Origin of the sequence: Lactobacillus helsingborgensis (assembly GCF_000970855.1) — a bacterium.
In the GTDB taxonomy this organism is placed as follows: Bacteria; Bacillota; Bacilli; order Lactobacillales; family Lactobacillaceae; genus Lactobacillus; species Lactobacillus helsingborgensis.
Genome location: NZ_KQ034047.1, coordinates 338,966 through 396,636, shown reverse-complemented (window position 1 = coordinate 396,636; position 57,671 = coordinate 338,966). Strand labels below are relative to the sequence as shown.

At 36.3% G+C, this 57,671-nt stretch carries 58 protein-coding genes and 2 pseudogenes (2 of these 60 running past the window's edge); 38 read left to right on the top strand and 22 right to left on the bottom strand.

Annotated elements, in window-relative coordinates:
* Positions 1-674: the 3' end of a BspA family leucine-rich repeat surface protein gene (locus JF73_RS09350; RefSeq protein ID WP_052727782.1), read on the top strand. 1,624 nt of this gene lie to the left of the window's left edge; the window shows 674 of its 2,298 coding nt (coding positions 1,625-2,298); the start codon falls outside the window, past its left edge; it ends in the stop codon at positions 672-674.
* A gap of 821 nt (positions 675-1,495) precedes the next feature.
* On the opposite strand, the gene JF73_RS07735 is transcribed toward JF73_RS09350, so the two are convergent.
* Positions 1,496-1,807 (bottom strand): MazG-like family protein, encoded by a 312-nt coding sequence (locus tag JF73_RS07735; protein WP_046327697.1) that lies wholly within the window; start codon positions 1,805-1,807, stop codon positions 1,496-1,498.
* Between the two features lie 346 nt (positions 1,808-2,153).
* On the bottom strand, positions 2,154-3,005 hold the full coding sequence (locus JF73_RS07730) for a GIN domain-containing protein (RefSeq protein ID WP_046327696.1): 852 nt from the start codon (positions 3,003-3,005) through the stop codon (positions 2,154-2,156).
* Positions 3,006-3,237: 232 nt separating this feature from the next.
* Between JF73_RS07730 and JF73_RS09560 the strand changes: the two genes are divergently transcribed.
* The 3 genes from JF73_RS09560 (at position 3,238) to JF73_RS07720 (ending at position 5,820) form a co-directional block, all read left to right on the top strand.
* Positions 3,238-3,384, top strand: a complete 147-nt coding sequence (locus tag JF73_RS09560; RefSeq protein WP_084608710.1) for a teichoic acid D-Ala incorporation-associated protein DltX — start codon at positions 3,238-3,240, stop codon at positions 3,382-3,384.
* A gap of 467 nt (positions 3,385-3,851) precedes the next feature.
* The gene (locus JF73_RS07725) at positions 3,852-4,115 is read left to right on the top strand and encodes a hypothetical protein (protein WP_046327695.1); all 264 of its coding nucleotides are present in this window, start codon (positions 3,852-3,854) and stop codon (positions 4,113-4,115) included.
* A 310-nt stretch (positions 4,116-4,425) separates the two neighbouring features.
* Positions 4,426-5,820, top strand: a complete 1,395-nt coding sequence (locus tag JF73_RS07720; RefSeq protein ID WP_046327694.1) for a DHA2 family efflux MFS transporter permease subunit — start codon at positions 4,426-4,428, stop codon at positions 5,818-5,820.
* 106 nt (positions 5,821-5,926) lie between these two features.
* Here JF73_RS07720 and JF73_RS07715 read toward each other — a convergent pair whose 3' ends face one another.
* Positions 5,927-6,268 carry a hypothetical protein gene (locus tag JF73_RS07715; protein ID WP_046327693.1) on the bottom strand — a complete coding sequence of 114 codons (342 nt, stop codon included), beginning with the start codon at positions 6,266-6,268 and terminating at the stop codon, positions 5,927-5,929.
* Between the two features lie 114 nt (positions 6,269-6,382).
* The gene (locus JF73_RS07710) at positions 6,383-7,993 is read right to left on the bottom strand and encodes an ATP-binding cassette domain-containing protein (protein ID WP_046327692.1); all 1,611 of its coding nucleotides are present in this window, start codon (positions 7,991-7,993) and stop codon (positions 6,383-6,385) included.
* A gap of 144 nt (positions 7,994-8,137) precedes the next feature.
* Between JF73_RS07710 and JF73_RS07705 the strand changes: the two are divergent.
* Both JF73_RS07705 and JF73_RS09555 read left to right on the top strand, forming a co-directional pair.
* Positions 8,138-8,803, top strand: a pseudogene (locus JF73_RS07705) (type 1 glutamine amidotransferase).
* Positions 8,804-9,212: 409 nt separating this feature from the next.
* Positions 9,213-9,305: a putative holin-like toxin gene (locus tag JF73_RS09555; protein WP_081945322.1), complete on the top strand. Its 93-nt coding sequence runs from the start codon at positions 9,213-9,215 to the stop codon at positions 9,303-9,305.
* Positions 9,306-9,668: 363 nt separating this feature from the next.
* Here JF73_RS09555 and JF73_RS07700 read toward each other — a convergent pair whose 3' ends face one another.
* Positions 9,669-10,145 (bottom strand): nucleoside 2-deoxyribosyltransferase, encoded by a 477-nt coding sequence (locus JF73_RS07700; RefSeq protein WP_046327691.1) that lies wholly within the window; start codon positions 10,143-10,145, stop codon positions 9,669-9,671.
* 24 nt (positions 10,146-10,169) lie between these two features.
* The gene (locus JF73_RS07695) at positions 10,170-10,970 is read right to left on the bottom strand and encodes a tyrosine-protein phosphatase (RefSeq protein ID WP_046327690.1); all 801 of its coding nucleotides are present in this window, start codon (positions 10,968-10,970) and stop codon (positions 10,170-10,172) included.
* 142 nt (positions 10,971-11,112) lie between these two features.
* Between JF73_RS07695 and JF73_RS07690 the strand changes: the two genes are divergently transcribed.
* From JF73_RS07690 to JF73_RS07615, 16 genes and pseudogenes are all read left to right on the top strand, one after another.
* Positions 11,113-11,604 carry a universal stress protein gene (locus JF73_RS07690; RefSeq protein WP_046327689.1) on the top strand — a complete coding sequence of 164 codons (492 nt, stop codon included), beginning with the start codon at positions 11,113-11,115 and terminating at the stop codon, positions 11,602-11,604.
* A gap of 507 nt (positions 11,605-12,111) precedes the next feature.
* Positions 12,112-13,038, top strand: a complete 927-nt coding sequence (locus JF73_RS07685; RefSeq protein ID WP_046327688.1) for a phosphate/phosphite/phosphonate ABC transporter substrate-binding protein — start codon at positions 12,112-12,114, stop codon at positions 13,036-13,038.
* 336 nt (positions 13,039-13,374) lie between these two features.
* Entirely contained in the window at positions 13,375-14,301 is a 927-nt protein-coding gene (gene phnD, locus JF73_RS07680) for a phosphate/phosphite/phosphonate ABC transporter substrate-binding protein (protein ID WP_046327687.1), read from the top strand.
* Between the two features lie 21 nt (positions 14,302-14,322).
* Positions 14,323-15,096 (top strand): phosphonate ABC transporter ATP-binding protein, encoded by a 774-nt coding sequence (gene phnC / locus JF73_RS07675; protein ID WP_046327686.1) that lies wholly within the window; start codon positions 14,323-14,325, stop codon positions 15,094-15,096.
* Entirely contained in the window at positions 15,089-15,892 is an 804-nt protein-coding gene (gene phnE / locus JF73_RS07670) for a phosphonate ABC transporter, permease protein PhnE (protein ID WP_046327685.1), read from the top strand. Before phnC ends, phnE (JF73_RS07670) begins: the two co-directional genes overlap by 8 nt.
* Positions 15,892-16,704: a phosphonate ABC transporter, permease protein PhnE gene (gene phnE / locus JF73_RS07665; RefSeq protein ID WP_038524350.1), complete on the top strand. Its 813-nt coding sequence runs from the start codon at positions 15,892-15,894 to the stop codon at positions 16,702-16,704. The genes phnE (JF73_RS07670) and phnE (JF73_RS07665) overlap by 1 nt, the downstream gene beginning before the upstream one ends.
* A 213-nt stretch (positions 16,705-16,917) precedes the next feature.
* Complete coding sequence (locus JF73_RS07660) at positions 16,918-18,378, top strand: BglG family transcription antiterminator (RefSeq protein WP_046327684.1); 1,461 nt, start codon at positions 16,918-16,920, stop codon at positions 18,376-18,378.
* The gene (locus JF73_RS07655) at positions 18,362-18,781 is read left to right on the top strand and encodes a PTS sugar transporter subunit IIA (RefSeq protein ID WP_046327683.1); all 420 of its coding nucleotides are present in this window, start codon (positions 18,362-18,364) and stop codon (positions 18,779-18,781) included. Before JF73_RS07660 ends, JF73_RS07655 begins: the two co-directional genes overlap by 17 nt.
* 15 nt (positions 18,782-18,796) lie before the next feature.
* Positions 18,797-19,255: a PTS sugar transporter subunit IIA gene (locus tag JF73_RS07650; RefSeq protein ID WP_257011513.1), complete on the top strand. Its 459-nt coding sequence runs from the start codon at positions 18,797-18,799 to the stop codon at positions 19,253-19,255.
* Positions 19,256-19,273: 18 nt separating this feature from the next.
* Positions 19,274-20,101, top strand: a complete 828-nt coding sequence (locus tag JF73_RS07645) for a class II fructose-bisphosphate aldolase (protein ID WP_046327682.1) — start codon at positions 19,274-19,276, stop codon at positions 20,099-20,101.
* Positions 20,102-20,116: 15 nt separating this feature from the next.
* Positions 20,117-20,803 carry a triose-phosphate isomerase gene (locus JF73_RS07640; protein ID WP_046327681.1) on the top strand — a complete coding sequence of 229 codons (687 nt, stop codon included), beginning with the start codon at positions 20,117-20,119 and terminating at the stop codon, positions 20,801-20,803.
* Between the two features lies 1 nt (position 20,804).
* A complete protein-coding gene (locus tag JF73_RS07635) occupies positions 20,805-21,323 on the top strand; it encodes a YjbQ family protein (RefSeq protein WP_046327680.1) in 519 nt (172 codons plus the stop codon).
* 33 nt (positions 21,324-21,356) lie between these two features.
* Positions 21,357-22,688 (top strand): PTS galactitol transporter subunit IIC, encoded by a 1,332-nt coding sequence (locus tag JF73_RS07630; protein ID WP_046327679.1) that lies wholly within the window; start codon positions 21,357-21,359, stop codon positions 22,686-22,688.
* Between the two features lie 23 nt (positions 22,689-22,711).
* On the top strand, positions 22,712-22,999 hold the full coding sequence (locus JF73_RS07625; RefSeq protein ID WP_038524326.1) for a PTS sugar transporter subunit IIB: 288 nt from the start codon (positions 22,712-22,714) through the stop codon (positions 22,997-22,999).
* A gap of 2 nt (positions 23,000-23,001) precedes the next feature.
* Positions 23,002-23,616 carry a KpsF/GutQ family sugar-phosphate isomerase gene (locus JF73_RS07620; protein WP_046327678.1) on the top strand — a complete coding sequence of 205 codons (615 nt, stop codon included), beginning with the start codon at positions 23,002-23,004 and terminating at the stop codon, positions 23,614-23,616.
* Between the two features lie 36 nt (positions 23,617-23,652).
* Positions 23,653-24,330, top strand: a pseudogene (locus JF73_RS07615) (fructose-6-phosphate aldolase).
* Between the two features lie 55 nt (positions 24,331-24,385).
* On the opposite strand, the gene JF73_RS07610 reads toward JF73_RS07615, so the two are convergent.
* The gene (locus JF73_RS07610) at positions 24,386-24,952 is read right to left on the bottom strand and encodes a DNA-3-methyladenine glycosylase I (RefSeq protein WP_046327677.1); all 567 of its coding nucleotides are present in this window, start codon (positions 24,950-24,952) and stop codon (positions 24,386-24,388) included.
* Between the two features lie 204 nt (positions 24,953-25,156).
* Between JF73_RS07610 and JF73_RS07605 the strand changes: the two genes are divergently transcribed.
* From JF73_RS07605 to JF73_RS07590, 4 genes are all read left to right on the top strand, one after another.
* Positions 25,157-25,642, top strand: a complete 486-nt coding sequence (locus JF73_RS07605; RefSeq protein ID WP_038524317.1) for a hypothetical protein — start codon at positions 25,157-25,159, stop codon at positions 25,640-25,642.
* 53 nt (positions 25,643-25,695) lie between these two features.
* A complete protein-coding gene (locus JF73_RS07600) occupies positions 25,696-27,093 on the top strand; it encodes a metallophosphoesterase (protein ID WP_046327857.1) in 1,398 nt (465 codons plus the stop codon).
* 107 nt (positions 27,094-27,200) lie between these two features.
* Positions 27,201-29,150: an asparagine synthase (glutamine-hydrolyzing) gene (gene asnB, locus JF73_RS07595; protein WP_046327676.1), complete on the top strand. Its 1,950-nt coding sequence runs from the start codon at positions 27,201-27,203 to the stop codon at positions 29,148-29,150.
* Positions 29,151-29,169: 19 nt separating this feature from the next.
* The gene (locus JF73_RS07590; RefSeq protein WP_046327675.1) at positions 29,170-30,435 is read left to right on the top strand and encodes a carboxylate--amine ligase; all 1,266 of its coding nucleotides are present in this window, start codon (positions 29,170-29,172) and stop codon (positions 30,433-30,435) included.
* Between the two features lie 50 nt (positions 30,436-30,485).
* On the opposite strand, the gene JF73_RS07585 is transcribed toward JF73_RS07590, so the two are convergent.
* The gene (locus JF73_RS07585; protein ID WP_046327674.1) at positions 30,486-31,322 is read right to left on the bottom strand and encodes a LysR family transcriptional regulator; all 837 of its coding nucleotides are present in this window, start codon (positions 31,320-31,322) and stop codon (positions 30,486-30,488) included.
* Positions 31,323-31,437: 115 nt separating this feature from the next.
* Between JF73_RS07585 and JF73_RS07580 the strand changes: the two genes are divergently transcribed.
* The 3 genes from JF73_RS07580 (at position 31,438) to JF73_RS07570 (ending at position 36,415) form a co-directional block, all read left to right on the top strand.
* Positions 31,438-32,907, top strand: a complete 1,470-nt coding sequence (locus JF73_RS07580; RefSeq protein WP_046327673.1) for an FAD-dependent oxidoreductase — start codon at positions 31,438-31,440, stop codon at positions 32,905-32,907.
* A gap of 244 nt (positions 32,908-33,151) precedes the next feature.
* Complete coding sequence (locus tag JF73_RS07575) at positions 33,152-34,372, top strand: MDR family MFS transporter (protein WP_046327672.1); 1,221 nt, start codon at positions 33,152-33,154, stop codon at positions 34,370-34,372.
* 93 nt (positions 34,373-34,465) lie between these two features.
* The gene (locus tag JF73_RS07570) at positions 34,466-36,415 is read left to right on the top strand and encodes a M13 family metallopeptidase (protein WP_046327671.1); all 1,950 of its coding nucleotides are present in this window, start codon (positions 34,466-34,468) and stop codon (positions 36,413-36,415) included.
* A gap of 82 nt (positions 36,416-36,497) precedes the next feature.
* Here JF73_RS07570 and JF73_RS07565 read toward each other — a convergent pair whose 3' ends face one another.
* The 5 genes from JF73_RS07565 to JF73_RS07545 all read right to left on the bottom strand — a co-directional run bounded on the left by JF73_RS07565 (position 36,498) and on the right by JF73_RS07545 (position 41,249).
* Positions 36,498-36,698, bottom strand: coding sequence for a hypothetical protein (locus tag JF73_RS07565; RefSeq protein WP_038524296.1), 201 nt, complete (start codon positions 36,696-36,698; stop codon positions 36,498-36,500).
* Entirely contained in the window at positions 36,691-37,323 is a 633-nt protein-coding gene (locus JF73_RS07560; protein ID WP_179853388.1) for a DUF3990 domain-containing protein, read from the bottom strand. The genes JF73_RS07565 and JF73_RS07560 overlap by 8 nt, the downstream gene beginning before the upstream one ends.
* Before the next feature lie 229 nt (positions 37,324-37,552).
* The gene (locus JF73_RS07555) at positions 37,553-39,583 is read right to left on the bottom strand and encodes a KUP/HAK/KT family potassium transporter (RefSeq protein ID WP_046327669.1); all 2,031 of its coding nucleotides are present in this window, start codon (positions 39,581-39,583) and stop codon (positions 37,553-37,555) included.
* 120 nt (positions 39,584-39,703) lie between these two features.
* Positions 39,704-40,147: a hypothetical protein gene (locus tag JF73_RS07550; RefSeq protein ID WP_046327668.1), complete on the bottom strand. Its 444-nt coding sequence runs from the start codon at positions 40,145-40,147 to the stop codon at positions 39,704-39,706.
* Between the two features lie 238 nt (positions 40,148-40,385).
* On the bottom strand, positions 40,386-41,249 hold the full coding sequence (locus JF73_RS07545) for a hypothetical protein (protein ID WP_046327667.1): 864 nt from the start codon (positions 41,247-41,249) through the stop codon (positions 40,386-40,388).
* Positions 41,250-41,457: 208 nt separating this feature from the next.
* Between JF73_RS07545 and JF73_RS07540 the strand changes: the two genes are divergently transcribed.
* The 9 genes from JF73_RS07540 (at position 41,458) to JF73_RS07500 (ending at position 51,364) form a co-directional block, all read left to right on the top strand.
* Positions 41,458-41,679 (top strand): DUF1659 domain-containing protein, encoded by a 222-nt coding sequence (locus JF73_RS07540; protein WP_038524282.1) that lies wholly within the window; start codon positions 41,458-41,460, stop codon positions 41,677-41,679.
* A gap of 39 nt (positions 41,680-41,718) precedes the next feature.
* Entirely contained in the window at positions 41,719-41,967 is a 249-nt protein-coding gene (locus JF73_RS07535; protein ID WP_046327666.1) for a DUF2922 domain-containing protein, read from the top strand.
* Positions 41,968-42,497: 530 nt separating this feature from the next.
* Positions 42,498-44,279, top strand: coding sequence for an SLAP domain-containing protein (locus tag JF73_RS07530; RefSeq protein WP_046327665.1), 1,782 nt, complete (start codon positions 42,498-42,500; stop codon positions 44,277-44,279).
* Positions 44,280-44,415: 136 nt separating this feature from the next.
* On the top strand, positions 44,416-45,255 hold the full coding sequence (locus tag JF73_RS07525; protein WP_046327664.1) for a hypothetical protein: 840 nt from the start codon (positions 44,416-44,418) through the stop codon (positions 45,253-45,255).
* Between the two features lie 236 nt (positions 45,256-45,491).
* Positions 45,492-45,983: a sigma-70 RNA polymerase sigma factor region 4 domain-containing protein gene (locus tag JF73_RS07520; RefSeq protein WP_046327663.1), complete on the top strand. Its 492-nt coding sequence runs from the start codon at positions 45,492-45,494 to the stop codon at positions 45,981-45,983.
* Positions 45,984-46,104: 121 nt separating this feature from the next.
* Entirely contained in the window at positions 46,105-47,322 is a 1,218-nt protein-coding gene (locus tag JF73_RS07515) for an SLAP domain-containing protein (protein ID WP_046327662.1), read from the top strand.
* 45 nt (positions 47,323-47,367) lie between these two features.
* Positions 47,368-48,510, top strand: a complete 1,143-nt coding sequence (locus tag JF73_RS07510) for an SLAP domain-containing protein (protein WP_046327661.1) — start codon at positions 47,368-47,370, stop codon at positions 48,508-48,510.
* Between the two features lie 41 nt (positions 48,511-48,551).
* Positions 48,552-50,288, top strand: a complete 1,737-nt coding sequence (locus JF73_RS07505; protein WP_257011509.1) for a cation:proton antiporter family protein — start codon at positions 48,552-48,554, stop codon at positions 50,286-50,288.
* Positions 50,289-50,584: 296 nt separating this feature from the next.
* A complete protein-coding gene (locus tag JF73_RS07500) occupies positions 50,585-51,364 on the top strand; it encodes an SLAP domain-containing protein (protein ID WP_046327659.1) in 780 nt (259 codons plus the stop codon).
* A gap of 195 nt (positions 51,365-51,559) precedes the next feature.
* On the opposite strand, the gene JF73_RS07495 is transcribed toward JF73_RS07500, so the two are convergent.
* From JF73_RS07495 to JF73_RS07460, 9 genes are all read right to left on the bottom strand, one after another.
* Positions 51,560-52,531, bottom strand: coding sequence for a Gfo/Idh/MocA family protein (locus JF73_RS07495; protein ID WP_046327658.1), 972 nt, complete (start codon positions 52,529-52,531; stop codon positions 51,560-51,562).
* A gap of 150 nt (positions 52,532-52,681) precedes the next feature.
* Positions 52,682-53,452 carry a hypothetical protein gene (locus tag JF73_RS07490; RefSeq protein WP_046327657.1) on the bottom strand — a complete coding sequence of 257 codons (771 nt, stop codon included), beginning with the start codon at positions 53,450-53,452 and terminating at the stop codon, positions 52,682-52,684.
* A gap of 87 nt (positions 53,453-53,539) precedes the next feature.
* Complete coding sequence (locus JF73_RS07485) at positions 53,540-54,310, bottom strand: hypothetical protein (protein WP_046327656.1); 771 nt, start codon at positions 54,308-54,310, stop codon at positions 53,540-53,542.
* Positions 54,311-54,619: 309 nt separating this feature from the next.
* Positions 54,620-55,240, bottom strand: a complete 621-nt coding sequence (locus JF73_RS07480; RefSeq protein WP_046327655.1) for a P-loop nucleotide/nucleoside kinase family protein — start codon at positions 55,238-55,240, stop codon at positions 54,620-54,622.
* Between the two features lie 19 nt (positions 55,241-55,259).
* The gene (locus JF73_RS09550; protein WP_257011508.1) at positions 55,260-55,622 is read right to left on the bottom strand and encodes a UTRA domain-containing protein; all 363 of its coding nucleotides are present in this window, start codon (positions 55,620-55,622) and stop codon (positions 55,260-55,262) included.
* Complete coding sequence (locus JF73_RS07475; RefSeq protein WP_046327654.1) at positions 55,600-56,361, bottom strand: SDR family NAD(P)-dependent oxidoreductase; 762 nt, start codon at positions 56,359-56,361, stop codon at positions 55,600-55,602. Before JF73_RS07475 ends, JF73_RS09550 begins: the two co-directional genes overlap by 23 nt.
* A 19-nt stretch (positions 56,362-56,380) precedes the next feature.
* The gene (locus JF73_RS07470) at positions 56,381-56,851 is read right to left on the bottom strand and encodes a PTS sugar transporter subunit IIB (RefSeq protein WP_046327653.1); all 471 of its coding nucleotides are present in this window, start codon (positions 56,849-56,851) and stop codon (positions 56,381-56,383) included.
* The gene (locus JF73_RS07465) at positions 56,820-57,263 is read right to left on the bottom strand and encodes a PTS sugar transporter subunit IIA (RefSeq protein ID WP_046327652.1); all 444 of its coding nucleotides are present in this window, start codon (positions 57,261-57,263) and stop codon (positions 56,820-56,822) included. Before JF73_RS07465 ends, JF73_RS07470 begins: the two co-directional genes overlap by 32 nt.
* A 19-nt stretch (positions 57,264-57,282) precedes the next feature.
* Positions 57,283-57,671: the end of a PTS system mannose/fructose/sorbose family transporter subunit IID gene (locus tag JF73_RS07460; protein ID WP_046327651.1), read on the bottom strand. 1,273 nt of this gene lie beyond the right edge of the window; 389 of the gene's 1,662 nt are visible here — the last part of the coding sequence; the start codon falls outside the window, past its right edge — the gene reads right to left on this strand; its stop codon occupies positions 57,283-57,285.

Sequence of the window (57,671 nt, the reverse complement as noted above, 5' to 3'; positions counted from 1 at the left end):
TCTATGATATTGATGGTAAGCGGAAACCAGGCGAATTTATGTCAGGCCAGATAATAACTACCTATGATACCGAAAACATAAACGGTAAGAAGTATTATTTTTTAGGTAATAATACGTTTGTGAAGGCCAATAATATTACAGGCCAAAAGCGTAAGTTAAAGCATAATGCACTCATCTATAATCAAAAAGTAAAGAAAATAAGACATGCTATTCTGAAACGTGGACGCAAAGTTACAACATATGGCGGTGCAGTAAAGCGAAAAGGTCGCTATTACTATATCATCGGATTGAACCGCTACGTGAAGAAAGCTAACTTTAACGGGACTGAAAGAACGGTAATGCATAATTCTTATCTTTATGATATTAATGGTAAGCGGAAACCGGGCGAATTTATGTCAGGCCAGATAATTATTACTTATGGTACCGAAAACATAAAAGGTAAGAAGTATTATCTTTTAGGTAATAATACGTTTGTGAAGGCTACTAATATTACAGGCCAAAAGCGTAAGTTAAAGCACAAGGCTCTGATCTATAATCAAAAAGTAAAGAAAATAAGACATGCCAGTCTGAAGCGTGGACGCAAAGTTAGAACATTTGGTGGTGCAGTAAAACGGAAAGGTCGTTATTATTACATCACCGGATTGAAGCGATATGTGAAGATAGCTAACTTTTAGAATTTTTGATTAATTAGCCCAGTAGTACAGCATAAATATGTTTATAACTGCTAAGTAAGAACGATTAAGAGAAAAATTCATAACTTAAATGCACCTAATAGTAAAAATCAGCTATTAGGTGCATTTTTGTATTATAAAAAAGTCCCGAAATTGAGAAAATTTCGGAACCTTTGTCAAGTTAAGATTGTACTTTTTAAAAATAACCGTTTCTGTACATTTCATTCGGGAAATAATAAGCATGCTAGACCAGAATCTAAATAAATTAAATTTAGAGAATGCTTCGGATCAAATAAAAATCCCATTATACTCATGAAAATCATAAATAAACCCATAGCATAAGAAGTTATTCTCCTATTTCTATAGACTCTTTCAGAATATTTCTTGGGTTTTGTACTTGAATTTTTTCCAAAAAAAGCTGATGCAAAACACATGAGTGCAAAAATAGAAAAAACAATTAGGAAGCTAAAGTCTTTTTTTAGAATAAAAATTGCAAAGAAACCTAGTAGAATTTGTATAAAACCGCATATTATACTTTTGGTTGTGAAAGATAATTTTTTTAAAACCATAATAGTATGGCACTTTCTCTATTATCAAATAATCTTGTATATAACTTAATATCAAAGACTGTATTTATATTATATTTGGGTATATTAAACCTTGATAATTAAAAAAGCAACTCTATTTTTCATTAATAATTAGAGTTGCCAAAAGGTACAAGATTTAACGTAAATAGCTAGAAAAAGATTGGTCATCAACTTTTGTAAGAATTGAATGAGTAGCTGATAGTTTGACCATGCTGTTATTAAGCCAAAGCTATTATTTTATTTATCGTTATCATATGGACTGATTTTAACGCCATTTTTGTATATTCTTTTTTCGTTTATTTTCATTTTATTAACAATGTCTTCACCCAAATCACTGCCAAGCATTTCTGCAATGCCTAATAAGAATATTCCCACATCCGCTAATTCTTCATTGATATTTTTCTTATTATTCTTGCGCCAGGCTTCAAATAACTCATTAGCTTCTCCATGTAAGCGCAATAATTCAAACTCAATATCTGTGGTATTGAAGCCGTGCTTTTTCTTATTTTCCATGACTGCTTTTTGCAGTTTCTTAGTATCTATGATCAATTTTGACTCCTAAATTATGACTTGGTAGTTTGAATTCGTGCTTTTAGAGTGTGCACAATATATGAACTTATACTTAATTAATTTTGCTGTATGAGTTTTGAAGGTAGACTCTAAAGTTTAATCCTTAGATACTAAAATCTTACCACTGTTATAGGTAACTTTAAGCAGTGAATTAGTTTGAGAAGGGGTAGAAAATGACGATAATAGTATTTTTTTGTGTAGAATCAGTTGTAAGGTCACAATTGATTTTTGGCTAATCAAACATATCGAACATACTAAAATTACCGGTATTAAGGTTAATTGTACTTTGGCCAATAGCTTTACTACAGGTAAAAAGCCACTATATTTATTTGTAAAATTCTATATTCGCATTTTTGCTAGTTACTTTAACAATTGGTTTGTTCGCTGCGAAAATAGATAAGCGATGATGATAATCTTTAGTGTCAGTTTCGATTTTATGCTTAGGATCAACGCGCAAATCATAACTAATTTTTGGTGCACCCGTCATTGAAAATACTCCCTTATTAAGAGTAAACGAGCTATTACCAGAGAAAGTACAATCATTAATAAGCATGCCGCCTTTGGCAATGAATACTTTAGTTTTGATCTTGCTATCGTCAAAAGTCATATTGCCTTTACCGATATTAATGGAACAATTTTGTAAATTTGAATCCAATACGTCTAAAACTTGATGTTTAATCTTTAACTTAACGTTTTGAGAAGAAATATGATCGAGGGCCAAATAAGCAATGTTTGACTTAAGGTTGATAACAGGAATATCCAATTTCTCTAATAGTGCGCAGCCCCCCCGCAAATAACCTGACACTTTTTTCAGAGCGTTTTTACTTGGTACAGTGACAGTGACTTCATAATAGCCATCATTAAAATGTTTTTCCGGCTTATCATAAATAGTCAATTGTTCATCTTTAACTTTAGTTTTAATTTTTTGTGCATTTCCGCCACGTTTTGCTTTAATTGTGACTTGGTATTTATTACCTAAAGTAACAATAGTATTAGGTCTATAGGAAGAAAATTTGATTTTATTAAATTTTTTAACTGTGTAAACTCTTTTGGTAGTTTGATTGGTATCGGCTTCTGTTACTTGAGGCTTTTGCAAAGCACCATTTATTTTCACACACGCAAATAAGAGCACACCGATTATTCCACAAAATATCCCTATTTTATAAATTTTTTTCATTTTATGCCTCCGTTATAAAGCTTTTAACGTAGGAATAGCCTGGCAATGTGCCAGACTTTTTAGTTGCGTAAAAAGTTGTAATGTTTATAGGAATGTCAGTAAGACAACTATTTATTAATTATAAAAATTACCATTACTTATTAATAAACATATTATACTATCTTGAACTATATTATACAATATATTATCTTAGTTAAAGTATTAGATAGATTGATAGGATGTGAAAGAGTAAATGAGCAAAATGCATCGAACTTCTTGGAAAAATATAATAGGTTTTACTTTAAAAATATTTATTTATGCTGTCATTATCTTTTTTTTGATTTATTTGTATCAATATTTGGGTATCAGTTCTGCTCATTTTATTTATAATGAATTCTAAAAAATGATACTTGCTACATTGATGATACAGTTGCTAAAAAAACTAAAGCCCTTGAAATTCTTAGTTTCAAGGGCTTTAGTTCTGTAGGTAAGTACAGTTAATTTTAAAGAGGAGCTTTAATCATAAAAACTGTTTAACTTCCTGTTTTAAACTTTTTGCTAGCTTTGCGGCACCAATTTTTTGTAATAAACTGACTTGGTCTAGAGCCGTTTGTTTGTCATTTTGACAAATTGCTATGCGAGCATTAGCAACCAGCAATTTATCATAATCGTATTCTTTCTTTGCTTATTGTGCTCAAAAATGTGCCGATTTTTCACACTAAAAATAATAATTTAGTGTTATTCTTATTTTAGAGGTAAATCAATAATTACATCAGATTTATTTCGTCGATCAAAAAGTCGTTAACTTATTTATAAAGACGTAACAGTTTGGCTTTTATATGCTAATTTGGAAAGGAGGATAAATACATGACTGAAATAGTTGCATTGATAGCCTTGATCAATGCATGTTGGCTTTTGGGTAAAACTTATAAAGATAATCCAATAATCAAATTTCTTAGAACTAATCGCGGAATGGTGTTGATATTAGCCTCCGTTTCCTTATTAGCCTATAAAATGGTAATATATGATTTTCAATTTGGTCAAATTTTGCCGTCTTTTTATTCTGTAATGGTTTTGCTTATTTTGTTAGGTCTTTTTTATATTTTAAAAGATCGTCGGGCAATAAAATAAACGTTTGCTAATCAAAATTAGCTGACAGATTTTTAACAAATCTTTTTGCTAATATTTTGGCTCCAAGCTAGATATAGCTTGGAGCTTTTTAAGTACAAAAACAATTGCTCTAGCAGAAGTATAGATGACTTTGTCAAAATTAACAGCAATTTATTATGTTGCTTTTTTAGTTGTCAATTTAAATTTTGTATTATAAAACAATATTCTACTCAATCGCTTTTTCTTAACTGGTACAACATATTACTGTAATATACTTATTTAATTAGATATCGTATCTAAAAAATAATGATAAAAGGAATTGAGAATTTCAATGGTAAAAAATAGTAAGCTAATTGGCTCAATACTCTCAGTGGGAATACTTAGTTTTTTGGGAATTGTGATAGAAACAGCACTCAATATTGCTTTTCCCCAATTAATGACTGAATTTAATATTTCTGCCAGAACGGTTCAGTGGCTAACAACAGGCTATATGTTGGTATCTACGATCATTATTCCTTTTGGTTCCTATTTACAAAAGAGATTCAAAGCTGTTTCTTTATTTAGAATAGCTGTTTTATGCTTTTTGCTGGGTACTTTTTTAGCAGGTATTTCATCAAGTTTCACTTTATTGCTATTTGGGCGTCTTTTACAAGGAGTTGCTGCCGGCATTGGTTTGCCACTAATGTTTTCAATAATCTTAAGAGAATCACCTCAAAAGCAAGTTGGCATGTTTATGGGGCTCGGTACTCTTGTTATTGCTTTTGCTCCTGCAGTTGGTCCAGTATACGGTGGAATAGTTCTAAAACTATTTCAGTGGCAGAATTTATTTTTGTTTATTATCCCAGTAATTATATTGATCTGGGTATTAGGCGAGTTTAGTATCACTCAAACTACTAAAACTGAAAAAATTCCATTTGATTTTCAGGGTGGATTACTTTTAATTGCGTTTCTCCTGTCCGCTTTATTTGTACTTTTGGGTTTTACCAGTGGCAATAATATTTGCCTGCAATTAATACTGGCATTAATCACTATTATTACTGGATCTTTCTTTATTTTGGTTGAAAAGCATAGTCAGCATGCAGTTTTAAAAGTTAGTTTATTTAAAAACTGGCAGTTTACTTTCTTTTTGCTGGCATTTTTTCTGTTGCAATTAATGTCACTAAGCATGTCATTTTTGATACCCAACGTGTTACAGACAGCTTTTGCACAAACAACGGCCACAGCTGGTTTGCTGGTTTTACCTGCTGCTATTACAGATGCGGTTGTTTCAGCGTTTGCTGGAATAATTTATGATAAGGTTAATCAAAAATTACCTATAATATTTGGAGTAGTAATAATTCTTCTCACTTTTATAATTGCTAATTTTTTAAACCCAAATATTACCAACATGGCCTTTATTTATATCAGCTTTATATTTGGCTTGGGATTTAGCTACGGTAATATCATGACTTTTTGTTTATCCCATATTCCGACTGATGTCAAAAATGATGGGAATGTTATTTTTATGACCGTCCAATCATATTCTGGGGCGATAGGCACAGCACTAGCAGCTTCTTTAGTAACCTTGGCGCAAACAGGTTTTAAAAACAAAAAGTTGGCGGCATTGGCAGGTCTAAAACTAAATTACAATATGTTAGTATTCCTATCTTTGATCGTACTGGTTTGCATTTTAGTTTGCTTTATTTTTACTAAATTAAAAAATAAAGCATCTCAAAATTTGTTTTAATTTTCAGGTACTTTTTTAATTCAGCACAATAATTGCGATTGACGTTGGGTAAACATCTTCCAATATTAAAAATGAACATTGGTCTACTTTTCCTAAAACCGGCAGGTTAAAATAGGATAAGAAATAAGTATGCATCAATCTGCGGAATATATGAAGTTCGATTAGTCCTATCAAAAAGTATTGCTAGTAGAGAAAATGCTAAAAGTGCTAAAATTGAGCAATTGCAAAACTTTTCTCCGCCATCCAGATTAGCCTTTTGAATAATTTTTACAGGGTGGGTGGTTTTAATGAAAATAGCACCTAGCAGTAATATCACACCAAAGAAAAAATAAGTATATATAGCTATCTTATTTTTGTGATAATAAATAAAAAGAATGCCAATTAAAAATTGTAAAATACCCATTAAAAATAAGGCGATTTTCGGATTAAGTTTATACTTCAGCATCATTTGAACCTTTCAAAATTAAATTTAATAAGATTACATAATAAAAAAGCAATCTTTTTTGTAACTACTACTTATTAGGACATTGTGTAGTTGACTAATAAAAAATATGTATTGAGTTTAGTTATTCCGTTCCAAAAGAGTGTTATCTTTTAACTCGTAATGTTTAAAGTTATTGTCTTTAAATATTTGCTCATCGTAATGGTGTGCAATTTCCAACACAGTGCAGTTCAACCTGTTTATTACTTGTTGCACTTTTTTACCTGTTTCATTATCTAAAGCCGAGGTGGCCTCATCTACTAAAATAATCTTTTTACGGTAAATCAGTGCACGAGCAATTTCAATTCTTTGCTTTTGTCCACCTGACAGATTTGCACCATTTTCACCATACTTTTTGTCTAAACAATTATCACCTAGTTCTGCTGATAAACCGACTGCTTTTAGTGCTTTTACGCATTCTTCATCCGAAAACTCTTTACCTAGAGTCAGATTAAGACGCAAAGTGTCATTGAACATGAATGGACTTTGAGCAATATAAGCAAGTTCACCAGAACCAGCGATATTTTTAACTACTTGAGAACCATCTTGAAGAAAAATTTGTCCGCTTGTAGGTTTGATGAAGCCTTCTATTAAGTTGAAGATTGTTGATTTGCCTGCACCGGATTTACCAGTAATTAAAATTTTGGTTCTGAATGGAATTGTTAAACTTAAATTTGTCAAAATCACCTTTTTGTCATTATAAGCAAAACTGACATCATCTATCTTGATGCTAGGAGAATTAAGGTGACTATTCTTGTTTTCTGCAAATTCAAGCGGATACAGTTTGAGACTTTTACGAATATTTTCTGTCGTCTTCATCTCATTTAGGCATTGTGCGGCATTTCTCAGAGGCCCAACGACACGGTCACTGGCTAAGAAAATGGCGATAATAGCTGCTGGTTCAGCCTGACCATTGATAACAAAAAACAAACCTGCACCAAGAGGAAGAATAAAACTCAATGCAGAAAGAATAGCGCTGAGAAAAATTGCCCAAGCTTGATAGTCATTCATCTTTTTGTACGAATTTTCTGTTTGCTGCAAGTAGTTTTCGGTATCTGCAAACATTGCTTTTTCAGCTAAATAAGTTTTAATTGTGCGAATACCATTAAACAAGTCGGTTACTTTGCCTAAATAAGTGCTGCTACTTTTTTGCCAAGTTTCAGAGGAATCACTTAATACTTTGCCAAAAATTTTGGATGAAAGCATTGGCAGCAGTGAAAATAAAATGAATAAAATCCCAATTGCAAAATTAAGCCAAAGAATATAAAAGCTGGATATTGCAGCCATCAAAATGGCACCACACAATTCAAAAAAATTTTTAAAATAATTAGTTTCAATCAGCTTGAAGTCATTAAAAATCTTTGAAACATTATCTGAAGCAACTGCTGCAAAGTCTGGGTTAACTATCTGACCGTAAACAAAGCTGTCTTTTATTTTGATATTCATTAATTTGATTGCCTGATTGATCCAGATTTGCTTTAGGGTCATGGCGAAATAAACTAATCCCAGAGCCAGCAAACTGCTTATGATATACAACACTGCTTTTATAGCGGGTGTATGGCAGTTGAAAAACGTCACATTTGAAACTACTGAAGATAAAACCACGCCATCAAAAGAATAAATTATAGTTGCAATTAGAATTCCCAATAATAACGACTTAGGTAGTGTTTTAAAAAAAGTTTTGAAAGACATTGCATTCTCCCGGTACATTGGAATATAAAAAGCTTTAATTGACTTAAACTTCATTTTATCATTAAATTATAATAATATTAAATTATTATTTGAATATTTTAGTAAAAACACTGTGGTGCTAATTTATTTTAAAGGAACAAAGTGATGAGAGTTAATGTTTTACAACACACGCCAAACGAAGGCCCCGGTTCAATTCAGGAATGGGCCGACCTGCATCAGTATGGCTTTTATGTATATCATCCCTATCAGTTTGGCATTTTGCCTGAAGCTGCCACAACAGATTTACTAGTTATCTTAGGTAGTCCAATGAGTCCAAATGACGATCTGCCATGGATTAAGCAAGAGCGCCAGTTAATTAAGCAGCTATTTCAGGAGGAAAAGCCTATTTTGGGAGTATGCTTTGGCGCCCAACAAATTGTTAAAACTTTAGGCTATTAGGTTAAAAAGGCGCCGGTTAAGGAAGTAGGCTGGGGGCCAGTCAAATTGCAATCCAAATTAATTACCGGCTTACCTGAAAGTTTAGAAGTATTGCATTGGCATGAAGAAATGTTTGACATTCCAAAAGAGGCTGACGTTTTATTTTCTAATGCTAATTTACAAAATCAAGGTTTTGTTTTAGGCAAGCAAGCTGTTGGTTTGCAGTTTCACTTAGAACCAGAAAAAGATAATATCAAAGAGATTGTGGTTAACGATTCTCAATATCTTTCTGGGTCGATGTTTAAACAAACAGCTAAGCAAATTATTGAACATCCTGTTCCTAAAGAAAATAAAAGGGCAATGTTTCGCATTTTAGATTATTTGACAGAATAAATAATTTAGATTTAGAAAATTTGTTTTAAAAAGTGTCGCTTTATTTGTTCCTATAACTTTAATTGCTATACTACGAGAAACGAACTATCTGATGGGACAGACCTTACTTCAAAATTATAAACGGCAGATACCATGGCAGAGGCATGATTAGCATTTGGGGCGTATATTAATAAGTATTGTAACTACTGAAATAACCTTCAAAATAAAAACCAAGCCATTTTAATGGCTTGGCCTATATGATTATAGGTAATTTTCCTAAAATCTGGTTAATATTTGAGATTGGTTTGTTATAATTTAATTAGCGTAGAAAAGTTAAAAGGACGGTAGCTGCCGCTTTCATGAAGGAAGTGAGGCCTATGAACTATCTTGATTCATACTCCAATCTCCCAAAAGAAGGGAGCAGCAGTTGATGAGCACTGCCGAAGCGTTAAGTTTAATGCTTAACTTTGGCATGTTTATCTTGACCTTGTTAATGTTTATTGACAAGCATCATGATAAATGAGCAAATCAAAAACCGCCCTAGAGACTAGCTGGGCGGTTTTAATGTAAAACTAATATAAGCGCAGTTACCGTCCTTTGTGGCGGCTCTACGTGAGGAAGACATACGGCGTAAGTCTTCCTTTTTCTTACATATGTATTTTAGCATGGATACTTTTATGGTGCAATTAAGTATTATAGAGCAGTATTCATAGCGTAAAATAATACAAGGTATTTTAATTTGCAAAGCTAGCATTAATTTAATAATATGCAGTTAATTTTACGCATTAAGCTAAAATGCCTTGAAGAATCATATCTTGCTCACACAAAAACCGTTTCAATAGAAACGGTTTTTATATGTCTTATTTAATTTTGTTTAAACACAGCTTTAATAAGCAGCACCGTCGTAAAAGTCAAAGCGAGGCTTATTAAAGTCAAAGTCTTTTACTTCACTCAGTTTAAGGGCAATATCGCAAACGCCCCAGCTCATTAAATTGATTGGTTTACCGTAGTCTTCATCAGGAATAACCAATACAATGTATTTTCCTTGAGACAAAGCATAACCTAATTCCATACCAAGACCTACATCTTCTTCATCTGGTAAATAGACGCCGATCATAACATCGCTGGTCTTAATACCGGTTAAATCACCGCGGTAAGTAGCGGTTTCCCATTCACGATCACGCAGATATTCGGGATGTTCCTCGACATTAATGCCTTTATATTGATGATCTAGAGGAACATAACTGTTTTCTAGGTCAATGGTTGGGTTTTCTTCTAAAGCTTTCATTGTCTTCTTATAAGCATCATTTTGCTTATCATTAAACCAACCAGCACCAAAATAAACAGTTTTTGTCTTAGTCATAAAATTTCTCCTTACCATTTAAAACTATTTTAAATATATTTCACGCAACTTACTGATTTCATCATCAGTTAATCTCATAATATCATGTAAGTAGTTTTCAACGCTACCATAATTTTTATTTATAGTTGAAATGACAAAGTCAATATACTCAGAATGAACGGTTTGTAAATCTTTTAAGATGTTTAAAGTGGCCTCGTCAGCACCTTCATCTTTTGCTTTTTGTAAAAATTTCTGGACAAAGTCTTTAGTAGCAACGTTTGTCAAAAGATAATCTTTTTTGATAGTTTCAAAAGGCACTTCAAGTGCTGATAAAATCAACAATGCCGCAAAACCAGTTCTATCTTTACCAGCAGTACAGTGGAATATTACACTTTGATTTTCCTGATCATTAGCTAGCAGTACATCAAAAAAGTGCCGGTATGCTTTTTGCGCCGATTCACTCTTGATCATATCGTCGTATGCCAAAAACATGTGGTCAAATCCAGCTTTAGGATCTTGGTTTTTTTGACTGAGAATTTCGTCAATGCCTTTTGAAGATTCCGTCAAGTCTTCGCTGAAGACGGGATCGAAGTTATAGATAGCACCTTCAGGAATGCGATCAGGTTCTTTTTCAGCTTCGTCTTTACTTCTAAAGTCAACGACATATTTTACGCCATAGTCTTGTAAAAACTTCAGATCAGTTTGATCAAGCGTTGCCAAGTTAGCAGTTCTCAGTAATTTATGCATTTTGACTGTTTTACCGATACTGGTTTGATAGCCACCCAATTCGCGAAAATTACGGCCACTTTTTACGCCAATTAGTTGATTTTTAAGTTTTTGGGTCATTAAATACCTCCACCTTTGCGTTTGACAATTACACTTAATTTTAGCAATAAACTAGTATATAAACAATTATAAAAAAACATAGTTGTTATCTAAAATATGGTAAAATGGATAAAAGAATAATATATTTCAAAAGGGTGAGAACATGGAAACAAAAAAAGCTAATATTTTAGTTCCAGTCGACGGTTCAGAATCGGCAGAAAGATCCTTTGATAAAGCAGTTAAAATTGCAATGACTGAAAACGCCCATATTGATGTTTTAAGCGTAATTGATACCAGACAATTTCTGGGACAAATGCAGGATACCTTAATTACTGGGGACACGGTTTATCAGATGACGCAGGATACAGAAAAGTACCTTAAGAGTCTAACTGAATGGGCTCATGATAATTTGGGTTTTGATGATATTGATTATCACATCCGTTATGGCAGCCCCAAAGCAATTATTTCCTATGACTTTATTAAAGATCACCACAATGATTTAATTATTATGGGTGCAACTGGATTAAATGCAGTTGAAAGAATGTTAATGGGTTCAGTAACTGAGTATGTTAACCAGCATGCATTAGCAGATGTTTTGATCGTCAGAACGGACATTGACAATAAACCACTTAAACTAGAACGGAAAAAGAAATAATTTAGAAATTTGATATTTTTAAAAGTTGCTAATGGCATACAACTCTTTGTGTGCTTTTTTTGTTGGCTGGATTACTTTTAACAATAGCTTTTTGCTCTCAAAAATGTTCGTGATTATTATTTATACTGAGCAATAAAATGACTAACTTAAATTAAATAGTTGAATTTTTACGAACCTTTTGGTATATTATTCACTGAATGAACGCAGTTGTGTTAATTAAAGGCTAGTAGTAATAGAGAATAAGTTTATTATTTACAGTCTAAGCTGTTCATTTTTATCAAATAGAAATTCAAGGGCTTTATATGATTTAGGTCATATTCTGCCCTTTTTTAGTTGTTAATTTTGGAGGAAATAATGAATAACAAAAACGGGTGTTAATGAAGGTCGTTAGTTTGTAATTTAATATTTTCAGGGAAAAGAAGAATACGTTAAATTTAGTAAAACTTTTGGTATTTAACCTGAAAATAAAGTCATTGTGAATATCATTTTTAAGGAGTAAAAGAACAAATGACCAAAATCAAAAAATTTCTGATAACCTGTTTTTTACTATTATTAACAGTCGGAGCTACGGCTTGTTCAAATAAAAAGTCGTCTTCAAGCAGCAATACACCCAAATCAATCAACGTTCAGTTCGTACCTAGCGTTGCTGCCAATAAACTAGAAGCAAGAGCTAAGCCAATGGAAAAGATGCTTTCTAAACGTCTTGGCATTCCAGTACATGTTTCAATGTCAACTAACTATAATGGTCTAGTTGAAGCTATGAAGTCTAAAAAAGTAGATGTGGGCTTTTTACCTTCAGACGGCTATATCATGGCGCATAAGCAAGGAGCAGCAGACTTATTATTGCAAGCTGAGCGCTACCGCGTTACACAACCAAATGGTAAGAGAACTAAGGAATTAGTTAATTCATACCGTGGTGAAATCCTAGTCAAGAAAGGCTCAAAAATTAAGAGTTGGAAAGACTTAAAGGGCAAATCAATTTCTGTTACCGATGTTACTTCTGACTCCGGCTATATTTTCCCTATTGCTGAGTTAAAGCAAAAAGGTTTAGATGTAACTAAAAAATGTAAATTAGTCACTGTTACTGGTGCTGATCAAGCAGTGATAGACGTTTTAAACGGCGATACTGATGCAGCTTTTGTTTATGAAGATGCTAGAAATGATGTCTTAAAGGACGAACCAAAAATTATGAGTAAAGTAGTGCCAATTTACTTTACCAAGAGAATACCTAACGATACCATTTCAGTTCTTCCAAGTATGCCTAAGTCATTTAGAAAGAAATTAGCTAAAGCATTTATTTCAATTGCCAAATCCAAAGATGGTAGAAAATTGATTGAAAGTATTTACAGTCACGAAGGCTACACTTATGCCAAAGATAGTGACTATAACATCATCAGAAAGTATGATAAGTTAATCGCTTCTACCAAAAAATAAATTCCAGACAAATAACACTCTCAAAAAAGCGTCAATAAAACAAACTTGAAAATTTTTCATCAGCAAAAATAATTTTTCCAACCTATTCTCTTTTCTAAATAAAATATTTCTGCTATTATTTGATAGAATAAATACAGTATGTTGAAAGGAGTGTGAAGGTAATGCAAAAATATCAACGGCGCCTAGCGTTCATTGACTTTTTTGCAAAAAAGCCTTTTCACTTTCTTCAAAAAGAAGGTATTGTTCGCTTTTTTAGTAAAAGTGTTATTAAAAGACTTAGTTTAATTCACGTTTGTGTTTTTGGCTAAAGTCTTTTTTTATGTCTGGGAGGGCATGATGAAAAAATTTAGAAAAATATTAGCTTTTGCTGCTGTTTTTTTGGTGGCATTCATGACGGCAGCTTGCTCTAATAAGGAAAAGAGCAAAGATAGCGGTACGCCTAAGTCTCTGAACGTGCAATTCGTTCCTAGCCAGGCTGCCACTAAGCTGGAATCACGTGCAAAGCCTTTGGAAAAAATGTTATCCGATCGGCTGGGCATTCCAGTACATGTGTCGATGTCAACTGATTACAATACGGTGGTTGAGGCCATGAAGTCCAAAAAAGTTGATGTGGGCTTCTTACCGCCAAATGGTTACATTTTAGCTCATAAGCAAGGTGCTGCAGATGTTTTACTGCAGGCACAAAGATATGGTGTTAAGCAACCAAACGGGCGTCCAACTAAAGATTTAGTTAACTTCTATCGTGCCGAAATTGTAGCTAAGAAGAATTCTAAAATTAAGAGCTGGAAAGATTTAAAGGGCAAGTCAATCTCTATTCAAAGTCCCACATCCTCAGCCGGCTACGTTTTCCCCATTGCTGAATTAAAGGAAAAAGGCCTTGATGTGCGCAAGAGCTGCAAGTTAGTAACTGTTACTGGTCAAGATCAAGCAGTTTTAAATGTGCTTAACGGTGATACTGATGCTGCTTTCGTGTTTGAAGATGCGCGGACAATTGTTAAAGATGACAACCCTAAAATTATGAGTCAAGTGGTGCCAATTTACTTTACTAAACCAATTCCGAACGATACTATTTCTGTAGTTCCAAGTATGTCTAAGTCATTTAGAAAGAAATTGGCTAACGCATTTATTGATATTGGTAAGTCTAAAAAGGGTAAAAAGATTATCGAGAGTATCTATACTCATGAAGGATACGTCCACACTAAGGACAGTGACTTTAACGTTGTACGCAAGTATGAAGATATTATCGAATCAACCAAAAAATAAGGGATACAAAGGAAGTTTATAATGGCAGATTCTGTAGTTAAGCCAATAATTGAATTAAAAAACGTAAAGAAAGTTTATGGCAAAGATGTTGTTGGTTTAAAAGACGTCAATTTAACTATTAATAAGGGTGAATTTGTTGTTATTGTAGGTTTATCCGGCGCCGGCAAATCAACGCTTTTAAGGTCGATTAACCGTTTAATTGATATTACCGAGGGCGATATCTTGATTAACGGTGAGTCAATTACTAAGGCCAAAGGTAAAAAATTAAGAACGTTGCGCAGGCATATCGGTATGATTTTCCAAAGCTTTAATTTAGTTAAACGCTCAAGTGTTTTGCGTAATGTTTTAACGGGTAGAGTAGGGTACTATCCAACTTGGAAATCGTCGTTAAACCTTTTTACAAAGGAAGATAAACAGCGTGCCTATGATGCTTTACAGCAAGTTGATTTGGCAGATAAAGTTTATTCTCGTGCTGATGAACTATCTGGGGGGCAGCAGCAACGCGTGGCTATTGCCCGGGTATTGACACAGAACCCTGATATCATTTTGGCGGACGAGCCGACAGCTTCACTTGATCCGCAAACCTCTCGTCGTGTAATGAAAGATTTACAAATGCTGAATGAAAAGCATGGTATGACTGTTGTTATTAACTTGCACAGCGTTCAGCTCGCACAGGAATTTGGTAAAAGGGTAATCGGCGTTCGTGCTGGTGAAATTATTTATGACGGCAAGATGTCCGATACGCCAGCATCAACGTTTGATCAGATTTATTCCGGTGGTGACCAAGATGAGTAGCACGGAACAGGAAAAGCTGCTGGCTTTGCCTAAGAAAAAGTTTAAGATTTTAAATTTACTGTGGGTCATAATTTTCATTGCGGGTTTATTTATCTCTACTAATGAAACTAAAACAGATTTAGGTGCGTTATTTGCCAACTTCGGTCAATTTGCTGATATTTTTCTGCAAATGCTGCATCCCGATTGGTCATACATGGCAACAGTAATTCCGCTTTTGCTTGAAACAATTAAAATGGCAATTTTAGGAACCGTAATCGGCTCAGCTGTAGCCTTTATCTATTCTTTATTAATTGCCCGCAATATTGTTAAAAATAAGGCGATTACTGGCATTCTCAGGGTAATCATGAATATCATCAGAACTATCCCTGATCTATTATTAGGTGCCATTTTCGTTGCTATTGTCGGGATTGGACCTGTAGCTGGTGTCTTGGCACTAGCTATCTGTACTTTCGGAATTGTAGTCAAGCTGTTTTATGAGGCTATTGAAACTATTGATCCCGGTCCGATTGAAGCATTAACAGCTGTTGGCGCCAACAAATTGCAAATTATAGTTTTTGCAGTTCTGCCACAAGTAATTACGTATTTTATTTCTTATTGTTTGTACGCATTTGAAATAAATGTCAGAGCATCTACCGTTCTGGGTTATATCGGTGCCGGTGGTATCGGTTTATACCTGCAACAAACGCTGCAAGTCTTTGATTACCCTAAGACGGGCACAATTATCATTGTGATTATCATTGTAGTGGTACTGATAGATTATGTTTCTTCTAAATCACGGGAGGCGTTGATGCAATAATGGATACAATTATGAAAAAGCTGCCTCCTAGGCCGATTGATGTTAAAAAACGTATCTTGCACTGGCTGATCACAATTGTGACTATTGGGCTGGTGATATGGTCCTGCACTGGAATTGACTTTGGCGGGATTAAAGAAACAGCCGGTCAAATTGCTGGTGCGATTTTCTCTGGCATTTTTCACCCTGACTGGTCCTATGTTTATAACGGTAGTGGAGAAGATTTGGTTTCACAACTGTGGGAAACTGTCTGCATTGCGTTTTTAGGAACTTTTATTTCTGCTATTATTTCACTGCCCTTTGCCTTCTGGGCAGCAAATACTAAACACAAGCATTGGTATGTGTCACGGACTGGTAAAATCGTACTGGCAATAATTAGATCGTTTCCAGAAATTGTTTTGGCATTGATGTTTATTAAGGCAGTAGGACCAGGCTCTGCCGCCGGAGTGATGGCTCTTGGCTTTCACTCAGTGGGGATGCTTGCCAAACTGTTTTCTGAAGCAATAGAAAACTTGGATGATGGTCCTAACGAAGCAGTAACTGCGGTCGGCGGTTCCAAAACTAATATCATTATGTTTTCTACTTTGCCTAATCTGATGCCTGCTCTAATTTCAAATACGTTATACCGCTTTGATGTTTCTATCAGGTCTGCTTCAATCTTGGGCCTGGTTGGCGCCGGCGGTATCGGTTATCCGTTAATCATCGCATTGCAGTACCGGCAATGGAACCGGGTAGGAATAATCTTACTTGGCATCATTATTATGGTTATTGTGATTGATTGGATTTCCGGCTGGATTCGTAAAAAATTAGTATAAAAATTAAAAAATAAATTTATTAGCGTAATATCAACTTTTTATAGTTGCTATTACGCTTTTTTGTTTTCAAGCTGCTCTTAATAGCACCTTTTTTCAGCAATTATACTTTCTATATGTAAGCGGTTTATTTGAATGTCCGCTAAAGGGGACATTCAAATAATTTTTATGAATAATTTCAGAAATAAAATGTAGGTATGAAAAGGAGGTACTTGGTTGAAAAACAAGATGAATGATAAGGAGCTGTTAAATTTTTTAGAAAAACAAACTGGATATACGAGTGCTGCCAAGATTGCTGCAGCTTTTGACGTATCTGTTAAAACTGTTTATCGCCATGTTAACAGCGTTAACGGAAATAAAAAAGTTAAAATCATCAACTCCGAAAAAAGCAAGGGCTACACATTAAGCAAAAATACGGCACTCAAGAAATTTCAGCAAGCTGCTTCTTTTTCTGATAAGGAAAGTCCCGAGCTTCGCAGGAAAAAAGTAATTTTGAAAATCTTGTTTAATTCACCTCAACCAATAGCAATTTACAGTTTGTATAAAGATGAGTATGTCAGCGAGTCAACGATCAACGCTGATTTGCTCAAAATCAAGAATATTCTCAGTAAGTCAAATTTAACGTTAACTCAGAAAAGCAAGAAGGTTGCGGTGCTGGGCAAAGAAGATGATATTCGTGAAAAAATCAATTCCCTTTTACATTGGCATAAGGGAAAAAATAATAGGGTGCCAATTGATGGGATTAGTGAAATTGATTTAACTTTCATTCAAGAACAAATCAATATCATCGAACAATTAAGTGCGACCAAGATTCCTTATCCCTATGACATTAATATTTGTTCACATTTATATATTTTAATTCAGAGAGCAAGAAAGCAGATTGACAAAAATTACAGTAATAAAATTTTTGTTCCCGAACATGAAATCAAACAAAATCATGATTTATACAGAATTGCGGAAATAGTGATTGAAAATGTAGAGAAATTCATTGTCAAAAAGATTTCGAAGTTTGAAATCAATTATTTGTTTAAGTATTTGCTTTCCTCCCGCTTTATTGGCAGGTCAAGTCAGCCGGATCAAAAATCCCTCTACTCTAAAAGCGTTGAAACCTTTACCTCCCAGTTGATTCAACGTGTGGCTCAGAAAATAAAACCTCAAATCGATGAGCCGGTATTAAAGAAGGAACTGATCAGCCATATTGGGCCAATGATGAACCGGATTAAAAACAATATTTCAGTAGAAAATGAACTTTTACCGGATATTCAAGTTGAATATAAAGATTTGTTTGCAGCGATTGAGCAAGAATCTAAGCAGTTATGCCTGCAAATGAAAATACCCTTAATTTCAAAAAATGAAGTGGGGTTTATTACTTTATATTTTGAAAAAAATATCGAGGAGATTACAAAAAAATATCATGTTTGGGTGGTTTGCGCCAGCGGAGTGGGAACTTCTGAATTATTGAAGCTAAAAATTCAAAAAGAGTTTAGCAATATTGTTGTCGACAAAGTGATTTCCTCGCTTGATGAACAGCTTTACCGGCTGAACAACGGCTCTAAAACAGATCTCATTATTTCTACTGTAGAACTGCCTTCATATATATCGAATAAATATGTCTTGGTTAGTGCGATGTTGAATAAACAAGACAAGGAGAAGATAAAAAATGCCATCTACGGCTGAATTTTATGCGGTAGTTACGCAAACAACAGATATTTTGGAACTTGCTGAAATTTATATCAGAAAAAAAGCGCCGTATTTAAGCTCAAGTTATATCAAACGCAAAATAATTGAGCGCGAAAAATTAGGGGAAACCTATGTTGGTCATAAAACCATCATCTTGCATGTAATTAGTACACAAATAACTGCTGATTTCGGGCTGTACCTGTTTTTGTTAAATATTGCCCATTGGGAATCTTTATACAGTAAAAAAATATATCCCATCAATAAGGTCATGGTGATGTGTGTTAACCCCAAACTTACAAGTCCCGAGTTTAAGTTTTTGCTTAAATTCTTTAATTGTCGACCAGAACAAGTTGAGCATGATTTTGGTCTTGAGAAGAACAAAATTTACCAAATAAAGTAGAAAAAGGAAATTAATTTGTATATAGATAAGAAATTGTTTAGTGAACAAGTAATTTTGCAGCAACAAGAAATGAAGAACAAACAAGCAGCATTAACTATTCTGGCAAATGAATTGCAAAGGAAAAATGTTGTCAATGCAGAATTTTTGCCTGCTATTTTAAAGCGTGAAGAAAAATATCCTACAGGTCTGGCACTTGAAGGAGGTTTAGGCGTGGCCATTCCGCATACTGATCCTGATAAGGTGGAAAAAGAGCAGCTTGGGTTCATTTCACTGAAGGAGCCGGTCAAATTCAGGCAAATGGGTGATATAGACAGTTATGTGAATGTTTCAATGATATTCATCTTGTGTCTAAAAAGTCCTGATAAGCAGCTCAATATGCTCAAGAGCCTAATGACCATGTTTACCGACACGGTGACGATGAAGGAAATTCAGAATTCAACCACGAGGGCTGAATTTTTGGCAATTGTAAATTAAGAGATAGAGGAATAAAAAATGTTAATTTCAGCAAACGAAATTTTAAATTCAGCAAAAAAAGGCGGCTACGCTTTTCCCCACTTTAATTATTGGGACGAACTATCAATTAGGGCCGAATTGGCAGCTGCAGAGAATAAAAAATTGCCAATTATTTTGGCTTGGGCAGAAAAGCATGAATCACGCTTAGATATTAATGAAGCACTATCTTTAGGTAAATTTTATGGAGAAAGAGCACATGTGCCCGTCGTCTTGCATTTAGACCACGGTACAGATCCCGAACTGGTCAAATGGGGCGCTGCACATGGCTTTACTTCGGTGATGATTGATGCTTCAAATGAAGAATTTAGTAAAAATGTGCAGATTACCAAAGATGTAGTTGATTATTGTCACAGTTTAGGTGTGGTAGTAGAAGCTGAGATTGGTCACGTTGGTACCAATGCTTCTGATGACAATACCATTTATACGGAAGTTGCAGCAGCCACTAAATTTGTGAGCGAGACAAACGTTGATTCTTTAGCTGTTTCTATCGGCACTTCTCACGGTGTTTATCAACAAGGCACGCCGAAACTCAATTTTGCCAGAATAAAAGAATTAAGGGACGCAGTTGCAGTGCCACTTGTTTGTCATGGCGGCTCATCATCAGGTGACGCAAATCTGAAGAAGGCAGCGGCAAGCGGCATTACTAAGATTAATATCTTCACCGATTTGGCTAATGCGGCATTAAACGTCGCAAAAGAAAATGATTATCCGTCATTATTCGATCTTCTTGCGGCACAAGAAAAAGCTGTGTGTTCACTAGCAGAACACTATTATGATGTCTTTGACACCGCCAAATATTCTTTTTAGGAGGAAAAAGCAGAAATGAAATTAGTACAAAAGCCGTTTTTGATGGTCAATCCTAAAGTTTATTTATACGGTGAAGAATTGGTTAAATTAGCCAAAATTGCTGATAACTTAGCGCAAAAGTATCAGATTGACATCCTTTTTACTGCACCACTTATAGATTTGCCCGCAATTAAAGCTGCTACCAATCACTTGCTTTTAACGGCCCAACACATGGATCCCGTAGTTGCTGGCAGAGGAATGGGGCATGTTCTTCCCGAAGGGCTTAAAGCAGCAGGTGTAAAAGCCGTTGTTTTAAATCATGCGGAAAATCCGCTGACGGTGAATGTCTTAGCACGCACTATTAAAAGAGCTAAAGAACTCGGTTTATATAGTATTGTTTGTGCTGATAGCGTTGCGGAGTGCCGAGCAATAGCTGAGCTTGAGCCGAATATGATGATCTGTGAGCCCACCAGCTTAATTGGTACTCACCAAACAAGTGATGACGAATACATCACCAGCACGGTTCAGGCAATTAAGGCAATTAATTCAAACATCATGGTTTTAGAAGCAGCAGGTGTAAGTACAGGTGCTGACGTACAAAAAGTTTTGCAACTGGGTGCTGATGGTACAGGTGGCACCAGCGGAATTGTTTGTGCTGCTGATTGGGAGAAAAAAATAAGTGAAATGCTGGAACCAATGAAGCAATTTCAAAGGGGTGAATAAAATGAAAGTTTATCAAGATGAAATCAAAATCAAAACAGCCGCTAGGGTCACTTATCAGAATATCACCGAGCAGTTAAAGCAAATTGTCAAAAATAGTGCTATCAACAATGGCATTTGCTTAGTTCAAACTCCACATACGACATGCTCAGTTTTGTTTGAAGAGTATGTGCATGACCATGATTTTAACGGCGACGAATTTTTACAGGTAGATTTGAATAATATTTTGGACAAAATAATTCCACCAGAAAAGAGTGAAAACTCTAATTACCGCTATCCCGGTCCAGAGCATGTGCGCTTTTTGGAAGAATTGTCTCAAAAAGATAAAAATTATCCCAATGAAAAAAATACGATTCTCAATGGGGATGCACATATCAAAGGCTCACTTTTTGGTTCTAACCAAACATTTGCGTTAAAAGAAAATGAGCTGCTGATTGGTTCTGTGGGCTATGTTTATTTTGTCGACTGGGATCAAAACCGCGCCAGATCACGTAAATGCAACGTAGTCATTTTGGGTGAATAACATTGACCGCAGTGAAATTTAAGGAGAAGAAAAATGTTACAGGCATTACAAACTATAGTTAACTGGGGTGCTCCAGTTATATTGCCTATTATTATTGCTATTTTTGCAATGATTTTAGGTGCAGGATTTAAAAAATCATTTGTAGCGGGTTTAACTGTAGGTATCGGCTTTATTGGCTTAAATTTAGTAACCGGTTTGCTGGGAGATACTTTGGGCAAAGCAGCTCAGGTAATGGTTAAACGCTTTGGCTTATCATTAGTGACACTTGATATTGGTTGGCCCGCTGCATCGGCTATTTCTTATGGTACGATCTTGGGTATTTCAGCAATCCCTATTGGCATTGCAATCGACATCTTTTTACTTTTGTTTGGCTTAACCAAAACATTGAATATTGACATTTGGAACTTTTGGCACGCTGCTTTTGTTGGTGGACTAGTCTATGGTATGTCTAACAGTTTTCCGTTAGCAGTTTTTTCAATGGTAGCGTACCAAGTAATGTTGTACTTCTTAGGCGACTTAAGCGCGCCAGTTTTGAACAAATACTACGGCTTTCCAAATATCACGTTCCCGCACGGAACTTCTGCACCGGGTTATCTGGTGGCACTACCATTAAACTGGGTATTTGACCGCATTCCCGGCTTTAACAAATTAAAGGCTAATCCAGAAACTATCCAGAAAAAATTTGGCATTTTAGGTGAAACGTCCGTTATGGGTTTAATTATCGGCTTAGTAGTTGGCATTCTTGCTGGTTATGATGTGGGTAAAGTTTTAAATTTGGGAGTGCAAACAGCAGCCATTATGGTGTTGTTACCAAAGATGGTTTCGGTTTTAATGGAAGGTTTGACACCTGTTTCTGATGCCGCAAATGACTTTATCAAGAAACGCTTTCCGGGACGTGAACTTTATATCGGTATGGACTCAGCTTTAGCCGTAGGCGATCAAGCTGTTCTAGCTGTTTCACTTTTGATGATTCCGTTAACTCTTTTACTGGCTGTGATTCTTCCAGGAAATAAAACTATTCCTTTCGGCGACTTTTCCACTATCCCATTTGCCGTTTGTCTTATGGTACCAGTATTTGGCGGCAACATTGTTCGCTCCGTTGTAGGTGGCGTGATTTATATGACCAGTATTTTATACGTCACTTCATGGATGGCACCATTAGTTACCAAGATGGCGGAAGCTGCCAGCTTTAATATTGGGCACGCAACCAGTATCACTTCACTAATAGAAGGTGGTTTGTGGTCCACCTTCCTCTTTGTTTGGGGAGCAAAATATCTGCCGTGGATCATAACTGGCGCAATTTTAATTGTTTCATTAATAGGACTATATTTCCTTAATAAGAGAAAAGCTGTTAAGGAAAGCTAAATACAAATTGGAGAATTAAACTAATGAAAAAGATTTTAGTAATGTGCGGCACTGGAATAGCCACATCAACTGTTGTTGCCAACCGCATTAAAGAATATTTGAACAAACAGGGTCTGGGAAACAATGTCAGCATTTCACATGCCAGCATTAGCGAAAAGATGAGCAGTTTAGATGATTACGATATTATTTTATCGACTACAGTAGTTCCAGCAGGTATCAAAGATAAGGTAATCTCAGCCGTGCCACTTCTGACCGGCGTCAATGCTGAACAAGTATATCAGGAAATTGCAAAAAGGGTTAAGGAACAATAATTATGGCAGAAAAACAGATTAAAAGTGCAGATTTCGAAGACATTATTACTAAAGAAGGAAATACTCTCAAATATGTTGCTGCTAATATTGACTATAATCAGGTTTTACAAGTATTTAATTTGATAAAAAATTGTCAGGGAAAAGTGATTATTTCTGGTTGTGGCACTTCTGGAATGGCTGCTAAAAAAATTGCCCATACTTTAAACGTAATTGAGCAGCCTGCACTCTACCTTTCGCCAGCTGATACACCACATGGTGGCGGCGGAGTAGTCAGTCAAAATGATGTGGTTATCTTAATATCTAAAGGTGGTCAAACAGAAGAAATTAATAAAGTGCTTGAGATTAGTAAGAGTCGTCAAGCTAAAATTATTGGTGTAACTGAAAAAGCTGATTCCTTTTTAGCCCAGAACTCAGAGTGCATTCTACAGGTCATTGTCGATCAGGAAGCAGATGATTTTCATATGATGGCTACTTCCAGTACTTTAGCCGTTATTTCCGTATTTGACGCTATTTCAGTCATGATAGCGCGGAGCAAGCACTATTCTCAAAAAGAGTTCTTAAAAATTCACCCCGGTGGAGAAGTAGGACAAAAATTAAAGTATAATGTAGGTAAATAGATATAATTTACTTTAATTTATGGGGAGAAAACTATAATGGAATTTTTATTAGATACAGCAAATATTGATGACATCAAAAAATACCAAGAAATTATTCCTTTATCTGGGGTTACTACCAATCCTTCAATAATTAAAAAAGAAGGCAAAGCCGATTTCTTTGACCGTTTAGCACAAATAAAACAACTGATTGGGAATAAACGTTCATTGCACGTTCAGGTGGTAGCCACTACTACTGAAGGGATAGTGGCTGACGCCCATGCAGTTTTAGCTAAGTTAGAAAAAGATGTTTATATCAAAATTCCGGTTAACCAAGCTGGTTTGGCAGCAATCAAAATTTTAAAAAAAGAAAATGTGCGAATTACTGCAACCTCAATTTATACTGAACTTCAAGGCTTTCTTGCAATAGCTGCTGGCGCCGATTATTTAGCACCTTATTATAATAGAATGGAAAATAATAATATTGATGCAAATAAAGTTATCAGCGACCTTAACTAAGTAATTAATCACGAACAGAGAAATACTAAAATTCTAGCTGCTAGTTTTCACACCGTCAGTCAAATAACCAGCGCAATTGCAAACGGCGCGCAAGCTGTTACTGTAGCTCCCAGCTTTATTGCTGAAGGGCTGGAGTCACACCTTATTACAGATGCCATCTCAGACTTTACTTCTGACTGGGAATCAATATTTGGCAAAACAACTATTTCGACATTATAAAATTTGCAGGCAAATTAAATAGTAAGATAAAAGATTGATTTAATTCAATCTTTTTTTATCCGTGATATTTAAACGGACAATTTTCTAAGTGATCATTGATTAAGCCAACTCCTTCTAAAAAAGAATAAATAATCACTGGACCCACAAACGTAAAGCCGTCTTTTTTCATTTGCCCAGCTAGTTTTTGTGCTACTTTATTTGTAGTTGGCACCTCTGAACTTGTTTGTGGATGGTGCATAATTGGCGTCTTAATAAATTGTTGTAGATAATGGGCAAAACTGCCATACTGTGCGTCAATAATTAACAGAGCGCGAGCATTGGTAATTGCCGCCGTGATTTTGCGCTTGTTGCGGATAATCCCTTTATCCTGCATTAATTGTTCAATATCGCTTGCCGACATTTGCGCAACTTCTTCTGGCACAAAGTTTTTAAAAGCTGTCCGAAAATGGGCCCGCTTATGCAAAATGGTCGACCAACTTAGGCCTGACTGAAATGATTCTAGCAGCAGCATCTCATACAAATAATGTTCATCTAAATTAAGTTTGCCCCACTCATGATCGTGATACTCTTTAATTAAGGGGTCGTCATGATCACTCCACGGACAGCGAGTAATATTGTTCATCTTTTTCTCCTTTGCTTTATCGTAGCGCTTAAAGATAAATACGTAAAAAATATTTTTTTCTTTTTTAAAAATATATTACTTAGAATTAATAAAATAATTGACTTTGACAGTATCAGTATTTGGAAAAGTTAGAGAAACTTTTCCTTCAAGAAGTGCAATAGTAGTTTTTTTGTTATAATATATAATGAACTTTAGGAGGAAACCATGGAGAAGTTAGAGATAGTAACTTTGGCCGATGACTTGGCCGCAAATCAAGAGAGTATTTTAAATAAAGAAACGGATTTTGATGCTGAGGCAGTTTATCGTGTAATTGACAGTTTGCACGTTTTACATAAGCCGATTAAAGAATACTTCAAAATGACGCAAGAACAGTATTATGATACTGAAAGTGATCATAAATTAACTTTAATCAAATTGTCAGAACAATTGACCGATTTACATGATCGGATTTTAACCAACCATGTTGATGGTTTCGTTGATAAAAATGAAATTAATCTAACTTATAATCATGAAAATCCTTATGAAGATGGGTTTTACAATGCAGTGGTTGATTTTCACGTTGTTTCTTACGGCTTTAAGGTAATTGGGGCAGTTCAAGAAGTAGCACCCAAAACATTACAAGGAGTATTGTCTAAAGATGCTCTTTTAGCAATTGGTTTGGCAGCACACGCTTTAGAAAAGAGTTTATAGTTAAGGGCTGAGCAGTGTGCTCAGCTCTTTTTGTTTCTGGTTGGGGCAAAAAAATGGGTGTTTTTAAGTATGCTAAAGGACTAGCAGATAAAATTAACGGAGCTAAATTACATGCTGTGTTCAAGAGAAAAGACGAACAGCTGGATCCGATGCAGGAGTATTTAACGGTGGGAGAATACCATGTTGACGGAGAACAAGGTACGCCCAATGAACAACCTTATACTCTGACCGTCTATCAAGATGAAAATAAAATTTTACACCAAGCCCTTAGTTTGGAAAGCACTGATAAGTTAGAACCTGAATATGTCCGTCGTTTTAGTCCCGAACTGCAGCGCTATCGCGCATTTGTGAGCCGTAAAAATGGGCGCCGCTACGTTGTAGAGGAGTATTTAGAGCGGTTCGTGGCAAGGGTCAAAGGTCATATTCGTACTGGTAAAAATTCGGTTAATGTGAGCGTCATTACCGATACCCATTATAAAGACCGTAACAGTATGGACTTTTATGGTTGGAACGGCCTGACTCATGTTAATGAATTTTCTTATCTTGATGATTCTGGTCTTCTTAGTCTAAAGATCCATTTGGGTGACTGGATTGATGGCTCAGATGCTGGCTTTTTAGGTGAAAGTGAATTAACTAAATTACGTGATTCATTTATTTCTGACAAAGTACCTTATATGCTGATTAAAGGCAATCATGATGAAAACGATAAGTTTGATGAACATCATGATTTAAGGGCGTCTTTCCCCGAAAATGAATTTGAGGGAATTATGTGGCCTGCTTTATATAAACAAAATGGTATTCATTATATTACCCGCCAGCATGGGGTCTGTTATTATGATGTTGATGATTTGCGGTTTATTTCCGTTAACACTTCAGACATACCTTACTACTTGGACGCTCAAGGCAGAAAAAAATATGACGTAAAGCTCACATTGGCAGTAAGAGAAGATCAAATCGAAGAAATTATTGAGATTTTAGAGCAATCTTCGAATAAGCATATCGTCTTTATGAGCCATGCTAATCCGATTAATCGCAAGGGATCAAACGCCTTAAAATATAATGGTCGTTCTTTGCACGAATTACTCGTCGCATTTAATCAGGGTGAAAAGGGCCAGATGCATTCCAGCCGCGGCATACCTCCTGAATTTCGCTTAGCTAATGACTTTGATTTTACTAATGTGAAAAATGCCCGCATTATCGCCTACTTTTGCGGTCATAGACACAGGGAGGATCAATATCGTATTAATGGTATTCAATATATTTTGTTTAATTGTTCAGCATTGATGGGTCTAAATCATGCTTTGACTACCAAATATAACAAAAATTGGAAGCGGCAAATAGACCATCAAACTGAATTTGCGGGTTACATTGTCAATATTGATTTACAAAGGCACTATATTCAGGCCTTTGGTTATGGTGCAGCCAGCAAACGCAGAATCTTTTATATTTAGTAAAATCGCGACGGGCAATTTGGAAATTGCCCGGTTTTTAGCATATAATGGAAAAGTTAAAATAGAAGCAAAACTATACAAAAAAATAAATTAAGGGAAGATAAGTAATGTGCGGGATTGTTGCATTTTATAATCCGGAAATAAATGATAAGCAAGCTGCCATTGGTAAAATGATGGCAACAATTAAGCACCGTGGTCCTGATTCAGATGGTTTTTACACCAATGATAAGGTCGCTCTGGGTTTTAGAAGATTGTCAATAATTGATTTACGTGGCGGCAGTCAGCCGATTTATAACGAAGATCAAACGCGGGCAATTATTTTTAATGGTGAAATATATAACTTTGAGCCATTAAGAAAAGAATTAATTGCTGCTGGGCACACATTTACCACTAAGTCCGATACAGAAGTCCTTTTACACGGCTACGAAGAATGGGGCATGGATGGCCTGCTTAAGAGAGTCCGTGGCATGTTTGCTTTTGCGATCTGGGATGATAATACTCAGACATTGTATGGTGCCCGTGATTTCTTTGGCATTAAGCCGCTCTACTACAGTGATGAGAACGGTCATCTAACTATTGGGTCAGAAATTAAAAGCTTTTTGGCGTTACCCGGCTTTAAGCGCCGCTTAAACATTGAAGCAGTCAAACCATATTTGATGAACCAGTACAATGATTTGCACGAAACATTCTTCAAAGGTATTTACCGCTTTCCTGCTGGTCACTGGTTTGAATATAAAGATGGTGCAATGAAAATCCACCAATACTGGGATGCAGAATACAAGGCTAATACTTTAAGCTTTGAAGAAACAGTAAACAAAATTGACGAAGATTTGCATGAATCAGTTAAATTGCATCATATTGCCGATGTTCCCGTTGGCGCATTCTTGTCAGAAGGCGTAGATTCAAGTTATATCACCAGCATTTTAAACCCAGATGATGTCTTTTCAATTTCTTTTGACGATGCCACTTATGATGAAGCATCTAAGGCAAAAGCTTTAGCTGACATCAAGGGCTGGCATTTCTTTTCTGATAAGGTAAAAGCTGATGAAGCAATGCACGATTTTCCAGAAATGCAATACCACATGGATGAACCGGATGCCAATCCGTCAATAATTCCATTATGGTATTTGTGTAAAATGGCTCGTAAGCATGTTACTGTGGCCCTATCTGGTGAAGGTGCGGATGAACTATTTGCCGGTTATGTTAATTACGGGATGCACACGCATAACAGCATTATTAAAGTGTTCACTTCACAATGCAAAAAGCTGCCGAAGAAGACCAGGGTTAAGTTAGCACATAAAATTAAAAAGATGCCGAACTTCCCGGGGAAAGTTCATTTGTATACCAATTTGGCTGAACCAAGTGAGTTTTACGTTGGTCAATCGGTTATTTATGATATGGACTATCCCACAATCTTTTCTTCAGAAGACGCCAATAAAATTTTAAAACCATCGTATCGCAATAAATTAACTGTTAATGGTATTTATCAAAGCGACTTTAAAAAAGTAAAAGATCTTGATAATGTCAGGCAAATGCAATATATTGACCTGCATCACTTTATGCTTAATGACATTGAGCAAAAAGCGGACAAAATATCAATGGCACACTCGCTCGAACTGCGTGTGCCTTACTTAGATAAAAAGGTTGCAGAAAGAGCTAATTCAATTCCAACCGATTATCTGGTTAATAAGTATGATACTAAGTATGCTTTACGCAAAGCTTCGGAAAAAGTCCTTCCTGATGAATGGGCTAAACGACCAAAATTAGGTTTCCCGACCCCAATCAAAGAATGGTTGCAGGAACCACGCTTTTATAAGCAAGTACGTGAACTTTTCAGTGAAGACTTTGTGCAGGATATTTTCGAGCAGGACAAAATCTTGCGCTTACTAGATGAAAACTACAAGGGTGACGGTTCGCATCGTCGACAAATATGGACTATCTATACATTTTTGGTATGGTACAAATTGTTCTTTGTTGATTATGAAAAAACAGTTGCCAAATACCAGCATGTTCAACCGGAAGTTGCCAGCTTAATTGAGCAGGGCAAGTTGGTTTAATGAGGAGCATAATTTATCAATGAAACAAGAGTTTACCCCAATTTTACTTGGTAGTGACATTAACGTGTATGGCATGGCCCGATCGTTTAACGAGGCTTATGGCATTAAGGTAAAAGCGCTGGCTGATAGTCAACTGGCAGCGACTCGTTACTCCAAAATCGTCAGTGTTGAATTACATCAAGGCTTTAGCGAAGATCCGACCTTTATAGAGGTTATGCGCGAGCAAATGAAAATATATCAGGATCATCAGGAACCAGTAATCTTAATTTCTTGTGGTGACGGTTATTCAGAGCTTTTAGCCAAACATAAAAGTGAACTGGAAAAAGTTTTTATTGTTCCTTATATTGAGTATGACCTGTTACAAAAGTTAATTTCTAAAGAAAGTTTTTACCAAATTGCCGAAAAATATGGTCTGCCTTACCCTAAAACTAAGATTGTGACGCTGGCTGACTATCAGGCGGAAAACTATTTGGAATTACCCTTTGGTTACCCGTTAGAGCTTAAGCCGGAAGATCCAGTTTCTTGGCTTGACGTACATTTTGAAGGTCGCAAAAAGGCTTTTACCATTCATAATGAAACTGAATTGCGCGATATTGTTGGAAAAATTTATGAGAATGGTTATCAAGAAGACCTAATTCTGCAGGACTTTATTCCCGGTGATGATTCATACATGCGGGTGCTAAATGCTTATGTTGACAAGGATCATCATATCAAGATGATGTGTATGGGACACCCTTTGCTAGAAGACCCAACACCTCAGTCAATCGGCAATTATATGGCGATTTTACCCGAATATGATGAAAAGCTTTACGAACAAGTGGAGTCATTTTTGGAAAAAATCAATTATACCGGTATGGCTAACTTTGATATTAAATATGATACGCGGGATGGAAAGTATAAATTCTTTGAAATTAACCTGCGCCAAGGGCGTTCGAGCTTTTATGTCACCCTTAACGGCTATAACTTGGCCAAGTGGTATGTAGATGACTATGTTTATGATAGCCTGCACGATAAAGAAGCAGTTTATGGCAATAAATTAAAATCAAAGCACGTGTTATGGTTGGGGTTACCTGTCAAGGTATTTAAGGAATATGCGGTTGACAATGAAGCTAAGCACATGGCAGAAGAACTGATCCACGAGGGTCGTTACGGTACGACGGTCTTTTATGATCAGGACCGTAATTTTAAACGCTGGCTGCTTTTGAAATACATGTTCCATAACTATAAGGGACGCTATCAAAAGTATTATCAAGAAAATAAGGGTCAATTTTTTAAAACTAATTAAAAGAAAAAAGGATGATTGCAGCAGATGGCTGTAATCATCTTTTTTGTTAGTTAGATTTTTGCAATTAGCTTTTTGGTAATCATATTAGCATCGCTCCGGTAAAAGAACCCAACGTCTGCGTTAAAATGCCAATTGACTTTTTTACTTATAAGTGGAGAACAAGAACTGGCTAAAGTTTCATGGACTAGAATAAGGTAGTTTTTGATGATAGCTTCGTTGACGAGTGCCTTGTTAAAGACAGAATAGCTAATCAAGTGGGTCTTTTGACAATTACTTTTAATAAAATGCCTGATCTGTCCCGATTGTTTTAAAACAGAGCTATTAATAATGAGTATTTTTTGCTTATCCAAGTCGGAAATTGTCAATTTTTCTTTTTGCGCCAGCTTGTTTTGTGGCGGAATAGCTATTAGCAATGGGCTAGTGGTTACCTTTTTGAATAAAAAGCCTTGTTTAGGAATCGGTTCTTGTGAATACAGGCTTTCTATAAGGTCAATGTTTTGCGGGATTTTTTCATAGTCTTTAATCTCTTGAAATTTTAGTTGGACATTATTTGCGCGTAAAAAATCCAGCCAAAACTTATCAAGTAAGTTGGTCGTGCTTAGGTAGCCAGTTCCTACTACTAGCGTGCGCTGGTATTTTTTCATTATTTCTTCGGTTTCTATGTATACCCGCTTAATTTTACGGCATTGCTTTAAAAATAATTTGCCAGCTTCGGTTAAAGTAACACCGTGTGAATCACGCTTAAATAATTCACAGTCCATTTTATTTTCTAATAAATTAATCTGTTGCACTACGGCTGATGGCGATATATATAATGTCCTGGAGGCAGCGGAAAAGCTGCCGGCTTCTGCTACTGTGAAAAAAGTGTCAATTTCATGGTCATACATTTTTATACCTCATCTAGTGTTAAGTCTAACCTTAACTCTGCATGTGCACAATCAAGAAAGCGCTTTTTAATGGAAATAATATAATTTAGTTAGATATAAAAAGGAGTGAATCGTTATGACTAAATTTGATATTGTCGTTATTGGTGCTGGTGCTTCGGGAATTGGCGCCGGCTTAGCTGCTGCACAGAACGGCGCTAAAGTTGCGCTTTTGGAAAAGGGCGCTAAGTTTGGCGGTGCCGGTAAGTTCGGTGCCCAAGGGCTGTTTGCGGCTGAAAGCACAAAGCAAAAGGCAGCAAACGTCAACTATACTGTCAAAGACGCTTATGAAGAAATAATAAATTATACCCACCATTCTTCCAATGCCAGAATGACTAAAGCTATTGTCACTAAATCGGCTTCTACAATTGACTGGCTCAAAGAAAATGGTTTAGATACAGAGCTTGTAACCAATACCCAAGAAGTACACCAAAATCACCCTCGGACTTATCACCAGTTTATAGATAAATTTAATGGTTTTGACAGAGTAATGAACAACTTTAAAAAAGCTGGTGGCGTCTTACTGACTGAAACAACCGTTAATAAAATAATTCGGGAAAATGGTCGGGTCACTGGAGTTGAAGTTGTCCAAAATAATCAAACCAGCATTTTAGCAACTAAGGCAGTTATTTTGGCTGATGGTGGTTTTGTTGGTAATAGACAGGAAATTGCCCGAAGTCTGGCAATTGATCCGGATGATTTATACTCAATGGGCGAAAGAAAGGCCACTGGCGACGGCTTAAGAATGCTGCAAGAAGTTGGTGGAATTAATAATTATAAGAGAATATTTGAAAATCATGCCGCTACGGTTTTTTCAGCCTCTAATCCTAAATGGCATAATGACACAATATTTACGTTAACGTGCTTGCCTTTTTTATGGATAGATAAAGAAGGCAAGAGGTTTACCAATGAAGATTTAGTATACGATTTTGCTCTTTGGGGCGACACGGTTTATGCCAATGGTGGCTACTATTATTTCTTGTTAGACCAAGCTCTAGTTGATTATTTGAAAACTGCCAGTCTTAATTGGACCAGCTCTTTTGAAAGAACTTTTAGATTATTAGACGGTCAGCCTATGACACATAAGGTAGGACCATTTGCCGAGATTGAAAGTGACTTGCAAGAAGCTGTGCAGGAAAAGGCGGCTTATAAGGCTGATACTATTTTAGAATTAGCTGATAAGATGAATGTTGATGCTAAAGTGCTGCAGCAAAATGTTGCCCACTACAACGAATTAGTCGCAAAGCATGATGACACTGATTTTTATAAAGATAGTTCGTTTATGTCAATTCCGGTGGTCAAAGCACCGTTCTATGCTGTACGGGCAAATTCGACTACACTGGGTACTGTTGGTGGCGGACTCGTGAATGAGAACTTTGAAGCGCTGAATGCTAGCCGCAAGGTTATTCCTGGAGTTTATGCGGTTGGTAACAATGCCTCCGGAATGTTTGATTCGTCTTATCCAACAATTGAAGGCTTGAGCAATGCGTTTGCGTGGAATTCAGGTCGGATTGCCGGTGAAAAGGCAAGTGAGTTTGTAAGGGAATAATAAAAACTATTTAAGTCAGCTTTAATAGATATGAATAAAGAAGACTGATAAGCCGTTATGTTTAGCGGGTTTAGCAGTCTTTTTATTTGCGCTTGGCAGGGATGCTATAGTCCCACTTTTTACCAAACATGGTTATGAATACTAATGAAAATCTCTCGTCTTTTTTGTATTTAAAAGGGTGTTCATTTTTAATACTTCTTGCTAAACTGGTAAATGGAATCTAAAAATAGAAAGGACTGAATAAATGAAACTTAAACATGATTCTAATGAGGAAACAGAAATTAAGTTGCGCTGGCTTTTACTGGGGGAGTTAGCAACGTGGATTGGGTCGAGTTTTGTTTGGCCCTTAACTTCCGTTTATTTAAACAAACAATTACACATCAGCCTTTCTGTAATAGGGGTTGTTTTATTTTGCAATTGCGCCAGTAACGTTTTGGGTTCCCTAATAGCAGGTCGGCTATACGACCGAGTTAATCCGTACCCGCTAATCGTTACTGGACTGGGGCTTGATGCACTGGTCTTATTCTGTATGGCGTTTTTCCATGGTTGGCCGGAATACTGGTTTTGGCTTATTCTTACAGGTTGTATTAGCGGCTGGAATGGGACTTTAATCAACTCAATCGCGACTAGCCTGCATAATTATTCGGGTCGTTATGTGTTTAATTTGGTCTACTTTGCCCAGAATGTAGGAACGGTTACTGGTACGCTGTTAGTAGGGTACCTATATGATTTTTCAATCGAATTTCTATTCCTTTTGGCAGCGTCATTATTTGCGATTGCCTGCATTAACGCCGCAATTCACTATCGCCCGATTAGTACTTATCACAAAAAGCGGCAAAAGAATGTTGCTGAAAAGGGTGAGAAACATAAAAGTGAATCAATGCCTAAGTATAACTTTATGCTCATGATCGGATTTTTGATTTCACTTGCCGTGACTTGGCTCATGTACATGAACTGGGAGTCTAATTTATCCGTTTATATGGTTTCGCTTGGAATACCATTTCATTTATACAGCTTGTTATGGACGCTAAATGGTGCGATTATCGTTACTGTGCAAGTAATTTTGGCACGCTTTCCGCATCTTTTTAAAAATCTTTTCCACCAGATAATTTTTGGGACGCTTATGTTTGCTATCTCATTTGCGACGTTGATTTTTGCCAAAGATTTTGCGCATTTCGCACTCTCAATGGTAGTTTTGACTTTGGGTGAAGCGACTGCTTTTCCAGCTGTTCCAGCTTATATTAACGACCTGTCACCTCTTAGCAGTAAGGGTAAATATCAGGGCGAAATTAATGTTGCGCGGGGAATAGGACAAGCTTTTGGACCACTGTTTGGTGGGTTAGTGATTGACCGAGCAGGTTATATTCCCTTTTTCATAATTGCTGCTTGCGGTATTTTTATGATGATTGTGCTTTTACTGCCACTCCATGCTAAATTGCGTAAGCACATTACTCTTTACAAGTAATTTGTAAAGACTTTTTAATATTAACAGCATGATTAAAATGATAATATTAATTTAGTCTATTTTTAATTTAAATGAAAAGGGAGGACTCTTTTAATGAATAAAAACTTCGCAGTTCGCGGCGGTAGTGGTAATATTATCGAACCCAATGTTGGGGCGCGTCCGCAAGATAACTTGTATTTAGCAATTAACTCTGAGTGGATTGAAAAAACCAAAATTCCTGAAGACCGTTCACGGATGGCTTCTTTTGACGGTATTGACGTTGAAGTTGAAAAAAACTTGATGCAAGACTTTGCAGATTTTGCTTCTGGTAAAAAAGAAATTCCGAATGTACCTAATTTGGCGGAAGCCGTTAAGTTGTATCAAATTGCCAAAGACTTTGATAAGAGAAATAAAGACGGTGCTGAACCAATTCAAGCTGATTTGGAAATGCTTGCCGGATTAAAGGACTTTTCAGATTTTAATTTGAATGCGCCTGACTTAGCAACTTTTGCCTTACTCCCATTTAGCTTTGGCGTTTCACCTGACATGAAGAATACCAAAGTTAATGTTTTATGCTTCTCGGGTCCTGGCACATTTTTACCTGACACTACAACTTATCAAACTACTGATGCACCTCAATTGTTAGATACTTTGCAAAAGCAGTCAGTTAAGCTTTTAACCATGGCTGGTATTGATCAGGCTAAAGCAGAAAAATATGCAGAAGATGCTATTAAGTTTGATGCTAAGCTATCTAAGATCGTTAAGTCTACAGAAGAGTGGGCAGATTATCCTGCTACTTACAATCCAATGAAGATTGAGGACTTTGAAGCTAAGTTTGATCAATTCAAGATTGCTTACTACTTGAAAGAAGCAATTGGTGAAGAACCGGAACGAATTATTGTTGAAGAACCACGCTACTTGGATCACATTAACGAAATTATCAATGAAGAAAACTTTGATGAAATCAAGGGCTGGATGATTGTTATCTTTATTAACGCGGCTGCTGACTCCTTGTCACAAGACTTCCGAGAAGCAGCGTTTCCATTTAGCCAAGCTTTATATGGCCAGCCTAAGTTGTCTAGTGGTGAAAAGCAGGCTTATCACATTGCAAATGAAGCATTTAGTGAAGTAGTTGGTGTCTATTACGGACAAACCTATTTTGGTGAAGATGCCAAAAAAGACGTTGAAGATATGATTCACCGTATGCTTGAGGTATATAAGGAGCGTCTGCAAAATAATGATTGGCTTTCCGAACAAACTAAGAAACGTGCAATCATTAAACTAGACGCACTGGTTTTGAAGATCGGTTATCCAAGTAAAATTGAAGAAATTTATAATCGTTTGAAGGTGGTTCCAGCTAGTGAGGGTGGCAGCCTTTATTCAAATGAACGTGCATTTACTATTGAGCAGCAAAAGTACAACCTTGAGCAACTCCACAAGGAAGTTGACCGGACTGTTTGGGCAATGCCAGGTAACTTGGTAAATGCCTGCTATGATCCACAAAGAAATGATCTGACATTCCCTGCAGCTATTTTGCAAAAACCATTCTACGATTTGAAGCAAGACAGAGCAGCCAACTTCGGTGGTATCGGTTCTGTTATCGCCCATGAAGTTTCCCACGCCTTTGATAACAATGGTGCTCAATTCGATGAATTAGGTAACATGGAGAATTGGTGGACTGACGAAGACTACGCTGAATTTAAGAAGCGGACGCAAGCTGAAATTGACTTGTTTGATGGTATTGAATACGGTCCAGTTAAGCTTAACGGTAAGCAGATCGTTTCTGAAAACATCGCAGATCAAGGTGGTTTGACTGCTGCAGTTGAAGCCGCTAAGAATGAAAATGATGATTTAAAGAAATTATTTGAAAACTTCGCGCGGATTTGGGCTAATAAGCAATTGACTGAGGCAATTAAGAGCCAGACTGCAGTTGATGTTCACGCACCCGGTCCTCTGCGTGCTAACGTTCAAAGTCAATGTCAAGATGACTTCTACAAGACTTTTGACGTTAAGCAGGAAGATGGTATGTGGCTAGACCCTGAAAAACGTGTACACATCTGGTAATTAGTTTTAAAAACAAAAAAGAAACATTGCTCGACAATGTTTCTTTTTTGTTAGCTTAATTTTAAACTCTATTACTTAAAAACTAAAGAGCTACAAAATCTACCAACTTTTCGTTAATTAATATTTGATAAGCATAATATTCAGGCCCAATGTGTTGCACAATGGAGTCGCTTGTATCAAGCTTGTCAATATATTTATTCATAATTCGCTGGGCTTGGTCTTCACTTATACCTTTATTCACAGCAAAGGCGATCATTTGCTTAAGGAAAATATCTCTATCCATTGTACTTACACCTCACTATCTTAATTCGATCAACTGTTATCTGTTTGCATAAGCTTTCACTAATTAAAGCTAATTGATCATAACTTGTTTCATAATGTTTATTATAGACGCTCTTTTTAAAAGAGGCAAAGTCTTTATTTTCTTTATATTTAGTTACAGCGCTTGTCAAACTACCATCGGCTATGCAACCATAAACATATTCTAAGCTATCAAGTTGTTTATAGCCCAAACGATTATTTAATACAAATCGTGCCCAATTTTCGTCCATTTCCGGAAATTCTTTTCCAAGTCCTGTCAGTATATTTTTCATATTAATAATTACTATAGCAGGATCTAAGTTATATAGACCTAAAGATGACTTTCTAACAGCCCATTTAATAGCCTGACTTTTATTTGAAGTTAAATAAAAAGCTGGTCCAAAATCATACGTATTAGAGGGAAGATGCTTTTTTGCAAATAGAGGGTCTATTCCATTTTTTAAAATTGATTTTGCAGCATTTAACGTAGTACCATGATACCAATATTTATTATTCTTATAGAAATTGTTTGATTTTGATTTACAAGATAGCATTATACCTCCAGCGCTATTGTATCTTCTAAAGCTATGGTTTAAATTTATTGTCAAACGATTTAAATCTGCTTCTTTGAATTGAAATAAAACTTTATTAACTTACCGTGCTATTCTAATAATAAGTATGATTAATAAGCTAAAAACTCTTTTTTATTTTGTCATAATTTATGTGTTTAATTCTTGCTTTTTTAAAAATAAAGCCGTCTTAATACTAGAGAAAATAATTAATTACTTAGAAATAAAAATCGCACCTGTAAATTTGTTCTACAGGTGCAATTTTATATTAATCAAATTCTTTATTCTTTAGATTAGAATAGTCGCGCGGCGCAACTCTCTTGATGTGTAAGTTATGTCTTGGTTTGCCTAAGATAAGAGGTACCTGTTCGACAACAGTGTCGGTGTATTCCAAACCAAACCAAGATGCTGGATTAGATGAAAGGTTCTGTAACCAGACTCTTGCTTTCAACATCACTTTTTCAAAGCCTTTCAATCTTGTAAGGGGACTGACAGCTTCATTGACGATTACAAACGAGAAGTCACCTACTTTACGTCCTGGGGTAGTGGTGTAATCTTGAGGTTGTGCTTCAATTGTGCCGTCTTTGATCAAGTCGTGAACTATTTGACGCAAGTAAACGTTAACGCTGGTTTGCTTTTTAAACCCGAGATAGAGCTGCACGTTAATGACGTTTTTAGTGCCATAAGTATTAACAGCATATCTGGCAGTGAACGGTTCATTAGTGATGTTAACAGTTACAAACCAATAAGCCTTTGCCCGTTTAGGTCTTTTATCCAAAATAGAATACATAATCTCACGCTTAATAAATTTATTGTATTTAACTTTGGCCATGTAAACCAAATTGGTAGCGTAAGTGGGGTAATCATCATCGTGGCTTAAATCCGTCAGCATATCAGTATATTCGTCTAACCGTACATAAGTATGCGCACCTTCGTGCTTATCGCGCACCTTATTACCGAAGTACCAGATGAACATAATGACACCAATGAAACCAGCAATTAAGACAGTGACGTAGCCTCCGTGCATAAATTTGGTCAGGCTGGAAATCAAGAACATGCCTTCAATAAAGCCAAAAGCAAGTAGGAAACACAGACGCAATATTAGCGGATGATGTTTTGAACCCAAGTATTCAAATAAAAGCAGGGTAGTCATCAACATGGTGACCGTAATTGACAGACCGTAGGCTGCTTCCATGTGTTCTGATGTCCGGAAAAAAATTACTATGGCAATAGTAGCTATACAGATCATCTTGTTTACCGATGGAATATAAATTTGACCATGCTTGGTCGTTGGGTAATTAATATTCATTCGCGGTAAAAACTTTAAACCACTGGCTTCTGAAACCAGTGTAAACGACCCTGTAATCAATGCTTGAGAAGCAATGATTGCGGCAATGGTAGCTAAGATAATCGCAAATAAACGCAAATCATCGGGCACAGCTTCAAAGAACGGGTTAAGTTCACCGCCATGAGACTGATAATTAGGATTTTGCAGTATCCAGACACCTTGACCCAGATAATTTAAGGTTAAGCAGAGAAAAACATAGGGCCATGATCCCCGAATATTGCCTTTACCGACATGACCGACATCGGAATAGAGGGCTTCCGCACCAGTAGTGGCAAGGAAGATAGAACCTAGAATAAAAATACCTGCCTTGTTGGAGGGACTAAACAGAACTTTAATTGCCCATACAGGATTAAGTGCTTCTAAGATCGACCAGTCATTCGTCATATTGTAGACGCCGATTATTCCCAAAAATGTAAACCAGACAAACATGATCGGGCCGAAAGCTTTACCAATACTGCTGGTGCCAAGCATTTGAATTGAAAACAGCACCAGCAAAATTGCAATCGTGATGATAATGACAGCATTTTGGTTAGGTACAGGAACGCTGGAACCAAAGTGCATATTCTTAAGTCCCTCAATCGAAGTGGTGACCGTGACCGCTGGCGTCAATGTACCGTCAGCTAGGAGTGCCGCTCCTCCGATTAGAGCCGGCATGACCAGCCACTTGGCCCTTTTACGTACTAATGCGTATAACGCAAATATTCCGCCTTCACCACGGTTAGTGGCTCTAAGAGCAATCAGGACGTACTTCACGGTGGTTAATAATGTTACCGTCCAAAAAATTAAAGAAATTGAACCTAAAATCAATTCCCGATTAACGTTGGCAATACCACCATTTCCCGTAACGATTGACTTCATTACATAGAGCGGACTAGTTCCGATATCACCATATACAATTCCGATGGTAATTAATAAACCGGCAGCTGAAATCCGCTTCTTATTTTTATCCATAGTAATTATGTACTCCCATAGACAATATTTTAAAGTTTGCTTTAAGTAAAAAAGAATGTCATCTTGGCATTCTCTTTTAAGTATCTATTTTGTTCTTTTTTTTGCTATTACACAAGTAAATTATGATAAAGAAGTAGGAATATTATTGCGACGATCTTCGTACCAATTGTCCCAATCATCATATGATGTCATCTTGGTGGCATCAACATTATCTTTGTCTGCAATTTGATCAATTATACTTTGGAAGTTTTGTGCATGATATTGCAATACATGCTTAACTAATTCCTTGCGGCTAAAGTGAATGTTGTCCAGAAGATAGTGGTTAATATCAACCATGTTGGAGTTATCATCGTACAAGTTCATGATTTCTAAATCGCGTTGATTAAACTTGGCAATATAAAAATCAGCAAAGACTGTTAAGTGTTCAGGTTGCTCAGCAAATTCTGCCTGTGGCATAGTAGTCCATTCAGCGTCGGGCATCACAACCTTGATTTCTTCTTTTTTGTCTTTTTCTTGTTCTTTTTCGTTATCTTTATCTGTGCTATTATTTTCTTTTTCAGTCAAAGCAAGACACTCCTTTAATAAAAATAGGAAACGTGAAAGTCAATAGTCATTTTACAGAGTTTAACCTATAAAAGCAACTATTGAACCAATTTACTATCTACATAATAGTAGTTTTTGTCAAAAATTAGCAAATTAGAGCATTTAGTCTATTTGTAAAAATTGCGCTCGGGGAAGAAAAAAGCACCATAACATCAATTTACGGCGCTTTTTAATCATCACTTTTTAAGAAAAGGACTAACTATGGCTTAAGATAATTCTCAACGTCTTTTCTAGTGATTTTGCTTGGCTTAGTGCGCCCAGATTTTCTATAGAGGTCGATTAAGTCTTGCGGACTCCATGACATTGAATCATAGCCGAATTTGCCTACGCGTTTACGCAATTGCGCAATCTGCTTGTTGGTAACTGTCTTGCCGTGTACTTTGTGGTTACCCATTGCACCTGCGCCAGTCTTGCCGGCGTTACCGGTGTCTTGACCACTGCCGGAAATAGAATTGTAGCCTTGGCTGGAAGTACCATTATTATTTTGTTTAGCTGCCTTCTGATTGGCTGCAAGTCCTTTTGCGGCTTTCTGCTTGTATTGAGTGTAATATTTGCCGTCAATATAAGGTAAGTCCAGTACTCTTTGGTATTGGTCAGCCGCTTTAAGATATTGCTTAGCAACTTCTGCTTCAGATGCTGCTAAAAAGATAGGTTGAATTTCATGTTCATAATTGTCTTGGACATCTTCAATAGTAGTTTTTAGTTTTTTACCTTGTTTAACTAAGACTGCATAACCATTAGCTTTGTTGATTACGCTGCTTGTTTTGCTTAATGCGTTATCATATTTACCCTTTTTAGTTGCACTAATTGCAGAAAGCATATTGTCAGATTGATTTTTGTAGGCTTTGGCTTGGTCAGTATTTTTGATCTTGAAAGCTTTAGCAAAAGCAGAGCTTGCTTCTGAGTAGTCCTTGTCTGCAACAGCGTTTTTACCGGTGGTCATTGCACTATTATAGGAAGCATTAACTTTATCACTATTTGATTTCTGGGTTGCGTAAAAAACGCCACCAGCGATAGCGATAATTACTACTGCCACAATCGTACCAATTGTCGTTTTTTTCATAATAGGAAATTATCCTCCTTACTAATACTTAGTTTAATTATAGATTGTTTAAGTAGATTTGACTACTTAATGGTGCTTTTCACATAAGGGTAGAAAATTTTCTCCATAAAAAATGTTACATTTTACCATTTTAATTCGTTAGTAATAGTGTAAGGCAGCTAGCGCGCGAGTTGATTACAAAAAAAGCAGCAATGAAAGGTAAATTAAGATGAATTTTCAATTACTAGAACAATCAGTCCAATATACATTTTTAAATTCTAAATATGGTAGTGAAGGAATTAAGACGCGAGTTTTGAAGAACGTTAAAAAGGGTGCAGCAGCTGGTGGATTGGCAGAAGTCGGGTCGGCACTAGCCAAACTGCAACGCGATGAACTGGCTGCAGCCACTCTGGTGCAAAAGCAGGGCATTCCCTTAGATGATGAAGAATAAAAAATTGGCTAAGTAATATTCAAGATGGGAGAAAATAATATGGTAACAAAAAGCAAAACTTTACGATTAGTATTCTTAAATGGTGCAAACAAAAAGGTTAGTCTGTCTTTGCCCAATGCCGCTGATAACCTTGCGGCAACAGAAGTCAAAGCCGCAATGGCGGCGATAGCAAATGCCAATGTGTTTGCACAAGAAGGGGTGGATCTCTATCAAACTCCACAATCTGCTTCATACGTTGAACGAACTGTCACTAGTTTGTTTGATGATACTGCGGCTCAGCCAATGTAATCTCCAGCTGTTGGAGCTAGTTAGCAGACTAATTGCTAAGATTAAGCAGATTTTTCGTTAAATGCCAGTACTTAAATGAAGAAATCACGTCTAAGAATAGTTAGGCGTGATTTTTACTTTATTTCAAATTTTTTTGTTATTATTTTGTAAAATTTTATGTAAAATAAAATATCTTTTTTAACTTGATTAAGATAAAAGAACATTGAATGTATTGCTGTAAAGCGGGTTTTTTACTACTGACAAAACCTAGATTTTGTTAGCAATCTGTAAGCGTTTGTTACAAAACTATGTTAAATAACTGCTTGTCTTGCAATTTAGGCAAAAGGTAGGTACAATAAGAAATGTGGTAAGTAATAGCTATGCTTCAGGTTCGAAGCCTGTACGCATGCGCGTTCTTCAGCTCGAAAGCTACCTCATAAGAGTTATAAACTTATGAATTCGGCTTGAAGGGTGTTGTAACAATGTAGGCTCATCACGACTGAACCTATAGCCTATTACTATTTTGTATATACACAAGGAGGAAAGACCACATGAAGAAAAATTTAAGAATTGTTAGTGCTGCTGCAGCTGCTTTATTAGCTGTTGCTCCAGTTGCTGCAACCGGTGTATCAACAGTATTTGCTGCTGATACTCCTGTAAGTGTTGACGGATCAACAACTACCAATACTGCGAATGTTGCTAAGTTAACTTTAAATGTAACTAATGCTGCTAGCCTAGTAGGTAATGATTCACCATCTAAAGTTGCTGCTTCTATTTCAACAACTACTTTACCTACTGGAGCAACTGTTGTTCCAGCCAAGGCACAAATTTTTGCTGTGAAAGCAGATGATACTGTAGCAACTACACCAACTACTGATAAATTAGTTGGTGGTCAAAAATATGTTGCTAAGGTTGTTGTTTCTATTACTGGCTTGACTAGTCTTGCAGGAAAGACTAATGGCCTTACAGTTAACGATAAAGCTTATGATGTTAACGGCTCAGGAATCGCCACTGGCATTGAATTAACTAGTAGCCCATTTACTGTTCCAGATTCTACTTTGAAGGGTGCACCATACGTTACATACAAAGATAACGGTAAAGATGTAATTGCTGATACTGGTTCTGTAGATCTTGACTCAAATAGCTATTCTGTAAAGGGTGTTGCTGATAAGATTGATGCTTCAAGAACATCAAATGGAACAAATGGTAAGTACACTGCTTCTGTAAGTGTTAAAGGTGATGGTGCTGCTACAGCTTCATTCCTTAACCTTGAACAAGATGTTAAAGATGCTTTAACTGCAGCTGGCGTTACTGTAAAAGCTGATGGCAGCTTTGATAAGCCAGCAGCTCCATTTACAGTTACTACACATGTATTTGCTACAAATGGTAAGACTGCTACATTTACTGTACGTGTTAACCCATCAGCAACTGTTGGCGATCCTACATTCCCGAAGATTACTTACAATAGTCAAAAATACTTTGGAACTCAAACAATTGATTCAATAGGTGATGCTAAATTCAATTATGTTCCAGTAAATGGTGTAGTTGACACTAAGGCTATTCAGGACGCTTTCACAACCACTGTTAGTGATACTGATCCAACTGTTATGATTCCTACTGTTGATGCAAGCAAAGTTAACACTAAAGTTGCTGGTAAATACCCAGTTACTGTAAGTGCAACTAATGCAGAAGGTAAGACTACTAAGGTTACCTTCATGTTAACTGTTGGTGTTAAGGGTGCAGAATACAAGACTGTTCAATCTGATGGTGACATTCCAGTTTACAAGATTGATGGTAACGTTGTAACTGACTCAAAGACTACTGTTAAGAATGGTGACACAATTGCTGTCTTTGGTGACCCAATCAAGGTTGGCGAGAAGTCATACACTCGTATTAACAGTGCTGACTCAGACCTTTACGTAGAAAGCAAGTATGTTGACGGTTCATTCAAGCCTGCAGACAAGGTTAAGAAGACTGTTATGCACAACTCATACATCTACGACAAGGATCACAAGCGTGTTGGTACTGACATGTTACGTGCTTACTCCACTGTTGAAGTAATCGGTGCAGCTACTAAGCTTGCTGACGGCAGCTTGGTTTACCAAATCGGTGACAACCAATTCGTAATGGCTGACAACATTGACGGTACTTCACGTACATTGACTCACAATGCCTACGTATACAAGACCAGCAAGAAGCGTGCTGATGGCCGCGTATTGAAGGCTGGTACTAAGGTTACTACTTACGGTTCACCTTACACATTTAAGAATGGCAAGGCTTACTACCGTATCGGTGGTCCTAAGAAGCAATACGTTAAGGTTGCTAACTTTTAATTAATTGTTTAATTAATTACAAAAACGGAAACGAATTATTCGTTCCCGTTTTTTGTTTGCTCTTTTTCTTCTATGCAAGCGGTAACAATTCTAGTATAATTGTATTACTTAACTTTAATTGAAGGAGAAGTAAACAGTGATTAGTAAAGAAAGTGATATTTGGAATTTACCGGCAAATAAGAAGTATCGTATTTGGTCGCAAAAACTGTTGCAAGAAAGAATAGAAGACAAAGAAGTAGTCAAGTATGTGGTTAACGATGATTGTTACTGTGTTAATCCTGCTACTATTGCTTTATATCAATTTCAAAAGCAACCGCTCTTAGGTAAATATAAAAGTGTGATTTTTGATTGTCAGCAGGGCATAATTTTAAGTTGTCGCAGTACAAAAGCCCATCTGACTTCATTTAGTCAAAGATGTTTATTTGCGGGTCTGGAATTTCAAAGAGAATTCGCCCGTCATATTAACTTAGCGGGACACAACGTGATTGCGACCGGTCGTTTAGCTTATTTTTCCTTACGCAGCTATAATACGGGTAATATTGATTGGGTAGCATTACATAATATGGTTGGCTTCAAGACCTTGCGGAATAATGTCACCGCTTTTGAAACGCTCAAGCACAATCAGTTTAGTTATATCTTTACCTATGAAGATTGCAGCCGTCATATTCCCCATAAAGTCAGCGACAGCTTATTTTTCAATCATGCCCTTTATCTTCTAAGTACTTCCCACTTAGAGCAAAATCTAGGTTGGCAGGTTAAAAGCTTCCAAGGTAAGTCCCTTATTGATCAAGCATCATACTTTCACCCTCACCAATCTCTTAAAGAGTTATCTCTTAAAACAGTAATGTCTGAATTACTGGCTAAGAAGCACATTCGCTATGGTAATTATCTAGCAGACTACTATGAATTGCCGCAATTACTAGACGCACATCACATTGCTTATGCGAATAGTAGAAGACCCGATACTTTGTTTTAAAAGCAGTACACGAATTAGTTCACAATTCGTGTATTTTTTTAATCTTTTTTTCACCCATGCTTTCTCTTTCAATAAGCTATCAGTAGCTAGTATATTAAAAATAATAATAAGCATTAGATTAAAACCAATGTAATTAAAATTAAGTTAAACTCTTGCTTTTTAATATTTGCCTTATCTTGCTAATCTAAAGGGGCACAAGCGCTTGTGACACATTAGCAAAAAGAGGATAGTCACAAATGAAGATTAGTAAGGAAGCTTTTTTAAGAGCATGGCAAAATCAAAAATTAGTAAGAGGCGCATTGAAGTCCGCGCATGTCAGATTGGACTATACTAATTATGAAGACTTTTTACTTGAGGGTATTATTGTTTACGCTGAAATGTTAACTAAATTCACTGACATGAAGCAAATGGAAGTTGATCGCTTGAGTTTTCGCAAAATTATCTGGCATACCATTGATTTATTGCGTAAGGATAAACAAGTAGCTGAGTTGGAAGTACCAGCAGAAATTTCTGGGCAAATTGAGCAATTAAATAACTGGGATAATCAATTAATTCTTGCCCAAGAACTCACGGAAATGTCGCAATTAGAGCGGATGTTATTTTTTAATCATCTTATCGAAGGGCAGACAATCAGCGCTTTAGCCCGGCAAACTGGAATAAGTCGCGTGCAGCTGCAAAGATTGAAACATAATCTATTAGCCCATTTGCGCGAAGTTTTAGAAAGGTAAGTTACTATTTGTAATATAAAACTACTAATATTACTTTTTGACTACAAATAAGGAGAACCTATTGTTAATACTTTAATTGCCCGATACAATAAAGATGTCGGTTAAGGAGGAACTATTATTTATGAACAAAAGACTAATCACTGGTATTACTGCCGCCATGCTTGGTGCAGCAGCAATAGTGCCGGTTACCAACAACCTAATTGCCAGTTCTCCAGCACGCGCTGAGGAAGTTTCTGCAGCTACCGCAGATGAAACCACATTTTTAAACACTGCCGTTAAACAGGCACAAAAAGTTTCTAAGAAATATGGTTTATATCCATCAGTTATGATTGCACAAGCAATTGTTGAATCTAACTGGGGGCAATCAGGTTTAGCTGTCAATGCCAACAATCTCTTCGGTATGAAGGCTGATGATAGTTGGCTGGGTGCCACATATTCTTCTAAAACTCGAGAAGAAGATAAGAACGGTAAGAGCTATTATGTTACTGCCAAATTCAGAAAATACGATAGCTACCAAGACTCGTTTGATGACAACGGTAAAAAGCTGCGCTTAGGCGTGACTTGGCAACCTGATCGCTACCAAGGAGCATGGCTTGAAAATGCTGCCTCTTATATGGATGCCACTAAGGCTTTGACTGGGACATACGCTACCGCTAATAATTACAACACCATTTTAAATACTAGAATAACAAATTGTAACTTAACCCAATATGATCCTAGCGTTTCCATTACCAGCAAGACTTATATTGTCAAAAAAGCAGGCGCTACCTATGCTTGGCCAACTGACCACTCGGTATCCGCAAAGACGGATTCTGTAGCTAAAGGCGATGCTGTAACTGTTACTAAGACTATTACTTTTTATAACGGTAAGAAGCGTTTGTATATCGCCGGTAAAGGCTGGGTCAATGATACTATTTTAAACATGGGCAGTGCCTTACCACCAGCTTCTCAAGCACCAAAAGGTGATAAAAAAGTCAACAAGACCTTGATGCACAACTCTTATATTTATAATTCCAAGGGCAAGCGCGTCAAGAAAACTAAGGCGCTTAAAGTAGGAAATGGCGGCAAGGTAATTGCCACTTACGGCACCAAAACCATTAATGGTAAGAAATATTACCGCATTGGCGAAAACCAATATATTGCCAGTGGCAATATTGACGGAACAATGAGAATCTTGAAGCATAATGCCTTCATTTACAACGATTACGGCAATCGTGACAACTTGAAGGTGATGAAAAAAGGACAATCCGTTGCCACGTTTGGCGGTGCAATTACCATCTACGCCCAAAAGTATTATCGTATTGGGATTCACCAATATATTAAGAAAGGTAATTTTTAGACAAAGTCAGACTCTCGCACACAGAAATAAGGAATGAAAAGTTAGATGAAGATAAAGAAACTAATAACTACTATTGCTATCGGAGTAGGTTTAGTTGCACCTATTTTTAATGGAAATCGTACTCAGGTGGTTGAAGCTGCCTCAATTAACTCAATTGCTAAACAAAATAGTTATGTTGGCGTTACGTTTTTATATAAAATGTTGCAAACGCAAAATATTAAATATAATAAGTTTTATGCCAACGGTAACAAAATTAAGTACAGAAAGGGCAAGCCGGAAGGAATTGTAATTCATGAAACCGCAACTCCGGGAGCTTCCGCATACAATGAAGCCATTTACTTTAACCGTGAGTGGCAGAACATGTACTCTTATGTTCACGCTTTTGTTGACAGCAAGCAGGTTATTCAGATGATGACGCCTAATTATGGTGTCTGGGGTGCGGGCGCGATTGCTAACAACCGTTTTATCCAAATTGAACTTTGTCAGGAAACTACCAGAAATAAGTTTGCTAAGAGTGTTAATAATGATGCAATATACGCTGCGAAGTTGTTACACCGCTATGGTATTACGCCGGTGCATGCCTCCAACACTGGTAAAGGCACTATCTGGTCGCATCACGCTGTATCACGCTTTTTAGGTGGTACCAATCATACAGACCCAGATGGTTACTTTAGCAAGTGGGGTTATTCGATGAATGACTTCTTCGACCTTTTGAAGTATTACTATGACTTGCAGGCAGGAGAGACAACCAATTCTAATATCCCTGATGATAATACGACTACAGATGATACTAGTAATGATGATACCGATCCAGTGTCACAAGCGCCAACCGGCAAAAGAACTTTGATGCATGACGCATACACTTATAATGCTCAAGGTCAACGTACCGCGGCTGCTTTAAAAACTGCTGGAACTGTAGTAACAGTTGCTCAGGAAAAAGTTATTAACGGTAAAAAGTACTTGCAAATTGGGGAAAATGAATATGTTGTAGCCAGCAATATCGTTGGCTCAAACCGTGTTTTAACCCACAATGCTTATATTTATAATACTACCGGCATTCGTGTAGGTACTACAAAGTTGTTAAAGGGTAAAACTGTGCGCACTTATGGCGGGCGCATTAATATCGGTGGTAAGATGTACTATCCTATCGACACTAACCGTTTCGTCAAAGTGGCAAATTTTAATTAATATGCCAGCAAGAACAGCAGGTTAATGCCGTACCCACTGCAGTGGCCGAGATTATTATTGGCATTATTCTGGGCGCAAGTGGTTTTAATATTGTGCGTCCCACACATGACCTGTCATTTTTATCAAATTTGGGTGTCATTCTTTTGCTATTTTTGTCAGGGATGGAAATTAATTTTGAATTATTGAAGCCAAGACGAAAACAGAAAAAAGAACCGGGTCAAATAACTCCATTTAAAATTGCTCTTGAAGCTTTTCTTGGTGTAGCGCTCTTATCGGTTTGCTTAGCATTAGTCTTAAAATCTCTGGGACTGTTTGGCGATACAATGCTGGCAACAATCATTTTTATGACAATTGCCTTAGGCGTGGTTATTGCCACACTCAAAGAAAAGGATATTTTGGATAGACCAGTAGGACAAACTATCTTATTAACTGCGGTGCTGGGAGAAGTAATTCCGTTAATGCTGCTCACGGTTTACGCCGCTATCAATGGGGGCAATACCAAGCAGTTATGGCTGATTATTTTGCTTTTTGGTGCTGCAATCATACTGCTTTGGCGTTTTAAACAGCCTTATTTATGGTTTGTTCAGGTAACAAAGTCAACCACACAATTGGATGTACGTTTAGCCTTCTTCTTAATCTTTGCCTTGGTGACGGTTGCCGAAAAGGTTGGGGTTGAAAATATACTAGGGGCCTTTTTAGCAGGTATTGTTATGAAACTGCTAGAACCAAGTCAGCAAACGGCTGATAAGTTAACCTCAATTGGCTACGGCTTTTTTATCCCCATTTTCTTCATCATGACGGGAGTCAACCTCAACTTAAGATCACTTTTAGCGCATCCTAGTTCATTAATTTTGCTACCCGTCTTAGTGTTGTTTCTGTTTTTGGCAAAATTACCGGTTGCAGTGATTTATGCTAAAAAATTCGGCGCTAGAAATGGTTTTGCTGGGGGCTTTCTAACAGCTACAACCATCACCATTGTTTTACCAACATTAGCTGTTGCGCGTAAATTAAGGGTAATTACCAGCTTGCAATCTGATGTTTTTATCCTAGCTGCTGTAATTGTTTGTATAATGTGCCCAATATTGTTTAACGCCATTTTCCAATTAAAACCGGAAGATCGTATTAAAGAAAAAGTGGTAATTATGGGGACCAGTGCTTTAACCGTTCCCGTAATGCACGATCTTAACGAAAACTGGTATGCGGTTAGGATGTTCACTACTAGCAGTGAACACTACAATACTTATAAAAGTCGGGTACCTGATCTGGAATTATTGCCTGAACTTACTGATGAGCAGCTTGAGCAGGCTGAGGTTTTCAACGGTAATATTTTTGTTGCAGCATTGCGTTCAGATGAAACCAATTTGCGCCTAGGTCAACTTGCTAAAGAAAAGGGTAATTTTAAGCGCATTATTATTTGTCAAAAACGAGCTGACATTAGCAGGGTCGACCAATTGCGTGAGGAAGGCATGGAAGTTTTTGATCTAAGCAATGTAACTTCATCGTTAATGCGGGCATTGATTGAATCGCCGGCGGTCTATAGCGTATTGACAGACACCAAGAATGCAGTTTATTCGGTCGTGGTCCGTAATTCGCAATATGCTGGATTGCAACTGCTGGATTGGGATTTAGCTGCTGATATTACAGTCAGCCGGATTAGGCGTGGTCACGAATGGCTTGTTCCTCACGGACATACTGTGATTGAGTCTGGGGATGAAATAATTTTTACAGCTAAATATCAGACTGCTAACCGGGTTCGGAGAGTTTTAGAAGAAAAATAGTTTTTGCAATAAATAAAAATGTGTGAAAATTAATTTTTTAAAATTTAATACGTAATATTAGTAAAATATAAAATATCATCTTGCAATATACAAAAAATAGGGCTAAAAACTTTTATCAGTCCATGATTATTATTGAAATTTACTGCAATATAAAAACGTAATTTATTAAACTTATACTCTTTTTTTTGCTATCTTATAGTGCTAAAATAACTTTTATGTAACTCTATATGAGTTATAGCGCTCTGGTTTTTAACTAAGGACGTCGGAAATTGTCAATCGAAAAAGGAAGGCTCAAAATGAGTAAAAATAGTTTTTATAGGAAAATGATTGTTTCAGTTGCAGGTGCAACTTTATTAGCTGTTGGTGTTAACCAATTACCAACCAATGCTTTAGGCAGTGCTGCAACTGAGGTCAGTGCAGCTAAAAAGGCTACCAAGACTAAGAAAGTCGGCGCCAATTCTGCTGTTTACAAGCAAAAGGGCAAGAAGTTAGTTAAAACCAAGAAGATAGTAAAAGTAGGTCAAAAAGTTAACGTTCTTGGCAAAAAGACTGTTAAAGGCAAGGTATACTACAAGATTGGTAAGAACCAATTTGTTAAGGCTGTCAATCTTGATGGTAAAGTCGTTACAGTAGCTGAGAACACTGTTTTGGTTACTAGAAGCGGCAAAGCTTTGAAGAACGGCAAAGTTAAAAAGGGCCAAGAACTTAAAGTCTTCGGTGGTACTGTTACTATCAAGGGTAAGAAGTATTACTCAACTTTGGCTGGATACGTTAAAGTTAGTGCTTTAGCTAAGAAGGAGACTCCAGTAGATCCAATTTCTAATGGTTCAACTAGCTCAACTGGTTCAAATGGCTCAGCTGGTTCAACCAGCTCAACTGGCTCAAACGGTTCAGCTGGTTCAACTAGCTCAACTGGTTCAAACGGCTCAACCAGCTCTAATGGTTCAAACGGCTCAGCTGGTTCCAATGGTTCAACAGGATCAGATAGTTCAAATGGTTCTGCTGGTTCAGGCAGCTCTAACGGTTCAACCAATTCATCCAGTTCAGCTAGCTCAACTGCTCCATCAAAGAACTAGTACAGAGTAAAATAAAGTTTTGTTTTCTACAATTAAGTAACTAAATATAACTGAAAAAAGATCAGGTTTATCTTCTTAGTAAATAACTTCAAGAAATTTTTTGAAGTCTGAATAAGAAGTTCCTGGTCTTTTTTGTAAATAAAAAACGCGGCTCTCTCATCGTGTGAGATAAAGCTGCGCTTTTTAAATATTTTTTTACTGGTTTGAAACAGATTCTTTTGCTTTTGCTAAAACTGCCATGACAGTAACACTATGATTATAAAGCTCGTTTGCTTTTTGAACATCATGACTATCAATAATTTTCACAAAGTCTGTAAACTCGCTAGCCATTCTGTGATCAAATTCATTAAAATTAAATTCGCTGTTGTCACCATCTTTGTGTTCAACCGTAAAGTTGGCTATTACTCCCGTAGAACCGTCGAAATAGATAGTACCTTTTTCACCTTCAATAAACGAACGTGGGGTGGTGTAACTGTCTTTAGCTGCAATTAATACTGCTTGCTTGTCCGGGTATACGAGATTGAGTATGCCGGAAGTGTCAATTTGTTTTTGCATTACCGGATAATACTGCACTTTTTCAGGTTCACCAAATAGACCAATGCATAAATGAATATTATAAATATTTAAGTCCATTAGAGTTCCGCCGTCTTTAGCCGGATCAAATACAGGTGCGATTTTACCTTGCAAGAAATCATCATAGCGACTGGAATACTGCGTGTAATTAAGAGAAATAATATGAATAGGGGCGATTTCAGCTACTTGACGCTTGATTGCTTTATAATTTGGCAAATGAATATTCGTAATAGCTTCAACGATAATGACATTATTCCTGTCAGCTAATTGCTTCAGTTCTTTTGCCTGAGCAACAGTTTCAACGTATGGTTTTTCACAAATAACATTTTTGCCTGCTGCAATAGCTTTTTTAACCACCTCATAGTGCAAGGAGTTGGGTACTGCGACATAAACAGTGTCTACGTTATCGTCATGACATAACTGATCGTTATCAGCAAATACCTCTTTGATACCATACTGCTTAGCCAAATCTGCAGCAATATGCTGGCTACGCTTTGTAGTTGAGATTGCCGTCAATTCCAGATGTTCAATTTTAGCAGCAGTTGTTAAAAAATCATGGACAATTTTACCACTACCAACAATTCCTAATTTCATATCTAGACCTCCGATTACTAATGAAAATATTTAAACAACTCTATAGTCATTTTATCTCATTAAGTAACCTAAAAGTACCATAATTATGATAGTTAAATATTTACTAAAAATAGTTGTTTTCATATAAAGACCTTTACTTTATTGTTCAAATTAGTTTGCAGGAGCGGGAGTGGCATTTTTTACTTCATCAGGTAATTTGAGATCATCATATTTGTTAAAATCAAATATTTTTAATTTGAAAGAAACTGGTGATTTTTTATCCAAATTCGTCTTAAAGGAGCAATTAATGCCAGTAACTTTTTTCTTTTCAATGGTAAAAATAAGATAGCATTTACTAATTTTTAAGCGCTTTTTGAGCTCTTTGGTATCTACTTTGTTGTCCTGCCAAATTTTATTTAAAAGCTTGCTTGCTTTACTTAATTTAACATTGGTTTTAAGGGTATAAATACCATTTTTATGGCTAAGTTTAGCATTCTTCTTCGCGTCGCCGTTAAGGCTTTTAGCCAGCTTTTTAATCGTACCGCTGTATTTTTGTATTTCTTTGTCAGGGACTTCATTATCCTGCAAAGCTCCATACTGCCATTTACCATCTTGTTTGGTATATAGACGCTTGGAAGTTACGTCACCCCATTGCTCTATATTAGCTTGATTTTTGCCTGATTTGACGCTACTAAGTGAGTGGAATAATTCAGGCTTAACGTTGAATTCGCCTTGCGTCTTGCCAATTACTGTCTGATGGTCAACTTTAAATTTAGTCTCAAATTTAACTTTGCCGCTTGTTGGGTTGGTCTTAGTATTTTGCACAATTGAGACTGCTTGATTCTTACTAAGATCTGCATCAACTGTTTTGGCATAGACTAAGCCGCCACCAACTAAAGCAGTAGCGAATAATACAGCAAAGATGGCTTTTTTAAATTTCACTATGTGCATCTCCTTTTAAATATTTTTATGATAATTACAAAGTTGCTGGATATAGTTTTTAAATATTATGATAAAAATTTTCACTTTTTATTTAAGTGAGGCGGCAGTTGCGTTTTTTACTTCATCAGGTAACGTTAACGTATCGAACTGACCGAAATGACTTTTTCTCATTTTAACAGTTACCTGTGTTGATTTTGCTAAGGTTGCCTTAAGGGCATATTTAGAATCAATTATCTTCTGGTCTTTAATAGTGTATACGAAGGTGCACTTGCTGAATTTAAAGTTCTTATGTAAATAAGAAGTATTTACTTTATTTGAGCCCATTAATTTTAGCATCGCATCGAGCATTTTTTGACCCTTCAAAGTGCCTTTGACAGTATAAGTACCATTTTTACTGGTGATTTTGGCTTTTTTACTCATTTCTTGGTAAATACTCTTGTTAAACTTCTGCAAAGACTTGCCATTTTTTAAGTTGTTTAGTTCTTTGACCAAATAGTCAGGCAGTTTATCGTATTGCCACTTGCCGTCATGAATTGAATAAATGCGCTTGCTGTTTAAATCAACCCATTCATCCAATTGTTGAGTTTTTTTACCACTTTTAGCTGTGCTGATACTATGCAATACACCAGCTTGACTGTTAAAAATTGACTTTGTTTTGATAGTTGTTTTTTGTTTTCTGTATTTAGTTGTTGATATTTGATCAGTTTGTGAACTAGTTGGTGTTTGTTCTTCTTTTTTGATAATAGAAATAGCCTGCTTTTTGCTTAAGGCAGCATCAACCGATTGAGTATGAGCTAAGCCACCGCCAAATAGGGCAACAGATAATAATAACGTTGAAATAACTTTTTTAGATTTCATAAGTAACATCTCCTTTTTTCTTTGATACTCATATTCTATATTAAAAAATTAAATTGTGTAGCTATTTAAGTTAATTTTATATTAAATAAATCATAATTTTGGGCATTGAACTTAAGTGCTGATTTCCTATAATAAAAAAATTGTCTGCAAGTGTTTGTAAAAAGAGACTGTAACGCAGATAATAAAAAGTCGTTTAATCAATTGCTTGCTCAATATTGACGGGTCATTCCTTGAATTCTGCTTTTGCAAGCCATAATAAAAGCCCCGAAATTTTTAAATTTCGAGGTTTATAATTACTTTTTATTTGTATTAAGTTTTTTCTTTTCCTAGAAGTTGCTTTTCTAGATTTAACAATAGAAGATCGTAATTGACTTTAGAGAAGTCTGTTACGTCCAACTCATAAAGAGTTCCTAAAGAGAATTTATCATATCCTCTAGTTGTGCATCGTCGGATAAATTCTTTATAGTCTAACAAATTGTCCGCATTTTCTCGGCTAATAATACTATCATTCTTGTGATAACTAGTTAGAATATGGCCTAAGTGTCTGGTGTCATCTAAATCTCTCTTTTTTTGTCTAGCAAATAGAACATCTAGATCAGCAATTAGTCGAATCGTAATTACTTGATAGTTAAATTTTCTCGTTAATTGATCTAACTTGTCTCTTTGCTTTTCACTAAAAGGATAGTCAGAAAGTACACTTTTACCCTGTCGAAATTCTTCTTCCATTTCCTGATAATATTCTTTCCAGCTTCTCTGAATAAGCTCTTCTTTTTCATTAAGATTGTTAAATCCATATAAATCCCAATTTTTTTCTTTAATATTATCTGGGGAAAGAAGCTTAATACTTGAAAATTTCTCTATAATTAAATTGGCTAGGTATGATTTTCCAGTACCTGGAAAACCCGCTAACAAAATTAATGATTTTTTCACTAATTTTCATTCCCTTATTTTATATAGTTAATTCTATTTCTAAATAATATTTATCAGCCAAATAGTAGGTATTCACATATTCTCTCGGTGAATCATGAATATCAAAAGAAACTCTTTTGATCCACAATATTAGAGTTCCTTGTTCCACTTTCAGTAATTCTGAGATTTGTTTATCTGAAACAATAGAATGGCTCTCTTGAAGGGCATAAGACCACTGAATATTATAGGTTTTATCCAAAAAAACTCGTAATGATTCTTCCGAAAAGTTTCTATTCAGCGTTTCTGGAAGATACTCTTTCTCAAAATGATAGATTTCAAAGTAGTATGGATTATCGCTCCCATAATGAATTCTTCCTGTTTCAATCCATCCACTCTCCGCCAACAAGGTTGATAGATTGACCAGTCAAATAACTAGATTTGTCACTTATTAAGAACTCCGCGGCATTCAAAACGTCTTTCATATCAACTAAACGGTGCATTGGAATCGTTTCTTTGAAATGATCCATTACTTTTTCTGGATCAATATTACGTTTCTTTGCATATTCATATTTAAGCTTTTCCCACATTTCAGTGTAGACTATTCCCGGACAAATCGAATTCACACGAATATTCTGATCTGCAAATTCTTTTGCAATTGACTTTGTTAGTCCTTGTACACCAAATTTACTTGCACAGTATACAGTCTGCCATGAACTTGGTTTTTTTCCTGAAAGAGAAGACATATTTACAATTTCTCCACCTCCATGTTCTAGCATCCGTTCAATGGCAACCTGGCAAGTGAGAAAAGTTCCTTTTAAGTTAACATCCAAAGTTAAGTCCCATAATTCTTCACTGCTTTTTAAAAAGGGAACCATTTTAGAAACACCAGCAGAATTCACTAAAGTCGTCAGCGGACCAAATTTGTGTTCAACATCTGCTACAGCTTCTCTTATCTCATCTTTTAATGTGACATTTACCTTATAATATGCTAAGTTGCCCCCAACTTCTTCAACTAATTTTTGACCTTTAGCTTCATCTAAATCAAAAATCGCAACCTTGGCACCTTTAGCAACAAAATCTTTGGCCATTGCGGCTCCCATACCGCTACTTCCACCTGTAATTACAATTACCTTACCGTTCATTTTATTTTGCACACTCCTATTATAAGTATTTATCTATCCCAATTGGCTTATCTTGCGGCATCACCTGAATAAAAACATTTACTTTTTTATCAAGCAATGACTTGAATTGTTTATTTTCTTCTGCACTAGTCGAAATGTTTTTATATAGTACACTTCTATCCTTACGAGTGCCCATACCACCTACATCGACTTCTTCAATCGCAATACCATTATCCACTAAGTAATTCAGTACATCTGGTCCTTTTACTAAGAGAATTGTAGGTTCATCCAATTCTTGGCTGAAAAAGGCAACTCCTTCTTCTTTAGTAAAAATACCAATGGCAATTTCTTCTGGGATTGCCATTTCTAGAACTTCGATCATGTATTGATCATTCGCTGTGCCATCATCCACAATTACTACTTGATTGGCACCCTTGTTCTTTATCCAAGACGTCATTACTTGTCCATGAATCAAGCGATCATCTATTCTTGTTAACACTAAGTTTTTCACGGTGTTTTTTCTCTCCTTTCCCGAATACTTTACTTTGAATTCCAACACAATCTTTTGATATTGCTTTTTTAACCAATGAATCTAATGTATCTTCTTCAGTTTTCCCAAGCGATAAGGATAATAGCATTGGCATATTCATTCCTGAAATCAAAGCAATTTTGAAGTCTTTTGATAGATAAGCGGCACTTTGAAATGGCGTTCCTCCTGCAATATCAGAAAGAATTAAAAAGCCACTTTCTTGATCACTATATCCTGATAATACCTCAGCCAATTTTTCTCGGTAGCTGTCCGGTGACTCTCCCGGAACTAATGGAACTGCTTTTATTCCATAAGTATCACCAGATATCATCTTTAAGCTACTCAATAAACCTTCACAAAATTCTCCATGACTTATGATAACCATATTAACCATCTATTCACCTCATTCATTTCTATCCAGCAAATCCTAAGATTCCTAGGTAGTAAGACAAAATTCCAACTACAAAAATTGCGATAATGATGTAGACAGTATTAACTTTTTTCTTTAACATCCACCAAACTAATAGTGTTAAGCCCAATGGAATTAATCCTGGTGCCAATGAATTTAGTACATCTTGAATCTTAGTAGTTCCTTTGCCGACGGTAATCGCTAATGGTGTATTCACGGTCACACGTGTTGCTGCCATAGCACCTACAACCATTAATCCAACAATGCTAAATGCGTTGATGATTTTGTCAATAGTCCCATTTTTCAAAATTTTTAGTAATGATGTTTTACCTTGTTTATATCCAGTCATAAACATAAAGTAACCACAACCAAAAATTAATGATTCAAATACTA

Excerpts from the sequence above, each read along its gene's own strand:
- JF73_RS07730 (WP_046327696.1), bottom strand. The coding sequence starts at position 3,005 with ATGAAAAAAATTTATAAAATAGGGATATTTTGTGGAATAATCGGTGTG.
- JF73_RS09560 (WP_084608710.1), top strand. The coding sequence starts at position 3,238 with ATGAGCAAAATGCATCGAACTTCTTGGAAAAATATAATAGGTTTTACT.
- JF73_RS07725 (WP_046327695.1), top strand. The coding sequence starts at position 3,852 with ATGACTGAAATAGTTGCATTGATAGCCTTGATCAATGCATGTTGGCTT.
- JF73_RS07720 (WP_046327694.1), top strand. The coding sequence starts at position 4,426 with ATGGTAAAAAATAGTAAGCTAATTGGCTCAATACTCTCAGTGGGAATA.
- JF73_RS07715 (WP_046327693.1), bottom strand. The coding sequence starts at position 6,268 with ATGATGCTGAAGTATAAACTTAATCCGAAAATCGCCTTATTTTTAATG.
- JF73_RS07710 (WP_046327692.1), bottom strand. The coding sequence starts at position 7,993 with ATGTCTTTCAAAACTTTTTTTAAAACACTACCTAAGTCGTTATTATTG.
- JF73_RS09555 (WP_081945322.1), top strand. The coding sequence starts at position 9,213 with ATGAGCACTGCCGAAGCGTTAAGTTTAATGCTTAACTTTGGCATGTTT.
- JF73_RS07700 (WP_046327691.1), bottom strand. The coding sequence starts at position 10,145 with ATGACTAAGACAAAAACTGTTTATTTTGGTGCTGGTTGGTTTAATGAT.
- JF73_RS07695 (WP_046327690.1), bottom strand. The coding sequence starts at position 10,970 with ATGACCCAAAAACTTAAAAATCAACTAATTGGCGTAAAAAGTGGCCGT.
- JF73_RS07690 (WP_046327689.1), top strand. The coding sequence starts at position 11,113 with ATGGAAACAAAAAAAGCTAATATTTTAGTTCCAGTCGACGGTTCAGAA.
- JF73_RS07685 (WP_046327688.1), top strand. The coding sequence starts at position 12,112 with ATGACCAAAATCAAAAAATTTCTGATAACCTGTTTTTTACTATTATTA.
- phnD (WP_046327687.1), top strand. The coding sequence starts at position 13,375 with ATGAAAAAATTTAGAAAAATATTAGCTTTTGCTGCTGTTTTTTTGGTG.
- phnC (WP_046327686.1), top strand. The coding sequence starts at position 14,323 with ATGGCAGATTCTGTAGTTAAGCCAATAATTGAATTAAAAAACGTAAAG.
- phnE (WP_046327685.1), top strand. The coding sequence starts at position 15,089 with ATGAGTAGCACGGAACAGGAAAAGCTGCTGGCTTTGCCTAAGAAAAAG.
- phnE (WP_038524350.1), top strand. The coding sequence starts at position 15,892 with ATGGATACAATTATGAAAAAGCTGCCTCCTAGGCCGATTGATGTTAAA.
- JF73_RS07655 (WP_046327683.1), top strand. The coding sequence starts at position 18,362 with ATGCCATCTACGGCTGAATTTTATGCGGTAGTTACGCAAACAACAGAT.
- JF73_RS07645 (WP_046327682.1), top strand. The coding sequence starts at position 19,274 with ATGTTAATTTCAGCAAACGAAATTTTAAATTCAGCAAAAAAAGGCGGC.
- JF73_RS07640 (WP_046327681.1), top strand. The coding sequence starts at position 20,117 with ATGAAATTAGTACAAAAGCCGTTTTTGATGGTCAATCCTAAAGTTTAT.
- JF73_RS07635 (WP_046327680.1), top strand. The coding sequence starts at position 20,805 with ATGAAAGTTTATCAAGATGAAATCAAAATCAAAACAGCCGCTAGGGTC.
- JF73_RS07630 (WP_046327679.1), top strand. The coding sequence starts at position 21,357 with ATGTTACAGGCATTACAAACTATAGTTAACTGGGGTGCTCCAGTTATA.
- JF73_RS07625 (WP_038524326.1), top strand. The coding sequence starts at position 22,712 with ATGAAAAAGATTTTAGTAATGTGCGGCACTGGAATAGCCACATCAACT.
- JF73_RS07620 (WP_046327678.1), top strand. The coding sequence starts at position 23,002 with ATGGCAGAAAAACAGATTAAAAGTGCAGATTTCGAAGACATTATTACT.
- JF73_RS07610 (WP_046327677.1), bottom strand. The coding sequence starts at position 24,952 with ATGAACAATATTACTCGCTGTCCGTGGAGTGATCATGACGACCCCTTA.
- JF73_RS07605 (WP_038524317.1), top strand. The coding sequence starts at position 25,157 with ATGGAGAAGTTAGAGATAGTAACTTTGGCCGATGACTTGGCCGCAAAT.
- JF73_RS07600 (WP_046327857.1), top strand. The coding sequence starts at position 25,696 with ATGGGTGTTTTTAAGTATGCTAAAGGACTAGCAGATAAAATTAACGGA.
- asnB (WP_046327676.1), top strand. The coding sequence starts at position 27,201 with ATGTGCGGGATTGTTGCATTTTATAATCCGGAAATAAATGATAAGCAA.
- JF73_RS07590 (WP_046327675.1), top strand. The coding sequence starts at position 29,170 with ATGAAACAAGAGTTTACCCCAATTTTACTTGGTAGTGACATTAACGTG.
- JF73_RS07585 (WP_046327674.1), bottom strand. The coding sequence starts at position 31,322 with ATGTATGACCATGAAATTGACACTTTTTTCACAGTAGCAGAAGCCGGC.
- JF73_RS07580 (WP_046327673.1), top strand. The coding sequence starts at position 31,438 with ATGACTAAATTTGATATTGTCGTTATTGGTGCTGGTGCTTCGGGAATT.
- JF73_RS07575 (WP_046327672.1), top strand. The coding sequence starts at position 33,152 with ATGAAACTTAAACATGATTCTAATGAGGAAACAGAAATTAAGTTGCGC.
- JF73_RS07570 (WP_046327671.1), top strand. The coding sequence starts at position 34,466 with ATGAATAAAAACTTCGCAGTTCGCGGCGGTAGTGGTAATATTATCGAA.
- JF73_RS07565 (WP_038524296.1), bottom strand. The coding sequence starts at position 36,698 with ATGGATAGAGATATTTTCCTTAAGCAAATGATCGCCTTTGCTGTGAAT.
- JF73_RS07555 (WP_046327669.1), bottom strand. The coding sequence starts at position 39,583 with ATGGATAAAAATAAGAAGCGGATTTCAGCTGCCGGTTTATTAATTACC.
- JF73_RS07545 (WP_046327667.1), bottom strand. The coding sequence starts at position 41,249 with ATGAAAAAAACGACAATTGGTACGATTGTGGCAGTAGTAATTATCGCT.
- JF73_RS07540 (WP_038524282.1), top strand. The coding sequence starts at position 41,458 with ATGAATTTTCAATTACTAGAACAATCAGTCCAATATACATTTTTAAAT.
- JF73_RS07535 (WP_046327666.1), top strand. The coding sequence starts at position 41,719 with ATGGTAACAAAAAGCAAAACTTTACGATTAGTATTCTTAAATGGTGCA.
- JF73_RS07530 (WP_046327665.1), top strand. The coding sequence starts at position 42,498 with ATGAAGAAAAATTTAAGAATTGTTAGTGCTGCTGCAGCTGCTTTATTA.
- JF73_RS07520 (WP_046327663.1), top strand. The coding sequence starts at position 45,492 with ATGAAGATTAGTAAGGAAGCTTTTTTAAGAGCATGGCAAAATCAAAAA.
- JF73_RS07515 (WP_046327662.1), top strand. The coding sequence starts at position 46,105 with ATGAACAAAAGACTAATCACTGGTATTACTGCCGCCATGCTTGGTGCA.
- JF73_RS07510 (WP_046327661.1), top strand. The coding sequence starts at position 47,368 with ATGAAGATAAAGAAACTAATAACTACTATTGCTATCGGAGTAGGTTTA.
- JF73_RS07500 (WP_046327659.1), top strand. The coding sequence starts at position 50,585 with ATGAGTAAAAATAGTTTTTATAGGAAAATGATTGTTTCAGTTGCAGGT.
- JF73_RS07495 (WP_046327658.1), bottom strand. The coding sequence starts at position 52,531 with ATGAAATTAGGAATTGTTGGTAGTGGTAAAATTGTCCATGATTTTTTA.
- JF73_RS07485 (WP_046327656.1), bottom strand. The coding sequence starts at position 54,310 with ATGAAATCTAAAAAAGTTATTTCAACGTTATTATTATCTGTTGCCCTA.
- JF73_RS07475 (WP_046327654.1), bottom strand. The coding sequence starts at position 56,361 with ATGAACGGTAAGGTAATTGTAATTACAGGTGGAAGTAGCGGTATGGGA.
- JF73_RS07465 (WP_046327652.1), bottom strand. The coding sequence starts at position 57,263 with ATGGTTAATATGGTTATCATAAGTCATGGAGAATTTTGTGAAGGTTTA.